A 57671-nucleotide genomic window follows, 5' to 3' on the forward strand; every position below is an offset into this window, starting at 1 on the left:
GGGCGCTGGCCGAACTCGCCGGCGACGGCGCCATGACCTCCGTCTCGCTGCCCGAGGACCGGACGCGGGAACTGATCGCCGACTGGCCGGGGCGCGTGAGTGTCGCCGCGGTCAACTCCCCGGCGTCGGTGGTGGTGGCCGGTGACCCCGAAGCGCTGACCGCGTTCGAGGAGCGCTGTGCCGCCGACGGCATCCGGGCCCGGCGCATCCACGTCGACTACGCCTCGCACTCGCCCCACATGGAGCGGGTCCGCGCGCGCGTCCTCACCGACCTGGCGGGCGTGACCCCGCAGCCGTCCGGGACGCCGCTCTACTCCACGCTGCGCGGCGAACGCTGCGACACCGGCGTCATGGACGCCGCGTACTGGTACGACAACCTGCGCTCCCAGGTCCGCTTCGCCGAGGCGATCGGCGCCGCCCTCGCGGACGGCTACGACACCTTCGTCGAGGTGAGCCCGCACCCCGTGCTCACGACCGGCGTCCAGGAAACCGCCGAGCGGTCCGGGAGCGAGGTGCTGGTCCTGGGCAGCCTGCACCGGGACGAGGGCGAGAGGCACTTCGTCCGCGAACTCGCCCGCGCCCACGCGGGCGGCGTACCCGTCGACTGGCGGGCCGTCTTCCCGGACAGCCCGCCCGCGCACCTGCCCAACTACCCCTTCGAGCACCAGCGGTACTGGCTGGCGCCCGAGGTCCCCGACCGGGTGGCCGACTGGCGCCACCGCATCGAGTGGCGGCCCCTCTCCCCGGCCGCGGGCCCGCTCACCGGCAGGTACCTGGTGGCCGGCTGCGGCACCGGCCCGCAGGAGGACGCCCTGGTCCGTGCCGTCGAGGAGGCCGGCGGCACGGTGCTGCGGCTCACGACCGACGCCGTGGCGGCCGGACGGGACGGGCTCGCCAAGGAGCTGCGGGAGTCGGCCCCGGACGTCACCGCGGTGATCTCCCTCCTGGCCCTGGAGACGGAAGCGGACGGTCCGGGTGACGACCTCAGGGCCGTCACCGCCAACCTCGCCCTCCACCAGGCGCTCGGCGACGCGGGCGTCGACGCGCCCCTGTGGCTGGTGACGTGCGAGGCCGTGGCGGTGGGACAGGACGACACGGCCGACCCGGCGCAGGCCATGGTCTGGGGCATCGGACGGGTGATGGGCCTGGAGGCCCCCGAGCGCTGGGGCGGCCTGCTCGACCTGCCCCGGCAGCTCACCGAGCCCGTACTGCACCGCTTCACCGCCTGCCTCGCCGACGCGGGGGACGAGGACCAGCTCGCGCTGCGCGAGACCGGCTGCCACGTCCGTCGGCTCGTCAGGGCTCCGCTCGAGCCCGCCGCAACCCCGTGGCAGCCCGCCGGCACGGCCCTGATCACGGGCGGCACCGGCGCCCTCGGCGGCCACGTCGCCCGCCACCTCGCCCGCACCGGCGCGGACCATCTCGTGCTGGTCGGCCGGTCGGGCGGACAGACGCCGCGGGACGCGGAGCTGGCGGAGGAACTGACCGCCCTGGGCGCCCGGGTGACGTTCGCGGCCTGCGACGTCACCGACCGCGGCCGGCTGGCGGACCTGGTCGACGGACTGCGGCGGCAGGGGGAGCGGATCCGTACGGTGATGCACCTGGCCGGCGTCCCCGACGGACGGGCCGTGGCCGACCTCGACCCGGACGACCTGGCGCGCGTGACCCGGGTGAAGACCCTCGGCGCCCGGCTGCTGGACGAACTCTGCCCCGACGCCGAGACGTTCGTGCTCTTCTCCTCCAACGCGGGGGTCTGGGGCAGCGGCCTGCTCGGCGCCTACGCCGCGGGCAACGCCTACCTCGACGCACTGGCGCACCGGCGCCGGGCGCAGGGCAAGGCCGCGACCAGCGTCGCCTGGGGTGCCTGGGCCGACGGCGGCATGGCCGACGCCGACCTGCCCGGCCTGATCCGGCGGGGGCTGCGCCCGATGGCTCCCGACAAGGCGGTGCGGGCCCTCCAGCAGGCCCTGGACCAGCAGGACGTCTGCGTCTCGATCGCCGACGTCGACTGGAACCGGTTCGCCGTCGGCTTCACCGCCGCCCGGCCGCGCCCGCTCATCGAGGACCTGCCCGACGCCGTACGGCAGGCGCCCGCCGCGGCCGCCCAGGACGGGCCCGGACACGGCCCCACCTGGCGTCAGCGGCTGTCCGGCCTGCCCGAGGACGAGGCCGAGGCAACGCTCGCCGACTGGGTCCGCGCGCAGGTGGCGGCCGTGCTCGGGCACCCCGACCCGGACGCGGTGGGACTGCACCAGCCCTTCACCGAGCTGGGTTTCGACTCCCTGACGGCGGTGGGGCTGCGCAACCGGCTGCAGGACGCCACCGGTCTGTCCCTGCCCACCACCCTGGTGTTCGACCACCCCTCGGTCACCGGCGTCGCGGCTCACCTGCGGCCCCAGCTCACCGCCGGGACACCGCACGCCCCGGCCGCCGGCGACGGCGGCATGCTGCGCACCCTGTACGAGGCGTCCGTACGGCAGGGACGCTTCGACTCCTACCTGGAGCTGCTCGGGGAACTGTCCGGCCACCGGGACCACTTCGAGGGCTCCGAGGACCTGGCCACGCCGGTCGACCTCGTGGAACTGGCCGCCGGACCGGGCGAGGTCCGCCTGATCTGCTGTGCCGGTACGGCGCCGGTGGCGGGGCCGCACGAATTCCTCCGGCTGGCCGGCGCCCTCAAGGACCGGCTGCCGGTGTCCGCGCTGCCGCAGCCGGGCTACGAGCCGGGCGAGCAGCTGCCCGCGTCGCTGGCGGCGGTCCTCGGCGTCCAGGCGGACGCCGTCCTCAAGTCCGCGGACGGGCCGTACGTGCTCGTCGGCCACTCCGCGGGCGCCATGATGGCGCACGCCCTGGGGGCCGAACTCGCCGACCGCGGCCGCCCGCCGCTCGGCATCGTCCTGATCGACGTCTATCCGCCCGGACAGCAGCAGGCGGTGCACGACTGGCTCGCGGAGCTGACCGACACGATGTTCGGCCGCGAGGGGGTGCGGGTGGACGACACCCGGCTCACCGCCCTGGGCGCGTACCACCGGTTCACCCGCGCATGGCGGCCGCAGGACCTCGCCGTCCCGACCCTGCTGGTCCGGGCCTCCGAGCCGCTGGGGCAGTGGCCGGACGGCGCGTCCTGGCAGTCCACGTGGCCGTTCCCGCACGAGTGCGTGGACGTGCCGGGCAACCACTTCTCGATGGTGCACGAGCACGCCGAAGCCGTCGCCGACCACATCCGCACATGGACAGGGAACCTGGCATGAAAACCACAGACCGAAGCCGGCTCGGCAGCCGGCTCCAGATGGCCCGCGGCTGGTACTGGGCCTTCGGCGTGAACGGCGACCCGTATGCGATGCTCCTGTGCGGGCAGGACGACGAACCGGGCCGCTGGTACGAGCAGATCCGCTCGGCTGATCCCGGGCTCTTCCACAGCCGCTCCGGCGCCCGGGTCGTGACCCGGTACGCCGCCGCCGCCGAGGTCCTGGACGGCCCGGGGTTCACCCGGACCGCGCAGGAGGCGGACGCGGACTGGGCCCAGCCGTTCCTGGACGTGCGCGCGGCCGTCGGACCGCAGCTGCCCGCCGTGGACGAACTGGCCGGGGAGTACCGGGCGTTGCTGCCGCGGACGGGGACGCGCTTCGACCTGATGCGGGACCTCGCGCGCGAGGTCCCGGTCCGCGGCGTGATCGCGCGGTACGGGCTCACCGGCGAGGACGCGCGACGCCTCACCGCCCTGCTGCGCTCCAGCGCCACGGCCCTGGACGCCCGGCTGACCCCGCAGCTGCTGGCCGTGACCGAACAGACCGTGGCCGCGCTGGCGGGCCTGCGCGAACTGGCGGGCGCCGACGGCGTTCTGGCGGGCGCCGGTTGCGAGACGGCGGCCAACACGGTGTGCAACGCCGTACTGGCCACCCTCCGCACTCCGGGGCTGGCCGGCCGGCTGGCCGACGACCCGGACCTGGCCGACCGCATCGTGGCGGAGACCCTGCGTACCGCGCCCCCGGTCCATCTCGAAAGCCGCCGTGCCCTCGCCGCACAGACGGTCCACGGCACCCGGGTCGCGGAGGGCGAGGAGGTGGTGGTGGCCGTCGCGGCGGCCAACCGCGACCCCGAGGTGTTCGCCGCGCCCGACCGGTTCGACGTGGACCGCGCCGGCACACCACAGGCTCTGACGTCGGGCCTCGGCCACCGGGACGGACTGGACGAGTTCGCCGCCCGGCACGCCGTCGCGGCACTGCGCGCCCTCGCCGATGTGCTGCCCGGCACGACACTGGCGGGCCCCGTGGTCCACCGCCGCCGTTCGCCCGTACTGCGGGGCATCAGCCGGTGCCCGGTCGAGATCTGAGGACTTCTGATGCGCATCGTCTTCTCCGCCATGACGAGCAAGACCCACTTCTACCCGCTCGTCCCGCTCGCCTGGGCCTGTCGTGCCGCCGGGCACGAGGTCCGGGTCGTCGGGTCGCCGGGGCTGACCGAGATCACCACCGCCGCCGGTCTGACGGCGGTGCCCGTGGGCGAGGACGTCGACCTCGTCGGGCACATGAGCGCGGTCGGCGAGGACATGATCAAGTACGTGCGGTCGCTGGACTTCGGCGACGCCGCCCTGAAGACCGCGACCTGGGACCACCTGCTGGGCATGCAGACCGCCCTCACGCCCAACCTCTACGGGCTGATGACCCCGGACTCCCTGGTCGACGGGATGGTCGAGTTCTGCCGCTCATGGCAGCCGGACCTGCTGATCTGGGAACCGCTGACCTTCGCCGCCCCGATCGCGGCCAAGGTGACCGGAGCGGCCCACGCCCGGCTGCTGTGGGGCCCGGACATCGTCACGAAGGCCCGCCGCGCCTTCCTGGACCTGCGTGACCGGCAGGAGCCGGAGCACCGGGAGGACCCCTTCGCGGAGTGGATCGAATGGAGCCTGAGCCGGCACGGGGTGGCGCCGGCGCCGGAGTTCGACGAGGAGATGGCCGTCGGCCAGTGGAGCATCGACCCCGTACCGGCCAGTATGCGCCTGGACCTGGGGCTGCCGACCGTGGGGATGCGCTACGTCGACTACAACGGGCCCTCCGTCGTGCCGGACTGGCTGCGCGAGCCGCCCACCAGGCGCCGGGTGTGCCTCACGATGGGTGTCTCGGGACGCGACAGCGGGGTGGAGGTGGTCACCACCGGCGAGCTCCTGGAAGCCGTCGCCGACATCGATGCCGAGTTCGTCGCCACGCTCGACGCCCAGCAGCTGGAATCGGTCCCCCACGTTCCCGACAACGTCCGCACGGTCGACTTCGTCCCGATGCACGCCCTGCTGCCCACCTGTGACCTGGTCGCCCACCACGGCGGGCCGGGCACCTGGCACACCGCGGCGATCCACGGCGTGCCGCAGATCCTGCTGCCCGTCGGCTGGGACACCGACGAGCGGGCCCGGGGGACGGTGGAGAGCGGTATGGGGCTGTCGGTGCCGCTTCCGGAACTGACGGCGGATCGATTCCGGGAAAGTGTCCTCCGCGTCCTCGGGGACCCGGCATTTCGCGAGGGTGCGGCGAGAGTACGGGACGAGATCCTGTCCGAGCCGGCGCCGACGGAAGTCGTCGGTGTGCTGGAGAAGATGACCGCCGCGCACCGGAAATGACAGAGAGAAGCCGCGGGAATACAGTGCAGCTTCGCCGGTTCACGCAGGCCTTGTAACTCCCTAGTGGGGAGGTCGAGTTCGGGTCGAGGCGCCTTGTGGGCCGTCTGACGATCTTGCTAGGGTCGCTGCCGATATTGAGATCGCGCCGCTTCGGAAAGCACAGTCGTATTAAGGCGTCTTTGCGCCGGAATTCTTGGCTACGGAGACACCACATGCCGGGAAGAGGGAAATGAAACGACGAATATGGGTGCCCTCCGTATTTTTGACGGTTCTGGCGCTGCTGAACCTGGGCGCCGCCCCCGGATCTCCCGGTCGTGAGGAAAGCCGCGCCGACCGTCTCGTCGCGCAGATGACGCTGGACGAGAAGCTCTCGTTCGTGCACTGGGGTTATGACACGACGGACCCGACGGCCATGGTCTATCTGCCGGGCGTACCCCGCCTCGGCATTCCGAAGCTGCGCGCCACCGACGGGCCCGCGGGCGTGACGATCCACCGCCCGTCGCTGGCGATGCCCGCCCCCGTCAGCCTCGCCTCGTCCTTCGACGACGGCCTCGCCGAGAAGTACGGACAGGTGCTGGGCCGGGAGGGCCGCGCGTTCAACATGGACGTGCTCTTCGCCCCGATGGTGAACAGCATCCGGGTGCCGCAGGCCGGGCGGAACTTCGAGACGTTCAGCGAGGACCCGCTCCTCACCGGGCGCACGGCGGCCGCCGAGATCAAGGGCATCCAGAGCCAGGGCCTGATGGCGACGGTCAAGCACTATGCCGCCAACACCCAGGAGAACAACCGCATGGGTGTCGACGTCAAGGTGGACGACCGCACCCTCCACGAGATGGAGCTTCCCGGCTTCGAGGCCGCCGCCGAGGCAGGGACCGCCTCGGTGATGTGCGCCTACCCCAAGGTCAACGGCGAACCCGCCTGCGGCAACGGCCAGTTGCTGAACGGCATCCTCCGGGAGCAGCTGAAGTTCCAGGGCTTCGTGACCTCCGACTGGCTGGCCACGCACAGCACGGACGCCATCACCAAGGGACTCGACCAGGAACTGGGCATCGACACGACCGAGGCCATTCCGCCCGGCGGCGAGGTCCCCGGCGGCAAGTACTTCGGTGACACGCTCAAGAAGGCCGTCACGGACGGCACCATCCCCCTGTCCGTCCTCGACCGGTCCGTGAACCGGATCGTCGGACAGATGGACCGCTTCGGCCTGCTGGACAAGAACCCGCCGCCGCGGCCCCAGCGCGATCTCCCGGGCGGCACCCGGGTGGCCCAGAAGGTGGCCGAGTCCGGTGCGGTGCTGCTGCGCAACCAGGACCGGATGCTGCCGCTCGACGCGGCCGCCACGGACAACCTCGCGGTGATCGGCCCGACGGCCAAGACCCCCAAGGTGACCGGCCTCGGCAGCTCCTACATCGTCCCCGACGTGGCCACCGCCCCGCTGGACACCATTACGAAGAAGCTGGGCGCCGGCGCGCACGTCTCCTACGCCGAGGGCGAGAACATCGAGGGCGAGCCGATCCCGGCGTCCGCCCTCCAGCCGGCCTTCGCCGGCGGCACGGTCCTGCAGCCCGCCAAGAGCGGTGTCATCTACGACGGCAAGCTGACCGTGGACAAGGCCGGCCTCTACCGCATCGCGGCCCGCGTCACCGGCGGCAACGGCGCCATCCAGATCGACAACGGCGACTTCATCAGCATCGGTGAGGTGTTCGGCAAGCTCACCAGTGTTCCGCTGAAGCTGACCGCCGGCACACACACCGTCAAGATCAGCGGCGGGGCGGTCGTCGGCAAGCCGATGACGCTGGACCTGAGCTGGGTGACCCCGGCCAAGGCCCAGGAGGCGATCGACCAGGCCGTCGCCACCGCACGCAAGGCCACGACCGCGGTGGTCTTCGCCTATGACGACGGCGCCGAGGGCAGCGACCGGACCTCCCTGTCCCTGCCCGGCCACCAGGACGAGCTGATCAAGGCCGTCACGGCCGCCAACCCCCGTACGGTCGTCGTCCTGAACACCGGCTCGTCCGTCACGATGCCCTGGCTCGACAAGACCCGTGCGGTCCTCGACATGTGGTACCCCGGGCAGGCCGGGGCGGAGGCCACCGCCGACCTGCTGTTCGGCGACGCCGAGCCGGGCGGCCGGCTCAGCCAGACCTTCCCCGCCTCCGAGCAGGCCACCCCGGTCGCCGGCGATCCCGGGCGCTACCCCGGCGTGGACGGCGTCGTGCGGTACTCCGAAGGCATCTACAGCGGATACCGGTGGTACGACCACCAGGGCGTCAAGCCGCTCTTCCCGTTCGGCTTCGGCCTGTCCTACACGTCCTTCGCCTACGAGGACCAGGCCGTCAAGCGCACGGCGGACGGTTTCGACGTCGACGTGACGGTGCGCAACACCGGCAACCGGCCGGGCAGCGAGGTCGTCCAGGTCTACCTCGGCCCCAGCGGGCAGCTCACGCTCGACCAGGCGGACAAGGCCCTGGCCGGCTACCAGAAGGTGGAGCTGAAGGCCGGGGAGTCCCGGCGCGTGCACCTCCACGTCGCCGAACGCGCCCTTCAGTACTGGGACACCTCGGCCGGTGCCTGGAAGCTCGGCGGCGGCGAGCGCCGTGTCCTCATCGGCTCCTCGTCGGACCAGATCCGGCTCACCGCGACCGTCCGGGCCGACCGGCCCGGCCAGTAGGAGTGACCGTGTCCGCACACCAGGCCCGACAGGAAGAACCAGCCGTGACCGACCCCGAGGCCCCGGATCCGTACGTGCGGCTCGGACGCCTGGCCACCCGGGTGAGCCGGCTGTGGCTCGGCACCGTCAACTTCAGCGGCCGGGTCGAGGACGACGACGCCCTGACCCTGATGGACGAGGCCCTCGACCGCGGGATCAACTGCGTGGACACCGCCGACATCTACGGCTGGCGGGTGCACAAGGGACACACCGAGGAACTGGTCGGCCGCTGGCTCGCCCAGGGCGGCGGCCGCAGGGACAAGGTCGTACTCGCGACCAAGGTCGGCGGCGAGATGAGCGAACAGGCCAACGACGGCGGCCTGTCCGCCCGTCACATCGTCGCCGCCTGCGAACAGTCCCTGCGCCGCCTCGGCGTGGAGTGCATCGACCTCTACCAGATGCATCACATCGACCGCGCCGCGCCGTGGGACGAGGTGTGGCAGGCCATGGACCGCCTGGTGGCGAGCGGGAAGATCCTGTACGTCGGCTCCTCCAACTTCGCCGGCTGGCACATCTGCGAGGCGCAGGCGAGCGCCGCCCGCCGCAACGCGCTCGGCCTGGCCTCCGAGCAGTGCCTGTACAACCTGGCGGTCCGCCACGCCGAACTGGAGGTCCTGCCGGCCGCCCGGCACCACGGCCTGGCGACCCTCGCCTGGTCACCGCTGCACGGCGGCCTCCTCAGCGGTGTACTGGACAAGCTGCGCTCCGGCACCGCCGTCAAGTCCGCCCAGGGGCGCGCCCAGACACTCCTGCCTTCGCTGCGCCCCGCCATCGAGGAGTACGAGGCGTTCTGCGGCCGTATCGGCCGGCACCCCGCGGAGGTCGGCCTGGCCTGGGTGCTGTCCCGGCCGGGCATCACCGGCGCCGTCATCGGGCCGCGCACCGTCGAGCAGCTGGACTCGGCGCTGCGCGCCACCCGCCTTCGCCTCGCAGACGAGGAACTCGCCGAACTCGACCGGATCTTCCCGCCGGTCGGCCGGGGCGGCCCGGCACCCGAGGCCTGGGCCCAGTGACGGCCCACCGCCCGGTTTTCCAGCACCGCGACCAAGAAACGAAAGGGACGGATCGAATGACTTCCGGAGCACAGGCCAACGAGGACCGGGTCGAGGACAAGGTTGTCGACTTCTACGACAACTTCACCGAGGTGTTCAGGGACCTGTGGGGCGACAACCTGCACGTCGGCTACTGGCACGACGCCTCCGACGACGCCCCCATCGGAAAGGCCACCGACCAGCTGACCGACCAGCTGATCGCGCGGCTGGCCCCGCAGCCGGGCCGGCGCATCCTGGACGTCGGGTGCGGCGTCGGCGAGCCGGCCTTCCGGCTCGCCCGGACGGCCGACGTCGAGGTCGTCGGCGTCTCCATCAGCACGTACCAGGTCGGTCGCGCAGGCGAGCGCTCGCGCGAGCAGGGCCTGGCCGACCGCGTGAGCTTCCAGCACGCCGACGCAGCCGAACTCCCCTTCCCGGACGCGTCGTTCGACGGCGCCTGGGCCTTCGAGTCGCTGATCCACATGCCGGACAAGGAGAAGGTCCTGCGCGAGATCAAGCGCGTGCTGCGCCCCGGCTCGACCCTCGTCCTCGCCGACATGTTCAGCCAGCCCGACACCGAGCTGACCTTCCAGGACATCATCACCACCCCCGAGATGTCCGAGTACCGGGCCGTCATCGAACGGGCCGGACTCGTCGTCCGGGAGTTCACCGACATCACGGCCAACACCCTTGCCCCCCAGGAGGTGCGGGAGAGCATCGCCGCCGATCTGCTGGCGCGCAAGGACGACGTCATCAAGATGACCGGCCCCGAGGAGTTCGAGCGGATGGTGGACGGGGTGCGGGTCCCCCGCGCCTACGGCTACCTCCTCGCCACGGTCACCACCGACTGAGGAACGGCAGAAGATGATCATCACTCAGTGCCGCGTCTGCGGCAACAAAGAACTGCTTCCGGTCCTCGACCTGGGCGAGCAGGCTCTGACCTGCGTCTTCCCCAAGAGCGTCGACGAGGAGGTGCCCGCGGTCCCGCTGGAGCTGGTCAAGTGCTCGCCCGCCGGCTGCGGCCTCCTCCAGCTGCTGCACACCCCGGATCTCGACCTGATGTACGGCGACGGCTACGGATACCGGCCGGGCATCCGGCCGTTCATGGTCAACCACCTGAGGGGCAAGGCCGTCGCGGCCGCCGAACTGACCGGCCTCAAGCCGGGAGACGTCGTCGTCGACATCGGCAGCAACGACGGCACGCTGCTGCACCAGTACCCGGTCGAGGGACTGCGCCTGGTCGGCATCGACCCCTCGGGCGAGAAGTTCCGCGAGCACTACCCGCCCGCCGAACTGATCGCCGAGTTCTTCACCGCCGAGGCCTTCACGGCGCGGTACGGCAAGCAGCGCGCCAAGGTCGTCACGACGACCGGTATGTTCTACGACATCCCGGACCCGCTGCAGTTCATGCAGGACATCCACGCGATCCTCGACGAGGACGGCATCTGGATGACCGAGCAGAGCTACATGCCGTCCATGCTCGAGGCCAACGCGTACGACGTGGTGTGCCACGAGCACCTGGAGTACTACGGCTTCCAGCAGATCGAGTGGATGGCCGAGAAGGTGGGCTTCACCGTCCTGCGGGCCGAGGTCACCGACGTCTACGGCGGCAGTCTCTACGTGACCCTCGCCAAGAACCCGGGCCGCCATCCGGTGGACGAGGGCTCCCTGGTCGCGCTGCGCGAGCGGGAGGCCGCCGCGCGCCTGGACACCATGGCCCCCTACGAGGCGTTCGCCCGCAGGGTGCACCAGCAGCGCGACGACCTGCGCGGATTCCTCGCCGACTCCCGCGCGGCCGGCCTGCTCACCTTCGGGTACGGCGCGTCGACCAAGGGCAATGTGACCCTGCAGTACTGCGGCATCGGCCCCGAGGACCTGCCCTGCATCGGCGAGGTCAGCGAGGAGAAGGCCGGCCGCTTCACCCCCGGCAGCAGGATTCCGATCGTGTCCGAGGAGGAGGCCAAGTCCCGCCGCCCCGACCAGTTGCTCGTCCTGCCCTGGATCCACCGCGACGGCTTCGTCGAGCGCGAGCAGGCGTACCTGAAGAGCGGCGGCAAGCTCGTCTTCCCGATGCCGACGCTCACCACGGTGACCGCCTGACCGTGCACATCCCCGAACGAAAGGGAGACCGCAGTGACGACTGACGCGCAGACCGCAGTCCCCAGCCTGGAGAGCGACCTCTTCCACATCGACCAGTACGAGGCCTACGCCGCGCTCCGCGAGCAGGGGCCGGTGAGCAAGGTCAGCTTCATCGGCCGCGAAGCCTACTTGATCACCCGTCATGCCGAGGCCAAGGCCGCCCTCAGCGACCTGCGGCTCAGCAACGACTTCAAGAAGCAGCCCCCCGAGGTGGAACTGCCGACCTTCCACGGCATCCCCGAGGACGTCCGGCCCTACTTCGCCAACAACATGGGCAGCAACGACCCGCCGGCCCACACCCGGCTGCGCGGGCTCGTCTCGCGGGAGTTCACCGCGCGCCGGGTGGAGTCCATGCGCGCCCGGATCGAGGAGCTCGCCGAGAAGCTGCTCGACTCCCTCACCGGCCAGGCCGAGACCGACCTGGTCGAGTCCTACGCCTACCCGCTGCCGATCACGGTGATCAGTGAGCTGCTCGGCGTAGAGGAGCGCTACCAGGGCGACTTCGGCCGCTGGAGCAACGAGTTCCTGGTGATCGAGGCCGACCGGGTGGAACAGCGCGAGCAGGCCGCCCGCGCCCTGGTCGGCTTCATCCTCGACCTGATCGACCGCCGGCGCGCCGACCCCGGTTCCGACCTGCTCTCGGCGCTGATCCACGTCCACGAGCAGGACGAGGACCGGCTCAGCAACGACGAACTCGCCTCCGTGGTGCTGATCCTGCTCATCGCGGGCTTCGAGACCTCGGTGAGCCTCATCTCCATGGCCACCTACCTGCTCCTCACCCACCCCGAGGAACTGGCCAAGGTGCGCCGGGACGCGTCGGTCATGCCGAACGCCGTGGAGGAGGTCCTGCGCTTCCTCGGCCCCGCCGAGATCACCACGCGCGGATCGCTCGCACCCGTCGAGATCGGCGGCGTCCACATCCCCGCGCACAGCACCGTGCTCATCGCGGGCGCCGCGGCCAACCGCGACCCCCGCCGCTTCCCCGACCCCGAGCGGTTCGACGTGACGCGCGACGCGAGCGGGCACCTCTCCTTCGGCCACGGAATCCACTTCTGTGTGGGCGGCCCGCTGGCCCGCCTGGAGGGCGAGATCGCGCTGCGCGCCCTGCTGCGGCGCTTCCCCGACCTCGACCTGGCGATCCCGCCGGAGCAGGTGCGCTGGCGCCGGTCCTTCCTGCGCGGCATCGAGAGCCTGCCCGTCAGGCTCGCCCGATGACCGTGTCCGCATCGCCGTCCCAGACCTGGCTGCGGCGGTTCGGCCCACCGGCGGAGGGGGTGATGCGGCTCGTCTGCTTCCCGCACGCCGGGGGCGGCGCGAGCAGCTTCCACTCCCTCGCCCGCGCCCTGGGCCCCGGTGTGGAGGTCCTGGCGGTGCAGTACCCCGGACGGCAGGACCGGCGGCACGAGCCGCCGCTGTCGCGGCTGAGCGAGCTGGCCGACCGGGCCGCCGAGGCGCTGGACACGCTCGACGAGACTCCGTACGCCGTGTTCGGCCACAGCCTGGGGGCGCTCGTCGCCTATGAGACGGCCCGGCGCCTCGACCGCCGCGGCAACACCCCGCACCGGCTGTTCGTGTCCGCGCGCTGCGCGCCCACGGCCGGGCCGGGGCCGACCGACGGCCTGAAGGACGATGCCGCGCTGCTGGCCGAGGTCCGCCGGCTCGGTGGCGGCGACGCGCTCGACGATCCCGGGATACAGGCCATGGCGCTGCCCGCGCTGCGCGCCGACTACCAGGCCCTGAGGTCCTACACCTGGCAGGACGGGCCCGGCCTGCGCTGCCCGGTCACGGCGATGGCCGGCACCCATGACCCCCTGTGCGCGCCCGAACAGGCGATCGGCTGGCTGCGGCTGGCGGTCGTCCCCGGGCGCTCGCGGGTCTTCACGGGCGGCCACTTCTATCTGCAGGACCGCGTCACCGAGGTGGCCGGGGCCGTCCTGGCGGACCTCGGACTGCGTACGCCGGAAACCGCTCTGGCACGTGCCGACACTTGAGAAAGGGAAGTCCCCGTGCGTTTGCTCGTCACCGGCGCCGCCGGATTCATCGGGTCGACCTATGTGCGCAATGTGCTCGCCGGAGCGTACGGCGATGCCGGCGACGTGCGGATCACGGTCCTGGACAAGCTCACCTACGCGGGTAACACCGCCAACCTCGCCGACGTCCAGGACCACCCGGGCCCGACCTTCGTCCAGGGCGACATCTGCGACACCGCGCTGCTCGCCGACCTCGTCCCGGGACACGACGCGGTGGTCAACTTCGCCGCGGAGAGCCATGTGGACCGGTCGATCGCCGGCGCGGACGACTTCGTACGCACCAACGTCCTGGGCACCCAGGCCCTGCTGGAGGCGGCGCGGGCGGCGCGGGTGCCCCGGTTCGTGCACATCTCCACCGACGAGGTGTACGGATCGATCGAGACGGGCTCCTGGACCGAGGACTGCGCCCTGCTGGCGAACTCGCCCTATGCCGCGTCGAAGGCCGGGGCCGACATCCTGGCCCGCGCCTACGCCCGCACCTACGGGATGGACGTGAGCGTGACCCGCTGCAGCAACAACTACGGCCCCTACCAGTACCCCGAAAAGCTCATCCCCCTCTTCGTGACCAACCTGCTGGAGGGCGGGCAGCTGCCGTTGTACGGAGACGGTCTGTGCGTGCGCGACTGGCTGCACGTGGACGACCACTGCCGGGGCGTACAGCTGGTGCTGGAGAAGGGCAGGCCCGGCGAGGCCTACAACATCGGCGGCGGCGAGGAACTCACCAACGTCGAACTCACCCACCTGCTCCTGGAGGCGTGCGGGGCCGGGCCGGAGCGGATCACCTACGTACCCGACCGGCCCGGCCACGACCGCCGTTACTCCGTCGACGACAGCAAGCTCCGGGAGCTCGGGTACGCCCCGCGCGTCTCCTTCCCGGACGGCCTGGCCCGGACGGTCGACTGGTACCGGGACAACCCGCAGTGGTGGAAGCCGCTGCGCCGCGCGCTGTCGGCAGCGGCCTGAGGCCGCACAAGGACGTGAAACGGCCCGGGCAGTTCCTGCCCGGGCCGTTTCGCATGCCATGGACGGCGGCGTGTCAGCGGCCGTCGAGGGTGAAGCGGTAGAGCTTGTTGTTGTGGCCGCTCAGGCCCTCGCCCACATTGGAGATGTAGTAGCCGGAGCCCCAGTACACGCTGCCGTCGACCACGGCCGCCCCGCCCCAGACGGAGCCGCCGCTGGCGAAGTCCCACAGGATCTTGCCGGTCTCGCCGTCCAGCGCGTACATGTTGTTGCCGCTCGGCGCCGACGAGCCCGCGTACATCACGCCGTTGGCGTGGGTGATGAAGGAGTCGTCCAGCCACTGGCCGTCCTTGCCCTGCGGGTCGGCGGTCTGCCACTCGATCTCGCCGGTGGCGGCGTTGACCGCCGCGAAGAAGCCGCTGCTGACCGTGGACTTGGTGCCGTCGGCGGCCTTGATGGTCCAGGGCAGGTGAGCACCGTTGCCGATGCCGACGTAGATGCGCTTCCCGTCGGTGGCGGAGCCCCACTGGATGCCGCCCAGCGGACCGCCGGGGCCGACCTGCGTCTGCCACACGGTCTTGCCGGTGGCCGGTTCGAGGGCGTAGTAGACGCCGCTCTTCTGACCTATGCCGAGCAGGTCCTTCGGCTTGCCGTCGATCTCGGTGGTGTAGAGGTTCGCGGCGGAGCCGAAGTCGAAGTCCGGGGCCTGGTTCTGCTCGTACATCGTCCAGGTGTCGGCGGTCAGGGTGTGGCGGGCCCACCTGAGCTTGCCGGTCTTCAGGTCCAGGGCGAGCACGCTGTCGAAGTGGTCGTCATCGGCCGGCGGGGTGCAGTCGGTCTGCTTCGGGTTGAGGCAGACACCGGGCGGCGAGGTGTAGTTGTTGCCCGTGCCCACGAACACCAGGCCGGTCTTGTGGTCGACCACGGGCTGGCTGCCCCACACGGAGGCGCCGGTGTAGCCCTTCGGGATGGTGTAGGTCTTCCACAGGATCTTGCCGGTGCGGGCGTCGATCGCCAGGACCGCTCCGCGGAAGTTCGGCTTGTCGTGCAGGATCGACGCCTTGGAGGACGTCCCCACGTAGATGATCCCGTTGTCCACGGTGGGGGAGGAGGTGATCACCGTCGTCGGGTCGTCGTCGACCTTGGTCAGCCACTGCTTCTGGCCGGTCTTGGCGTCGACGGAGATGACGTACGCGCTCTTCAGCGCGGTCGTCGTCAGCGTGCCGGTGCCGATGTAGAGGTTGCCCTTCCAGTACGCGGGGCTGGTCCGGGACATGTGCCCGTCGACACCGTCGTAGCTGGAGACGGCGTTCGACCAGATCTCCTTGCCGCTGTCGGCGTCGATGGCCCACAGCTTGCCGCCCCAGTCGGGCACGTACACGGTGCCGTTCACGACGGTGGGGGTGGCGGAGACGTCGCCGGCGGTGGTGAAGGTCCACTTCGGCGCCAGCTTGCCCACGTTCTGCGGGCCGATGGTGCGCTCGGTGGCGGCATGGCGGGTGTTGTGGTTGTTCTGTCCCGCACTGGCCCACTGGGGCTGCACGGGGACGCTGTGGGCCCTGGCGGACTCGGTGCCGCTCGCGGTGGGGGCGCCGGTCGCGGCGGGCGCGACGGTGGCCAGCAGGAGGGCGGCGCAGCCGGCCGCGGCGACGGACAGCCGTCGCCACAGCTTCGGGCTCAGTGCGGCCCGTCGTCTCGTACTGGTGGTCATGGAGTGATTCCTTCGTTCCTTGTGGAGGGGGCGGCCGGCCGGATCGCCGGCCACGTGTGGTGTGGTCTGCGCGGGACGCGCGGCTACGGCGCGGCCGCCACGGGTGCGTCGATCCAGTCGGCGACCCGCACCTCGACGGTGCCGGGGGCGTCCTCGGCGCCGACGGCGCTGCCGGAGAGCTGCTGGAGGAACTGACGCGCGGGCGCGTTGCGCCGGGTGGGCCGGTAGGCGAGCCGCAGGGTGCGGCAGCCGGCCGCATGGGCCTTCTCGCTGAGCATCCGCAGCATCCGCGTCTCCACCCGACGGTTGAGGACCCGGCAGCTGAGCAGGAAGACCGGAACGTCCAGCACGTCGGCGTCGGCCCGTGCCAGCACGAGCCCGACGGTGCCGTAGTCGCCGAAGACGTCGCGGACCCGCACCGTCCAGCCCCGGCCGCCGCCGTCGAGCAGCCGGCGCAGCTCCGGCACCGTGAAGGCGGTGCCCGCCAGGGTGAACTGCGTGGTACGGGAGGTCAGTTGGGCCGCGCGGTCCAGCGCGGAGTCCGTCAGCTCCTCCATCGTGACGTCGATGGCGCAGCGGGCCAGGAACTCCTCGTAGTCCGCGACGGACTGTTCCAGGGCCCGGCGCTCCGGCTCGGCCCCGTACCAGTCGGCCCGCAGCCGGTCCTCGTCGGTCACCGTGAGCTGGTCGAAGGCCGTCTCCCGGGCCAGCTGCCGCGGTGCCGCGTCCGCGCCGTCGGTGTCCCGGGAAAGCTCCACCACGGCGACCTCGGGCAGTTGCGCGCGCACCGACGCGCATTCCACGGCGTCGTCGTCCACGAAGACGAACGAGTTCAGCGCGAGCCCCAGCTGCTGGGAGAGTTCGGCCAGGTACTGGGCCTTGGGCTGCCAGCCGATCCGGTGGGCGGTGATGTCCGCCATCGTGAGGACCATGCCGGGGTTCTCGGCGAACACGGCCTGGACGTCCGCCTCTTCGTTGCGGCTGCACAGGCACAGCAGCCTGCCCCGCGCGCGCTGGTCCAGCATGAACTCCTGGACCTTGCGGCGCCCGGGGCCGATCTCCACTCCGAGCGGGCCGTCCTCGCCGCACACCCCGGCCCACAGGGTGTTGTCGCAGTCGAGCACCACGACCTTGCGGGGCCTGTTCCACGTCGTGGCGGCCAGCCGCACCAGCCAGTCGGCCAGTGCGTCGAAGTACCCGTCGGTGTAGGGGAGATGAGCGATGCGGTCGGCGTACTCGTCGTGCGTCTCGGGCACGTCGTAGCGGTCGGTGAGGTCGTCGAGCGACACGAGGTGCATGCCGGGCAGCGGCTCGACGGTCTCGGCGATCCGCTGCGTCGCTGCCTCGATCCACCGCGCCGCGACGGGGTCGGCGAGGGCGCCCGGCGACGGCGGGGTCAGGGCCACCAGCCAGGTGGCCGCGCTGCGGGTGGGTGCGGCGGACAGCACGGGGAGCAGCTCGTCCAGGAGCCGGTCACCGGCCGAGGGGGCCGAGGCGCCCCGGTACAGGTCCTCGGCCCGCACCAGCAGGACGTTCACCCCGGCGTGGGTCAGCAGCACGCTGCCCGGGTCCAGCATCGGCTCCACCAGCTGGCCGTACGGTGCCGCCTGGATCTCGCGTCCGGTCTCTTGCAGCCGCCGGGCCATGGCGTCTTTGAGCCCGTCCGTGGTGAAGGTCGCGGCGAGGGCGATGCCCGGATTCCTCGCGTCGCTCATGCGGCCCGGCCGTCCAGGTGGGCGCGGACGACCGCGGCGAGTTCGGCGGCGGTCGTGTCGTTGCCGAGCGCGTGCACGGGCAGTTCGACGCCCAGTTCACGCCACAGCCGCGACAGCACCCGCACGGCGCGCATCGAGTCCCCGCCCAGCGCGGCGAAGGGGACGTCGGGGGCGACCACGTCCTGGCCCAGTACCCCGCCCAACGCCTCCAGCACCGTGCTTTCCACGGACTTCAGTTCGTTCGCTTCCATCTCGAGAACACCCTCGTTTCGGCCGTTACCGGCCAACGCATATGGCGGAAAAGGTGAAACAGGCCCGACGGCCGAAACCTGGTGGCCGGATAGAGGCCCAAGGGGTCGCTCTTGGGCGCCGCACGATGGATTCCGGATCGTACCTGTTCAGGTTCTTAGGTGCAGCGTGCACCATGTCGGTCGAGTTCGGTCAAGCGCAGGAGCTAGAGGGAGACTTGAGCCCGCCGCCGGCAGCGCAATCCGCCGATGCCCGGCGAATCCCGGTGCGTTACGATGCCGCCCGCGGTCGTTGCCCCACACATCGATCTGCCAGGTCCTGGCGATCCACTGGCACCGCCCGAGCCGAACACAAGGAGAAACAGCCATGCGCAAAAACGGGTTGGCCAGTCTCATCCCTCTTTACTTCATCATCCTGATCGACAACTTGAGTGTCAGTCTCATCATTCCGGTGCTGATTCCCATCTCTTATGACGCCGATATCGGCATCATGAGCAGCGGCGGAACCAGTACGCGTGACCTGTTCTACGGAGTCGCCATCGGCAGCTATTCGCTGGCGATGTTCTTCGGCGCCCCGCTGCTCGGCTCGCTGTCCGACCACTTCCGCCGCAAGAAGACACTGGTGCTGTGTCTGCTGGGGCTGGCCCTGGGCTACGCGCTGACCATCACGGCGTTGCTGCGCCGGGACGTCGTCCTGTTCGTCGCCGGGCGGGTGATCGGCGGCCTGTTCTCCGGCAGCCTGCCGGTCGCCCAGGCGGCGATCCTGGATGTCACGCCGAAGGAACGCCGCGTCAACTCCATCGGACTGATCATGTTCTGCGTCTCGTCCGGTTACGTGGTGGGCCCGCTCATCGGCGGTTACCTCAGCGACTCCACGCTGGTCTCCTGGTTCGACCTCAAGACCCCGTTCGTCTTCGTGGCCGGGATCACGCTGCTGAACCTGCTGGTCCTGCTCGTCTCCTACCGCGAGGAGCCGGCTCCCGGGCCGACGGGGCGCATGGCCTTCCCGAACCCGGTCAAGCACCTGATGGAGTCCTTCGCCTTCCCCGGGGTCAGGGTGCTCTCCGCCGCCCTGCTCCTGATGTCCCTGGGCTGGACGGCCTTCTTCCAGTTCATCGGCCTGTACCTGACGGCGAACGAAGGCTTCGACCAGCGCTCGGTCACCAACCTCATCTCGGTGGTCGGCGTAGGCCTCGCGGCGTCCTTCCTCTCCCTGGTGCCGCTCTCGATGAAGTACCTCAAGCCGCAGGTCGCGGCGGCCGGAGCGCTGGCCGTGATGACCGTGTGCATCGCCGGCACCGCACTGACCGGCTCGAAGGCCGTGCTCTACGCCCTGTGCCTGGTGGGCGCGGCCGCCTACGGCATCTGCTACAGCGGTCTGGTGGGCATGATGTCGGCCGCCGTGGACGACAGCCACCAGGGCTCCGTCATGGGCACGGCCGGTGCCATCGCGGCCATCTCCGCGGGGCTGTCCGGTGTCGTCTTCGGTGTCATCGACGGCTCCAGCTCGCTGCCCATCTTCTCCGCTGCGGTCTTCGTCCTCCTCGCGTTCCTGCTGTTCGCCGTGCAGAGGACGGGCGGCAGCACCGGCTCCAACGGGGAGTCGCGGCAGAACGCGGACACCACCCCCGCCCTCTGACAGCCGCTCCCGGCGAAGCCGTCCGGCCGGGAGCAGCGCCCGGGCCCGGTGCCCCTCCTCGGGCACCGGGCCCTTGTCACACCCGGCCTGCCGGGACCGGGCCGGCGGCTTCCTCGCCGATCAGGTGGGGGACTCCGCCGGCGGCCGCGGGCTCAAGCAGGCGGCGCACCAGCTGCGCCGCGACCGGCTCCACCGGCCCGGCCGTCTCCCGGGCGCTGGGCGAGTTGGTCTGCTCGGTCCACAGCATCCCCGGCCGCGCGAGGTGGAACGCCACGCCGGGATGGTGCCGGGCGGCCCAGTGGACCAGGCCCTCGACGGCGGACTTGGCCGCGACGTAGTGCGGCCAGTCGCGCGGCGGTTCGCGCAGGGCGGCCGAGGAGATCACCAGGCAGGTGCCCCGCCCCGGTTCCAGGAGCGGGAGCAGCCCTGCCATCGGCGCGCTGACCAGCCGCAGCGAACCGGTCAGGAACGCGTCCATCCGCTCCAGGTCGCCGGCGGCCAGGCCCAGCGTGCGCAGGGGCGGGGCCGCGCTGCACACCAGGAAGTCGAGCCGGCCGTGCTCCTGCTCGACGCGGGAGCGGAGTTCGCCGCTCCAGCGCGGGTCCGCAGCATCGCCGGGCACGGAGTGCAGCCGCCCCGGCAGCCGGTCGCCGTCGTCCAGCAGGCTCTGCGGCAGCGTGCCCCGGTGCCCGACGAAGACCTCGCACCCCTGCGACGCCAGGGCCAGGGACAGGGCCGCGCCGAGTCCGCGGCTGCCACCGACGACGACGGCCGAGGTGCCCCGCAGCCGGGTGGACGGGCTCAGGTGCGCGCCCAGCGTGGCCGAAGTCGCCAGCGGAGCGGGCGTGCGGACCATCGCCTCGATCTCGGCCTCGGCGACGACCACACCGTCCGCCGTGATCTCCCCGACGATCGACACCAGTCCGAAGCGGGGGTCGGTGTGGACCACGCGGGCGGTGTACGACAGTCGCGCCCGGCCGCTCGCGGCGACCGGGAGGAATCGCAGCGCCACCCGGCCGAGCAGGCAGTTTTCTCCCGGCAGGCACATCCCGGCCAGATAGCTCGACCACAACAGACAGGCCAGCGGCGTCCGCCCGAGCAGCCGGGAGGCGACCGGGAACCGGTCGCGCAGCGCGTCGATCCCGTCCGGGCCGTACGCGCCGGACACCGCGGTGCCCGGCGGCAGGTCCGCGATCGTGTGCCGGGGCGCCGACCGGGCCGGCGGCACGGGCAGCGGGTCCAGGTCCGGCGGGGTGCCGGGGCGCACCCGTACGGTCAGACAGGCGCGGTCCCCGTCGAGCAGCCGGTGGCCGGAGCCGGGCCGGGCCCCGTCCAGCGCCTCGGAGCGGTAGCGCACGCCGGGGAAGACGGGGTTGCCGAAGTCGACCTCGACGGCCGTGGCGCCCGCCCCGTCCGGCGCCTGTTCCTCCAGCGTCGCCAGGGCCGCGAGGACGCCGTGGGCGACGGTCCGGCCGAAGGGTGTGCGGCGGGCGTGGGCGGGCGAGCAGTGCAGCGCGTTCCGGTCGCCGCTGACCCGCGCGAACAGCGCCACGTCGTCTTCCGAGAGCAGCACGTGTGTACCTCCAAAAGCACTCGGGTGGAATTTCCGCAAGGCCGGACGCTTGAGTATCGCTAAAGCCGCGGTGTCCAATTGCGGCCCGGAAGCAGTTGGACACCCGACAGTGCAACGGGCCCCGTTCCTGCCGGTGACACATGATCCCCGCACGGCATTATGGGCGTGGTGGGGCGCTGCTCCACAAGGTCGACCGGGATTCAAGTGCAGGTATACCGAAGCGGCGTAAGAATTATTCGGTGGCCTGGGCGGATGAAAGGTCTGTGTGTGCATGACGGAGCGACAGGCGAGCGCCTACGAGCGCTTTCAGTGGTATCGGTACCAGCAGAATCCCGATGACCCGGGACTCACCGTCAGTTATGTGTACGCGCTGACCGGAGACGTCGACACCGACCGTCTCGACGACGCACTGCGGGAAGTGGTTTCCACCGCGTTCCCGCGACTCCTCTGCTATTTCACCGAAGTCGGCGGAGAACTGGTGGCGAAGAGCCGTCCGGTGCCCCGGCGGGTGCTGCGGGGCTGCGAGCGGCAGGACAACCTCCTCGACCCCGGCGGCATCGACCCCACCGGCCAGGAGCTCTTCCGCTTCCGGTTCTGGCGGGAGTCCGGGGAAAAGCTGCTGCTCCGCCTGGACTTCAGTCATGTGGTGTTCGACGGCGGCTGCTACGCGCCCTTCCTCGCCGCCCTCAGCGCCTGCTGGCAGGGCGAAACCCCGGTCCTTGAACGGTCGTTCGGCACTGCGACTCGGTCCGACGCCGCAGCGAGCGCCTCCTACTGGCGGTCGATGCTGGCGGGCCGCCGGCTGCACCAGCCGCTGCCCTTCTCCAGCCCGGTGCCTCACCAGGACGGCCGCCGTATCTCGGTCAAGGAGACGATCACCGGCGAACAGGCCGAGGACATCCACCGGTTCCTGCGCCACCACGAGCTGAGCCTGCTCCAGTTCGTGGTGGGCGTCACCGGTGCCCTCGTGCACGCCTACGGCGACGACGACCGATCCGTCGTGGTCGCGCACACCGTGGACACACGGGCGTACGGAGCCTCCTACGGCTGTCACACCAATCTGCTGCCGCTGTGGCTGGACGTCTCGGCGGAGCGGGCGGGGCCGTCCGGGCTGGCGCTGCTCGAGCAGGTGCGCGCGCAGCGCGAGGAGCTGAGGGACCACCAGGGCTTCCCGACGTTCGACCTGCTCGCCCTGGCCGCGACCGAGCACGGCCGCACGGTGGACCAGGGCGGCAGCGCCCTCAATCTCGTCGTGAACTCCTCCTCGGCGATGCTGCCGACCGCGGTGCCGGAGCTGAGCGGGGTGGACGTCTCCTGGGTCCGCAAGCCCGACACCGGCAGTTCCAGCGAACTGAGCGTCAACTTCAGCTCCGACGAGCAGGGCATCCACCTCTCCTTCGACTCCGCCACGCGCGTGCTGTCGCCTTCGGCCCTGTCGGCGCTGGCGACCAACTTCCTGCGCATGGCCCGGTTCGTGATCGCCGAGCCGCACCGGCCGCCGTCGCAGTGCGACCTGTCGCGCCCGCTGGAACCGGTGGCCGAGGGGGCCGTCCGGCCCACCCCGGCCCACCAGGGCCTGGGCGCGGCCCTGATCGAGACCGCAGCACAGGACCCGGACCGGGTGGCCGTCGTGGACGACCACCTCTCGCTCACCTACGGTCAACTGCTCGGCGCTGCACACCGACTGGGCCGCGCCCTGGCCCCCGACGGTGCCCCGGCCCTCGACGGCGCGCGGGCGCAGCAGCGGCCGGTCGGCATCTTTCTGGAGCGTTCGGCCGCGATCCCCGTCGCCTACCTGACCGCGCTGGCGCTCGGGCGCACGTTCGTACCGCTGGACCCCCGGCTGCCGGACAGCCGGCTCGCGTACATGGCCGAGACCGCGGATCTGGGCGCCGTCCTGGTGGACGCGGCGACCCGGGACCGGGCGGCACGGCTGTTGCCCCGCCTCCCCGCGCGGGAGGTGGACGGCGCGCTGCTGACCGCGTCCGCCGGGGCCCCCGGGCCGCGCGACGCCTGGCCGGTGACTGCGGCCGACGCCGACCGCACCGCCTACGTGATGTTCACCTCGGGATCGACCGGCAACCCCAAGGGCGTGGCGGTGAGCGAGGGCAACCTCGTCAACTTCCTGCACTCCGTGCGCCAGGACCCCGGTATGGGCCCGGACGACCGCATCGTGGCCCTGACCCCGATCGGCTTCGACATCTCGCTCCTGGAGATTCTGCTGCCGCTGCTGTGCGGCGCGAGCGTCCAGGTGCTCTCCGACGAGGCCAGGACCAGCGCTGCCTTGCTGGCCGAGCGCATCGACAGGGGCGGGGCCACCGTCGTCCAGGCCACGCCGTCCACCTGGCGCATCCTGAAGACCGTCGGCTGGCGGGCCGGGCGGCCCATGACGCTGCTGTGCGGCGGGGAGGCCCTGGACCGCGATCTCGCGGAGTACCTGCTCAGCCAGAGCGCGGCCGTCTACAACATGTACGGCCCGACCGAGGCGACCATCTGGGCGAGCTGGCAGCGCGTGACCGACGCCGGGCGCATCCACCTGGGAGAGCCCGCACTGGGCACCCGTTACTACGTGGTGGACGCCGACGGGCGCTCCGTCGCCCCGGGCATGCGGGGCGAGCTGATGATCGCCGGCGACTGTGTGGCCCAGGGCTATCTGAACGCCCCGGCGACGGCCTTCGCCGCGCTGCCCGACGGCACGCCCTCCTACCGGACCGGTGACCTGGTCCGGTACGAAGGCCCGGCGCACCTCACCTACGTCTCCCGCAAGGACGGCCAGCGCAAGGTCAACGGCCACCGGATCGAACTCGACGAGGTGGCCGCCGCGGTGGCGGCCCAGGCGCCGTCCGCGACCGTCGTCGCCGTCGTGCGGCCGGAGCCCGAGCCGCACCTGCGCTGCTTCGTGTGGCTGCCCGCCACCGAGAACTTCGACGCCGCGGCGGTACGGGAGCGGTGCCGGGAGACCCTGCCGTACTACATGGTGCCGCAGGCCGTGCACCGGCTGACCCGGATCCCGCTGACGGCCAACGGCAAGACCGACGTCAAGAAGCTGAGCGAGGCCCCCCTGCCCTCGCTGGACCTGTACCCGCCAGACGAGACGCCCGCACCGGCAGCCGACGAGAAGCGGGCCGGAGCGGACACCGGCGAGGCGGGCGGGCAGGACCTCCTCGCCGAGCTGCGCCGGCTCGTCGCCGGTGAACTGGGCCTCCCGGAACCGGACGCCGACCGGCCGCTCGGCTATCAGGGCGTCAACTCGGTCGGCTACAACATCCTCGCCGCACGGATCCGCGAACGGTACGGCGTCGTCGTCCACGCGCACGACTTCTACCGCATGAACACCTTGCGCAACGTCGCCGAGACCGTCGCGCGGCTGTCCGAGGGCCGGCCCGAGGGGCGGCGGGACGCCCGGACGACGGCCGCGCCGCGACCGGCACCGGCACCGGACCGGCCCGGCACCGACGGCCGCCTGGCCATCGTCGGCCTCTCGGCGGTCCTGCCCGGCGGACCGGACCCCGACGCGTTCTGGCAGACCCTGCTCGACGGAAGGGACTGCATCGGGCCCGCCCCTGCCGAGCGCCGACTGCCCGGTGAGATGGCCGGTTTCCTCCCCGGCATCAAGGGGTTCGACGCCAGGTTCTTCTCCATCTCGCCACGCGAGGCGAGCTGGATGGACCCGCGCCAGCGGCTGCTGCTGCAGTCCGTCTGGCACACGCTCGAAGACGCCGGGTACGCCCCCTCCCAGCTGAGCGGCTCGCGCACCGGCTGCTACATGGCGGCCACCGGGAACGACTACGCGCTGCTCCAGGCCAGGGCGGGCGCGCGGCAGATACCGTACTCGCTGGTGGGGCACTCCATGAGCCTCATCGCGGGGCGCATCTCCTCCTGGTTCGACTGGCACGGCCCCTCCACGGTCCTCGACACCGCCTGCTCCGGTTCCCTGGTGGCGCTGGTCAAGGCGTGCCGTGACCTGCGCGCCGGGGTCTGCGACGCGGCTGTGGTCGGCGGCGCGAACCTCATCCTCGACTCCCAGATCAACGAGGGTCTCCAGTCCGCGCGGTTCCTCTCCCCCGACCACCGGTGTGCGGCCTTCGACGCCTCGGCCAACGGCTACGTCCGCGGCGAGGGCTACGGAAGCTTTCTGGTCAAGCGACTTGAGGACGCCCTCGCCGACGGCGACCACATCCGTGCGGTGGTCGAGAGCGTGGCGGAGAACCACGGAGGCCGCGCCAACTCGCTCACCGCCCCGAACCCCAACGCCCAGTACAGCCTGCTCCTGGACGCCTACACGCCCGAACTCGCCGCCCGCACCGGTTACATCGAGACCCACGGAACGGGAACGGTGCTGGGCGACGCGATCGAGATCGACGCGCTGAAGCGGGCCTGGGAGCAGCTGGTGCCGCGGCCCGCCGAGCGCCCCGTCTGGCTCGGCGCGGTCAAGTCCCACATCGGGCACCTGGAGCCCGCCGCGGGAGTCGCCTCCGTGACCAAGGTCGTCAAGGCCTTCGAGCACCGGATCCTGCCGGCCAATCTGCACTTCCAGGAGCTCAATCCCGGCATCAGCCTGGAGGACCAGCCCTTCGAGGTGCTGCAGAAGAACGTTCCGTGGGAGGACGACGGCGCCCCACGCGTGGCCGGCATCAGCTCCTTCGGCTTCGGCGGCACCAACGCCCACGTCGTGCTCTCCGCGCCGCCGAGCTCTCCCGCCCGGCGCGGCACCCCCGCACAGACCCGGCTGGTCCCGCTGTCGGCGCGCACCCCGCAGGCGCTGCGCAGGCTGACGGCCAGGCTGCTCGACCACATCGAGCGGACCGGGCCGCTGTCGGACCAGGACCTGCTCGACCTCTCGTACACCCTGTGCCGGCGCGAGCACCTGGCGTACCGCCTGGCCTGGTGCCCGTCCTCCGCCGGCGATCTGGTGCACGCACTGCGCACGGCGGGCGAACCGGTCCACGCGCCGCCGGCGGAGCGGGAACACGACGCGCCCGAGCCGACTGCCGAGTCGGCCCGCGAGCGGTACCTGGCCGGTCAACCGGTCGACTGGCGGGCGCTGTTCGCGGGGGCCGCGCCGCGCAGGCTGCGGCTGCCCGCCTATCCGTTCGAAGAGACGGATCTCTGGTTCACGGATGAGGGACGAACGCCATGACGACCGAAGTCGACGAGGCGACCGCCCGCGGCGCACGCGGTGCCGCGGTGGAGCCGGTACAGCTGCTCCCGGCCGGCGAGCCGGGCACCTTCCGGGCGCGGATCGACCCCGAGCACACCTACCTGAGGGAGCACCTGGTGCGCGGCCGGCGCGTGCTGCCCGGTGTCGCATGCCTGGAGATGGCGGTGCGCGGCGCTGCCCAACTCAGCCCGGACACACGGACGTTCGCCATCCGGGACGCCGCCTGGCTGCGGCCGGTCTCCGGTGACGAGCCGTTGGACGAGCTCTTCGTGGCCTTCAGGTCCGCGCCCGGCGCGACGACGGTGGACTACACGGTCACCAACCGCGGCGCGCTGTGCGGCATGGGCACGCTCCTGCTGGAGAGGCAGGACCGCGCTGCCGCGGTGGGCCTGGACGTGCGGGACGAGATCTGCGCGAACACACGGTCCCACCTCACCCGACGGGACATCTACGAAGAGTTCTCGAACATGGGCATCGACTACGGCCCGTACTTCCGCCGCAATACCTATGTGCAGCGGTACGGACAGCGGTCGTTGGCCTGGCTGTCGCACAACGACGGAACGCCGATGGGGCTGGTGAACCTCCTCGACTGTTCCTTCCAATCAGGCATGGCAATTTCCATCGGAGAACACCGTGACAGCTTGATGCCTTTCTCCATGGGGCATATGATCTTTCACGCTCCGGTGCGATTTCCGGCCGACTCCGCTTTCGTCCTGACGGAAAAGCTTTCTCCTTTCAGGACCAACTTCACGGTATACGACGAGGATTACGAACCGCTTCTCTCGGTTTTCGACCTCGGCGTGAAGCCCGCTCTTTGAACCCGGCGTCCTAGGCATAGGGGATTTTGTTGAGTCGCAACGAATGGCGAAGCGGAAATGCCGCGTCCGGTACAGCGCGCCCCGATGTCTCGCTGGTTCGTCGTGCCGCCGTGGACTCGATGGTGTTCGCCCCGCAGTGGACGCACGGCCGACTGGGCCCGCCGCAGGCCGGCTCGGACGGACCGCGCACCTTCCTGGTGCCGCCCGGACAGCACCGGCTGCACCAGGAACTGACGGAGCGGTTCCCGCACAGCAGGGTCGTGCTGCTCCACGACGCGGCGATAGCCGAACTCGCCGCCGCACCGGCCGCAGGCGAACACCTGGTGTTCGTCAGCCGCACCCCATGGGCCGACGGGATCCGCGACGCGGACCTCACGGCCTTCCTCGAACTCGTCCACGCCCTCGACCGATGGCCGAGCGTCCGCCTCGACGTGTTCACCGACAAGGCGGTGCACAGCCCGCTGTTCACCGCCGCCACGCATCCCGTGGACGGCGTGTACGTCGGCCTGGCACAGGCCCTCGGCAAGGAGCGGCCCGACTGGTCGGTGCGCGTCTTCTGCCTCGCCGACCTCACCGCGTCGTCGCTGTCCGCGGCCCTGGACCGGCCTCTTCCGACCGAGTCGGACAAGCCCGTCTGCGTCCGCGGTGACGAGTACGCCGTCGCATCGATGGAACCGGCGTCGCTGGCTGCCTGGCCGGCCCGCTCGGCGTTCCGGACCGGAGGTACCTACGTCATCCTGGGCGGCACCGGCGGACTCGGAGGTCTGCTCGCCGAGCACCTGGCCGCCGTCTACCGGGCCGAGGTGGTCGTCATCGGCCGCCGCCCGGCCGAGGACTTCGCCCGGAGCGCACAGCAGCTGCGGGAGTCGGGCGCCCGCGCAGTCCACTACCACCAGGTGGACCTGGCCGACGGCCCGGCGCTCAAGAGCGCGCTCGACGCCCACGAGGTCATCCACGGCGTCGTGCACTCCGCGCTCGTGCTCCAGGACTCCACCCTCGCCACCATGAGCGAGCAGGTGCTGAGCGACGTACTGCGCCCGAAGCTGCACGGCACCCGCCACCTGGTGGACGCGCTGCGCGGCAGGGACATCGACTTCTGCCTCTTCTTCTCCTCCGTCCAGGCCTACATCGCCAGTGCGGGACAGGGCAATTACGCCGCCGCGTGCGTGGCCAAGGACGCCTACGCGGACCTCCTCCACCAGGCCCTGCTGATCGACGCCAAGGTCGTCAACTGGGGCTACTGGGGCGAGATCGGGGTCGTCGCGAAGCCGGAGTACCGGGAGCGGATGGAAGGGCTGGGGATCGGCTCGATCGAGCCGGCCGAGGGGCTGGCGGTCATCGAGCGGTTCCTCGCGACCGATCACCGACGGATCACGTGTGTGAAAGGAACGGAAGAGGCGTTGGAGCGCATGGGAATCACGCCGCACAAGCCCGTCGCCGCGGCATCGCCCGCCGGCTCCACGGCAGTTCTCGAGGACGTGGTGCCGGCCTTCAGGGGCGACGACACCGATGTCGCCCGCAACCGGGACCTCTCCGAGCGTCTGGAGGCCTACACCCGGTGGCGGCTTCGGCAGGTGCCGCAGCCGGCGACGACGATCGCCAAGTACGCGAAGCTGCGGGAGGCCATCGGCGCGATGCCCTCGGCGCAGTCCCTGCCGCGGGCCGAACTCCTGCGTGAGTACCCGGAGCTGGAAGGGCACATCGAGCTGCTCGACCGGTGCCTCGACCATCTGCCCGACGTGCTGAGCGGTGCCACCGACGCGGTGGAGGTGCTCTTCCCCGACGGCTCCTTCGACCTCGTCGCGCCCGTCTACCAGAGCAACCCCATCGCCGACTACTTCAACCGGATCTGCGCGCTGGTGGTGGCCAACTACCAGCGGCGCTCGGCCGGGCGCCCGCTGCGCATCCTGGAGATCGGCGCCGGGACCGGCAGCACCACCAAGTTCGTGCTGCCGAAGCTGGACCCGCGCGAGGTGAGCTACCACTTCACCGACCTGTCGTACGCGTTCCTGCACAAGGCGCGCGACGCCTTCGGCGGCGACTACCCGTTCCTCTCCTACGAGATCTGCAACATCGAGAACCCGCCCGAGGAGTACACCGGGTCCTTCGACATCGTCGTGGCCACCAACGTCCTGCACGCGACCTCGAACGTCCCCGGCACGCTCCGCAACGTGCGCACGGTGCTGCGGGAGGGCGGAATCCTCGTCCTCAACGAGATCACGACCCGCCAGGACTACGCCACGCTGACCTTCGGTCTCACCGACGGCTGGTGGCTCAGCAACGACCCGTACCGCATCGAGCACAGCCCCCTGCTCAGCAGTGACCAGTGGCGCTCGCTCATGCACGAGGCAGGCTTCGGCGCCGTACGGCCCCACGGCGGCGACGGACAGCAGGTCCTGGTCGCGCTGGCCGGCGCGGCGGACGAGCCGCCGGCCGAGGCCACCGCCGCCACCCCGGCCGCCGAGGCTGTCGAGGCCGTCGAGGTCGTTGATGTGCGGGAGCGGGTGGAGCGGTTCGTCCGTGAGGTGATCGCGGAGACGATGCGGTTCGACGTGGCGGAGGTCGAGTGTGACCGTCCGTTCCGGGACATGGGGATCGATTCGCTGATCTCGATGGAGTTGCTGAAGCCGTTGCGTGAGCGGGTGGGGTATGTGCCCGCGACGGTGTGGTTCGAGTACCCGACGGTGGCGCGGCTCGTGGACTATCTCGTCACCGAGTACGCCGACGCGGTGGCGCAGGCCTTCGGCGAACAGCCGGCCCCGGCCGCCGCTGCCGGGAACACAGCGCGGCAGGAGCAGACCGAGCAGGCCGAGCCGACCGAGCAGGCTGGGCAGAGCGCCCCGCACACCGGCGACTTCGTGCCGCGCCCCGGAGACATCGCCGTCGTCGGCATCGCCGCACGGCTGCCCGAGGCGGCGAACGCCAAGGAGTTCTGGGACAACCTCTTCGAGGGCCTGGACTGCACCTCCACCGTGCCCGCGGAGCGCTTCGGCGCACGTCTGACGGACGGCCCCGAGCCCGTCTCGTACACCGAACGCGGCGCCTTCATCGACGACATCGACGCCTTCGACCACACGTTCTTCAGCATCACCCCCCGCGACGCGGCGCGCATGGACCCCCAGGAACGCCTCGTCCTGGAGCAGACCTACCTGGCGATCCTGGACGCCGGATACAGCCGCGCCCGGCTCGCCGGCAGCGACACGGGAGTGTTCGTCGGCGTCATGAACGGCGGATACGCGTGGCACACGGCCACCGAACCCGGTGCGCAGCCGCCCACCTCGACGTTCTGGTCGATGGCCAACCGCGCCTCGTACCAGTTCGACTGGCACGGGCCCAGCATGGCCGTCGACACCGCCTGCTCGGCGTCCCTGACCGCGCTGCACCTCGCCTGCCAGGCCCTGCGCGCGCAGGAGTGCGACCGCGCCGTCGTCAGCGGCGTCAACCTCATCACGCACCCCCGCCAGTACCAGCTGCTGTGCGGCCTGGAGATGCTGTCGCGCACCGGGGAGTGCCGGCCGTTCGGCGCCGGGGCCGACGGCTTCGTGGACGGCGAGGGCGTCATCAGCCTGGTGCTCAGGCCCGCCGAGGACGCCCTCCGCGACGGGGACCGCGTCTACGCCGTCATCAGCGGCTCCGCGGTCAACGCCGGTGGCCGGGCGAACGGTTACACCGCGCCCAACCCCGAGGCCCAGTACGCGGTCGTCACCAAGGCCCTCGCGGCGGCCCGCACCTCCCCCGAGGAGGTGGGCTACGTCGAGGCCCACGGCACCGGCACCGCGCTGGGCGACCCCATCGAACTGCGGGCCCTCACCAAGGCGTACGCCGCGGCCGGCACCCAGCGGATCCGGCTGGGCTCGGTGAAGTCCAACATCGGTCACCTGGAGTCGGCGGCCGGCCTGAGCGGAGTGCTCAAGGCGGTGCTCCAGATGCGCCACGGCTCCCTGGTGCCCTCGCTGCACGCGGAACGCACCAACCCGCACCTGGACTTCGCGGCCACCCCGTTCAAGCTCAGCACGCAGCGCGAGCGGTGGCCCGCCGACCTGCCCCTGGTGTCCGCCGTGAGCTCGTTCGGCGCGGGCGGCGCCAACGCCCACGTGATACTGCGCGGGGTGCCCGAGAACACCGCAACCGTGACGAGCGCCACCGGTTCGCGGCGGGACTGCTACGTCATCCCGCTCTCCCACCACAGCAGCGCCGGGCTCCAGCTGGCCATGGACGAGCTGCGGCAGTGGCTGAGCGGGCGCCGGGTGGACATGGACGCCCTGGCCTACACGCTCGCGTGCTGCCGCGACAGCTTCGCGCACCGCGTGGCGATCGTCTGCCGTGACCAGGACGAACTCGTCCGCGGTCTCAAGCAGGACCTGCGCAGCCGTCCCAGGTCCCAGGACCGGGCGGCCCGGGCGGTGGGGGAGCTGTCCGCCCGCACGGCCCGCGACATCGCGGACCTGTACGAGTCGGGCGGCTCCCCGGACTGGGAGAGCTACTACCCGAAGACCACCCCCGTCGAGCTGCCCGCGTACCCGTTCCTGCGCCACCGCCACTGGGTCGACTCCGTGGAGTCCGGCTTCGACTCCCTCACCTCGCTGGTGTCCGCCCACCGGATCGACGGCGTGACCCTGGCCCCTGCGGCCTGGACGCTCTCGCTCCTCGCCGAACGGGCCGAGGGCCGCTCGCTGAAGAACGTGCTGTGGCAGAAGCGGATCACCGACCCCGAAGCCGTCGAGGTCCGCGAGCGCGGCGGCGAGCTGTCGCTCGTCGACCGCGCCACCGGCGACGTGCACTGCACGGCCGAGGTGGGGGCGCAGGCCGCGGTCGGCAGCCCGCCCGGCCTGCCCGCCGCCGCGCGCAGGCAGCACCGGCGGGAGATCTACGACGCCTTCCGGCGGCTCGGCTACGACTACGGCGAACCGCTGCGCGGCGTGCGCTGGGCCGAGGTCGGACCGGATGCGGTGCGGGCCTTCATCCACGTGGACCGCGACTGGGGATACGGCCTGTCGCCCGCGCTGCTGGACTGCGGCATGCAGCTGTCCATCCTGCTCTCGGCCGAACAGACGCCGGGCGGGCCCGTGTTCGTCCCCTACCACCTGGGACGGCTGACCGTCGTCCGGGCCCCGCGGGACGAGGCGGTGTTCTGCCACTGCGTGGCCCGGCCGGGCGGGTCCCAGCGGACCCGCACGTACGACTTCTTCTTCACCGACGAGCACGGCGACGTCCTCGTGGCCCTGGAGGAAGTCGTGTCCGTGGCGGTCGACGGCAACGCTCCGGCGGTGCAGCCGGCCCCGGCCCCCAGGTCCGACGCGGCGCCGTTCACCGTCTTCGAGCTGAACTGACGGGGGCGGCGATGGCCAGCGATGTCGTGATGTTCCCCGGGCAGGGCTCGCAGCGCCTGGGCATGGGCGAGGAGGTGTTCGACGCCTATCCCCGACTGTGCGACAGGGCCGACGAGATCGTCGGCTACTCCCTGCGCGAGCTGTGCCTCAAGGACCCGCACGGGCTCCTCAACGAGACCTCCTACACACAGCAGGCGATCTACTTCGTCAGCTGCCTGATGTACCTGGCGTACGCCGAGGAGTACGGGGACGAGCCGGTGCGGTGCGTGACGGGCCACAGCCTGGGGCTGTACCCGGCGCTCTTCGCGGCCGGCGTCTTCGACCTCTTCGAGGGGCTCGAGATCGTCTCCAAGCGCGGCGCCCTCATGCAGGAGGCGCGGGACGGGGCGATGGTGGCGGTCCTCGGACCGCAGGCGAACGACATCGACGAACACCTCGTCCAACTGGAGTTCTTCGACGTGGACGTGGCCAACTACAACCGCTGGGACCAGGTCGTCCTCAGCGCGGCGAAGCCGCGCCTGGACGAGCTGGTGCCGCGGCTGGAGGAGATCGGCCACCGCTGTGTGTGGCTGCCGGTCAGCGGGGCCTTCCACTCCCGCCACATGGAGCCGGCCCGGCGCGAGTTCGCACGGTTCCTGCGGGAGCGGGAGTTCGCGCCGCCCACCAAGACCGTGGTCTCCACGACGAGCGGCCGGACGCTGGGCGCCCAGCACCTGCTGGAGGAGATGGTCTTCCAGCTCGTGAAGCCGGTGCGGTGGTGGCAGACCGTGACGTATCTAGCCCGTACGGGACACAAGACCTTCGAAGAGATCGGTCCCGGCCGGGTGCTGACCAAATTGAGCGCAGAGATCCTCGGCGACGAATCCTCGCCGCAGGCCGAGCCCAGGAAGTGATGACCGTGGAAACAACAAACAGCAGGATCGCCGTGATCGGTGGCGGCGGCTCCGGCTCCGTCGCGGCCTGGCTGCTGGCCCGAAAGCACGACGTCACCCTCTTCGAGGCGGGCGAGTACCTGGGCGGGCACGCCTACAGCCACCCGGTCGAGACGGACCAGGGCACCCTCCACGTGGACATGGGCGTGGAGCACTTCAACGAGAAGCTCTCGCCCAACCTGTTCCGGCTGCTGAGCGACTTCGGCATCGGCACCTACGTCGCCCCGTCCTCCGTGCACGTGGACTTCCCCGGCGAGCAGCAGTCGTGGAACAACCTCAACTTCCTCGGCGAGCTGCGTGAGGAGCTGCACGAGGAGTTCGACCGGTTCCACCAGGAGATGAACCAGCTGCCCACCTCGGGCGACGACTCGTACAAGAACATGAGCATCGGCGAGTACCTGGACAAGAACGGGTACTCCAAGAGCTTCAAGTACAAGGCGATGAACCCGATCCTGAGCATCTACTCGGGCTGCCACGCGCCGTCCCTCGACTACAACCTCATGTACGTCGCGCTGTCGTTCAGCATGAACCTGCTTTCCTTCTTCTCCGCCGGGTACTGGCGCAAGGCCGAGGGCGGCATCCACGGCTACCTGGCCAGGATCGAGAGCGAGCTGGGCGACCGCATCCGGCTGAACACGCCCGTCGAAGCCGTCATCCCGACGGACTCCGGGGCGACGGTGGTGGCCGGCGGGCAGGAGCACCAGTTCGACCAGGTCGTGTTCGCCACGCACGCGGACGTGACGCTGCGGCTGCTGCGCACCTCCGAACCGCAGTACCGGGAACTGCTCGGGGACTTCGCGTACGTGCCGGTCGAGAGCGTGCTGCACCAGGACGAGAGCTGGCTCAGCCCGGTGGGCGGCGAGGCCTACTGCCAGTTCCGGATGCCGGAGGGCTTCGAACTCGCCCGCGCCGAGGAGCAGATGGGCAGCCTCACCCGCAACTGCAACGTGCTGTACCCCTACCGGAACGTCGACTCGCCCATCCTGATCACCTTCGACCCGCAGGAGGAGGTCGACGCCGAGCGCGTCATCGTCCGCCGCAAGTGGAAGCTTCCCCAGCTCCGTCCGGCCGACGTGCGCCGCAAGAAGCGGCTCAGCGAGATCCAGGGCCGGAACAACCTCTGGTTCTGCGGCACCGACACCAGCGTCACCGGGCACGAGGGCGCGATCGTCTCCGGCATGGTGATCGCGGACCGGCTGGGCGTTTCGCACCCCTTCGCGGACGACGCCCCCGCCGCCGGGCAGTTCCGCGGCATCAAGGAATTCATGGGTGTATGAGCGAACACCTCCGGCCTGCCGTCACTTTCTCAAACGGGGATGACCCATGGAATCGCTAGCACCTCGGTACCAGGACTTCGCTGCCCTCGCCGCCTCGGACGTGCCCGCTGGGCAGGCCGGCACCACGGTCGTGGTCACCGACCGGGCGGACATCGCGTCGGCGGCCCGCTCCATCGGCGCCGAGTGCTGGTACGCCGACCCCGCCACGGAGAACGAGGACCGGTTCGGGCAGGAACTGCGACGGCGCGTCGCCCTCCCCCAAGCTCTCGGCTCCGCTCGAGCAGGGGGGACCCCCAGCACCACCCTGGTGGTGGCCTGGGGCGACGGGCCGTCCGGCGGCACGCCGGAGTACGGCGCGGCGGTGAGGTTCGCCCGCGCCGCCCTGGCCCTGCTCCAGGCCGTGCGCGAGTCGGGGCGCCGCATCCACCTCGTCACGCTGTCCCGTGCGGCCGACGTACTCCCCTCGCTGCTCGACGGCATGGCCCGGACGGCCGCGCTGGAATGCCCGCTCGTCCACACGGCGGTCGAGTGCGGTGACCGCGTCACCGACGAGCGGCTGCGCGCGTGGATCGCGGCCGGTGCCGGCCACCCGGGGGCTGTGCTGCGAGCCGAGGGCGACCGGATCGCGCGCCTCGACCACGCGCCGCAGCCGCTGGACGGCGTGCGGCCGCGCGAGGTGTTCGGCGACGGCGACCCCGTCGTGGTCATCGGCGGCACCGGGGGCATCGGACGTCAGCTGTGCCGGTACCTGAGCCGGCACTGCGGCGCCCAGGTGTTCGTCCTCGGACGCGGCACGCCCGGCCCCGAGGCGCAGGCGGCGCTGAAGGAAGCGGGCGTGCGCAGCTACCTCGGCGCCCCGGCCCACGAGTTCGAGGCGCTCGACGGCGCGCTGCGCTACATCCACGACCGGTTCGGGCCGGTCAAGGCCGTGTTCAACCTGGCCGGAGTGCTGGACGACTGCCTGCTGTACAACCTGACCCCCGACCGCCTGGAGAACGTCCTGCGGCCGAAGGTGGCCACCGCCCTCAACCTGGCGGCCCTGACCGGCCCGCACCGGCCCGGCACGGTGGTGCACTTCAGCTCGCTGACGAGCGTCACGGGAAACGTCGGCCAGGCGGCCTACGGAGCGGCCAACGCGTTCCTCGACCGGCTGTCCGCGCACCGGCCCGACTGGTACAGCATCAACTGGGGCCTGTGGGACACCGACGGCATGCAGATGCCGGACGACGGCTCCGGGCTGCGGGCGATGCCCGCCGAGCAGGCCTGCGACGCGCTGATGTCGGCCCTCGCCACCGGGACGCGTCACCTGGTCGTCTACGACGGGCAGCTGCGCCTCGCCACCGACGCCGAACCGCCGGCCGCGTCACCGGGCGTCGCCGCGGGCGTACCCGCCGGGGCCGGTTCCCCCGCGGACCTGCTCGCCGGTACGACCCAGTGGCTGCGCGAACTCATCGTCCGCCACAGCGGCCTGCGGCAGCTGCGCGACGACGACAACCTGCTGGACGCGGGGCTCGACAGCGTGGGCAGCATCCGCGTCAGCAGGGACATCGAGACCCGCCTGGACATCACCGGGTCGTCCCGGCTGAGCCGCGCGGTCCTCTTCGAGTACCCGACGGTCGCGGCGCTCGGCGCGCACCTGGTCGAGAACTTCGCCGCCGAGCTGGACACCTTCCTCGCCCGTGAGCAGCCGCAGGCACCGGAGCCCGCCGCGGCCCCCGCGCCCGTGGCAGCCCCGGCGCCTTTCGCGGCCACGACCCCGACCCGACCCTCCACGGAGCGAGGGGAGTCCGGGTCCCCGGCGGACGTGCCCGAGGACGCCCCCGCGGCCGATGCCTACCGCCCCGACGACATCGCCATCATCGGCATGGCCGGGGAGTTCCCCGGCGGCGCCGACACCGAGGCGTTCTGGCAGGCGCTGCTGAGGGGCGACGACGCGGTACAGGTGATACCCGGCGAGCGCTGGGACTGGCGCGAGAACCACTCCTTCTCGCCGGACGAGCCGGGCACCTCCTACGGCCGCCACGGCGGATTCCTCGACCACGCCCTGGACTTCGACCCCGTCTTCTTCAACATCGCGCCCCTGGAGGCGCGGTTCATGGACCCGCAGGAGCGTCGCTTCCTGCAGTCCGTCTACCACGCCCTGGAGGACGCCGGGCACTTCGCCCGGCCGACCGACGACGTGGGCGTCTTCGTGGCCGCCATGTTCGGCCACTACCAGGACCTCACCGCTCCCGAGCGGGTGATCGGCAGTTCGTTCGCCGCCATCGCCAACCGGGTCTCCTACGCCTTCGACCTGCACGGCCCCAGCGTCGCCCTGGACACCATGTGCTCCGGCGGGCTCACCGCCCTGCACCTCGCCGTCCGCAGCATCCGCTCCGGGGACTGCGCGCTGGCCGTGGCCGGCGGCGTCAACCTCATGACCCACCCGGGGAAGTACCGCCTGCTGTCCGAGGGCAAGTTCCTCAGCCCCACCGGCCACTGCCAGGCCTTCGGAGTGGAGGCCGACGGCTACGTCCCCGGTGAGGGAACCGCCGCCGTGGTCCTCAAGCCGCTGTCCGAGGCGCTGCGGGACGGGGACCGGGTGCACGCCGTCATCCGGGCGACGGCGGTGAACTCCGGCGGCAGGACGGCCGGCTTCACCGTGCCGTCCGAACGCGCCCAGCGCCGCGTGATCACCTCGGCCCTGGCCGAAGCGGAGATCGAACCGGCCGCGGTGACCTACGTCGAGGCACACGGCACGGGCACCCGGCTCGGCGACCCGATCGAGGCGCGCGCGCTGCGCCAGGCCTACGGCGGGCCCGAACAGGGCCGCGCCTACCTGGGCTCGGTGAAGAGCAACATCGGCCACCTGGAGTCCGCCGCGGCGATGGCCGGACTCGTCAAGGTCGTCAAGCAGCTCGCCCACCGGACCCTGGCGCCCACCCTGCACTGCGCACTCGAAAACCCCGACCTGCACCTCGAGGACTCGCGTTTCGCCCTGGTCAAGGAGACCCTGCCCTGGCCCAAGGGCAGCGGTCCCGTGCGCTTCGCCGGACTGAGCTCGTTCGGCGCCGGCGGCGCCAACGGGCACGCGATCATCCAGGAGTTCGTGGCACCCCGCCCGGCCGGCCCCGTCCCCGAGTTCCCGCGCTACTTCATCCCGCTCTCCGGGCGGGACGAGGCCGCCGTGCGACGGCGCGCCGAGGACCTGCTCGCCGCGCTGCGCGACGCGCCCGACACGGCCTCGTACCTGTACGGGCTGAGCTACACCCTGTGCTGCGCCAGGCAGCACTTCCGGGTCCGGCGCGGCTACTGGGCCACGAGCGTGCAGCAGCTGGCCGGCCTGCTCCGCAGCGCCGACGGGACCTCCCCGGCCGCCCCACCGGCCGGCGACCCCTGGGCCAGGGCGGCGTCGGCGTACCAGGGCGGCGAGAACCCCGACTTCACGGAGCTGTTCCCGGTCCGCATGCTGGTGGACGCCCCGCTCTACCCCTTCGCCGCCGAGCGCTACGTGGCCGACACGCTCGACCACGCGAACCGGCCGCCCGCCCGCGCGGCCGTTGCCGCGCCGGCCCTGCGCGGCACGGCCGGCGACGCCGCCGAACTGCTGCTCACTCCGGTGTGGCGGCCGAGCCCGGCGAACGCCCCGGCCGACACCCCGGTGCCGTACGTCCTCGTCCTCACCGACCGCGGCCGAGAACACCGGCTTCCCGACCCGCCCGAGGGGACCCGGCTGATCCGGGTGACCCCCGGTGACGCGCCGGTCATCGAGCCGGACCGGATCGAGCTGCCCGACGGCGACGAGGCCGCCGCCCGGCGCGCCCTGGAACACCTCACCGGCGAACTGGGCCTGGAACACCTGTACTGGGTGGATCTCAGGCGCGAGGGGACGGTGGCCTCGCAGCTGTCCTTCGCCAAGGCCCTGCAGGGCTGCCGCACCCCGTCCACGGTCCTCGGCGTGACCCACGAGACCGACACGGCCGACGTGCGTACCTGGGCCGGATTCCTGCACGGACTGGCGGAGGAGAACCCGCATGTCCGCACCGTCCAGGCCCGCCGCACCGGTACCGGTGACGCGCTCGCCGACGGCTGGGAGCCCCTGCTGGACGAACTGCGTGCCGCCCGCCGTCCGCTCACCGAGGTCAGGTGGGCAGGCGGAACCCGCCAGACGCGCGAGCTGACGGAACTCGGCCTTGCCGACGGCGTCCGGCTGCGCACCGGGGGGACCTACCTCCTCACGGGCGGCCTGGGCAAGGTCGGCCGGGCCATCGCCGAACTCCTGACCGAGCGGTACCGGGCCACGGTCATCGCCGTCGGCCGCTCCGCGCCGGACGCCGGGCAGCGGCAGTGGATCGCCGCGTCGCCGGGGCTGCACTACGAGCAGGCGGACATCGTCTCCGCGGCCCGGACCCGGGAACTGATCGAGAAGATCCGCGAACGCTTCGGCGGCCTCGACGGAGTCATCCACTCGGCCGGCGTCATCAGGGACGCCCTGGTGCAGAACAAGACGGCCGAGGACGCGGAGGCGGTGCTCGCCCCGAAGGTGCAGGGCACGCTGAACCTGGACCGGTACACCGCCGAGCTGCGCCTGGACTTCTTCTGCGTCTTCTCCTCCATCTCCAGCGTCATGGGCAACACCGGGCAGAGCGACTACATCGCCGCCAACCGCTTCCTCGACGAGTTCGCGGCCGAACGCGCCCGGCGCGTGGCGGACGGCGAGCGCAGCGGCCTGAGCCTGTCGGTCAACTGGCCGCTGTGGCTGGACGCCGAGGACGAACGGCGCGAGCAGTACGAGGCGCTCGCCGGATTCCTGCGCGGCCAGTTCGGGATGGAGCCGCTCTCCTCACGGCGCGGCGCGGAGCTGTTCCTCGACCTGCTGGACGGCCTGCCCGAGGCATGCCACCAGGTCATTCCCTGTGTCGGCGACGTGCAGCGGATGCGGCAGCGGCTGCTGCCCGGCGCCGCCCCGGCCGTCCGGAGCCAGGCCCCCCGCCCCGGCGCGACGCTGGAGGACATCGGGGAACGGCTCGTGGAACTGGTGCGCGCCCGCACCGGCCTGCGACCGGAGGACATCCCCTACGACCGCACCTGGGGCGATCTCGGCTACGACTCGGTCATGCTCCAGCAGCTGGCCCGGGAACTGGGCCCGCAGTTCGGCGTGGAGACCCCGCCCAACGCCCTCTTCAAATACAGCAGCATCGCCTCGCTGAGCGCCTATCTGAGGGACCAGGGCGCAGCGGGCGTACCGGACGAGGGCCAGGCGGACAGCGCGCCGCAGCCGTCCCCGGCCGCCGCCGGCGAGCAGGACACCGGACGCGGCCGGTACGCCGTGATCGGGATGAGCGGCATCATGCCCGGAGGCGCGGACCTGGCGGACTTCTGGCAGCTGCTCGTCGAGAACGGCAGCGCCATCCGCGCGGTCGACCGCTGGAAGGACCGCGAAAAGCAGTACTTCGCGGGCACCATCGACGGGTTCGACGCGTTCGACCACTCCTTCTTCGGGCTCTCCGCCCGGGAAGCGATGCTCATGGACCCGCAGCACCGGCTCTTCCTGCAGAGCGCCTACAACGCCCTGCTCGACGCCGGCTACGCGCCCGGAGCGCTGCGGGAGGTGGGCGTCTTCGCCGGCGTGCAGTTCAGCGAGTACCAGACGGCGTTGCAGCACAGCGAGGACTGGGCCCACCCGTACACCGTCACGGGCAACGCGCACGCCATGCTCGCCAACCGCGTGTCCCACCTGCTCGACTTCACCGGCCCGAGCCAGACGGTCGACACCGCCTGCTCCAGCGGCCTGGTGGCGCTGAACCGGGGCGTGCTCTCGCTCGCGGCGGGGGAGTGCGACGTGGCTCTCGTGGGCGCCGTCAGCGTGCTCGTCGACCCGGCCGCCACCGATGCGGCGAGCAAACTGGGGGTGCTCTCGCCCGACTTCCGCTGCGCCACCTTCGACAAGGACGCCAACGGCTATGTGCGGGCGGAGGGCGTGGGCTGTGTCGTGGTCAAGCGGCTCGCCGACGCCGTGCGGGACGGCGACGCCGTGCTCGCGGTGATCGAGGGGGTGGCCGAGAACCACGACGGCCGCTCCAACTCGCTGACCGCTCCCAACCCCGAGGCGCAGGTCGCCCTGCTGAACAAGGTCTACACACCGGAGCTGGCCGCCCGGGTCTCGCACATCGAGGCGCACGGCACCGGCACGAACCTGGGCGACCCCATCGAGGTCAGCGCGCTGCGCACCGCGTTCGGTGCGCTGGCCCCGCACCGTGAGCCGGGCAGCATCACGCTGGGCGCGGTGAAGACCAACGTGGGCCACCTGGAGCCGGCCGCCGGGATGGCCGGGCTGCTGAAGCTGCTGCTGTGCCTGCGCCATCACCGCCTGCCGGCGAACATCAACTTCAAGGAGCCCAACCCGCTCGTCGAGCTGGACGGTTCGCCGTTCCGGCTGCTGCTGGAGAACGAGCGGTGGCAGCAGAGCGCACCGCTGGTGGCCGGCGTCAGCTCCTTCGGGTTCGGCGGGTCCAACGCGCACGTGGTCCTCTCCGAGGCGCCCGTCCCGCCACCGGCCCGCAAGGCGTCGCGGCCGCACTGGCTCATCACGCTCAGCGCCCGCTCCGCCGCCTCGCTCACCCGGATGCGGGACAGCCTGCTGGAGTGGCTGCGCGGCCCCGAGGCGGAGCGCGCGGACCTCGCGGACGTCGCCCACACCCTGGCGGCCGGCCGCGACCACTTCGAGTACCGCACGGCCTGGATCGTCTCCAGCATCCCGGAGCTGCGTCGGCGGCTCGAGGAGGCCCGGCCCGAGGAGGTGGCCAAGTGCCGGCCGCAGCGGCTGACCACGCACCCGGTGACGCTGCCGGACGCGGCGGATCCCGGCCACCGCGAGGCCCTGGAGGCCCTACGGGCCCGATACGTGGAGGGGGAGGAGTTCGCATGGGAAACGATGTTCGACGACGGGCAGTTCAGCCGGCTGCATCTGCCGGGCTACGCGTTCGAACAGAACCGGTTCTGGTTCGAGTGACCGGTACCGGCAAGGCAACGGCGCGCCAGGAAATCGAGAGTGGGCATGGACGAGCTGCTTGAGGACGACACCCCGGTCGTGGTCGGCATGGCCTGCCGGTTCGCCGGCAGCGACGGCCTGGAGGAGTACTGGGAACGCCTGCGGCTCGGCCGCAGCGCCCTGGGCACCACCGGGCGCTGGGCAGGGGAGGAGGATGCCGCCTCCTTCGTCGGCGGCTTCCTGGACGGACACCAGGACTTCGACGCGCGGTTCTTCCGCGTCTCACCGAACGAGGCGCAGTGCATGGACCCGCAGCAGCGGATCCTGCTGCAGACGGTGCAGCACGCCGTCGACGACAGCTATCTGACCGCCGCGGACCTGCGCGACCTGGACTGCGGGGTGTTCGTCGCCGGGCTGCCCGGCGACTACCGCTCCCTGGTGGCGCAGCGCAGCGACATCGTCTACGGCACCCACAGCTTCCTGGGCAACGCGCCCTCGACGCTGTCGGGCCGCATCTCCTACTTCTACGACATCAACGGCCCGTCGATCACGCTGGACAGCGCCTGCTCCTCGTCGCTGGCGGCGCTGCACGAGGCGGTGCTCAACGTCCGGGCCGGACAGTGCCGCGCCGCGGTCGTCGGCGCCGTGTCGGTCTTCAGCACCCCGGAGGTGCTGCGCTTCGCACAGCGTTCCCGGATGAGCTCCCCCGAGGGCGCGTCGCTGCCCTTCACCGACGCCGCCGACGGATTCGTACCGGCCGAGGGCGCCGCATCGCTCGTCGTCATGCGCCACGACGAGGCCCGGGCCCGGGGACTGCGGATCTACGGAGCAATCCAGGCGACCGGCACCAACCACAACGGCACCACCAACGGCCTGATGGCGCCGAGTTCCCGCGCGCAGTCCCGGCTGATCGCCGAGCTCTACGAGCGCGAGAAGATCGACGCCTCGCAGATCGCCTACCTGGAGACGCACGGCACCGGGACGCCGCTGGGCGACCCCATCGAGCTGGAGGGCCTCAGGTCCGCCTTCCGCCGGGCCGGCAGCGACGGCTGCCACCTCGGCGCCGTGAAACCGCTCATCGGGCACACCCTGGTGGCCTCGGGGCTGGCGAGCGTCATCAAGGCGCTGCTCGCCTTCCACCACGAGACGATCCCGCCGGTGTCCGCCACCGACGACGCGGTCTCCTACCTCGACGTCGAGCCGTTCCGGGTCAACCGGGAACCGCTGCCGTGGCCGCAGGACAAGCCGCTGTGCGCCATCAGCGCCTTCGGCTTCACCGGCTCCAACGGGCACGTGGTCCTGCGCAAGCTGCCGGACACCCCGGCGGGCGAGGACGCGGTGGACCGCCGCCCGGGGCGGGCGCTGCCCTTCTGCCTGTCGGCCGAGTCACCGGGCAGCCTCGCGGCGCTGGCCCAGCGCTGCCGGGTGCTGGTCGCCGAGCTGCCCCAGGACCTGCTCTGGGACCTCTCCCAGCTGCTGCTGCGACGCCCGCGCCACACCCACGAGCAGGTGGTCGTGGCCCGTACCCGGGACGAACTCCTCACCGGCCTCGACACGTTGACGCGAAGCGACGAGGACGGCCCGGCACCCCGGACCGCGGACACCAACCGGCTCGACGACCACCTGCGCGACCTGGTCACCCACTGGCGGGCGCAGGACACCCCCGCCCTGCAGCGGCGGCTCGACGCACCGGCCGGCCTGGCCCGGATCGCGCTGCCCGCCTACCCCTTCGAGAAACGGCGGCACTGGGTGATCGAAGAGCCCCCCGCCCGGACACCCGACACCCCGCAAGCGGAGGAGGTCCCGGAACCCGTGGCCGACGGTCTCGTGAAACAACTGTGTGCTCAACTGTCGGCTCTGCTGGGCTACGACGAAGAGACGGACCAGGTCGTACCCGGCACCAAGATCGCCTCGCTCGGCCTGGACTCGCTCTCGGCCGTTCAGCTGCTGAGCCCCTACCAGAAGGCCGGAAGCGCCATCAAGGCGCACGACCTCTTCCGCCACGAGACGGTGGCCGACCTCGCCGCCGCCATCGGCGGCCGGCCCCTCGCATCACCGCAGGAGACACCGCAGGAGCCACCGGCCCGGAACGACCGCGGCGGCCCGGCGGCGGACACGGCCCGCCGGGCGAGCCACCGGCCGCCGCTGACCCGGTGGTCCGAGTACGGCGACTCGGGGCGGCCCACCCTGCTGCTCCCGCCGCTCAACTGCGACCGGCGGGCATGGACCCAGCAGATCCCGGCCCTGCTGCGGGAGGGACGCAAGATCTACGTCCCGGAGTACCCGGGGCACCAGGACGCCCCCTTCGACGAGGAGCGCTTCTCCTTCGAGGCGCTCGCGGACGAGGTGGCCGACTTCCTGCGGGACACCGCCGACGGCCCGGCCGACCTGGTCGGCTGGTCCCTGGGCGGCTGCATCTCGACCCTGACCGCCCTGCGGCACCCGGAGCGCGTCGCCTCGCTGACACTCATCAGCTGCGCGCCCCGCTACGGCGAGGACGCCTTCGAGCGCACCCTCGACCTGCGCGAGGAGCTGCGCCTGCACGGGGGCCTGCTGGAAGCGGTGTTCGGCGAGGGCGGCAACCTGGCCGAGAAGTTCAGCGGGAACGCCTCCATGGACATCCTGCGCTGCTACTACACGGCCCTGACGGGCTTCGACATCGTCGACCGGCTCCCGGACATCACCGCGGACTGCCTGGTGGTCCGCGGACTCGGCGACTGCGTCCTCGACACGGACACGGTCGCCCAGTACGCGCAGATCCCCGGGGTGCAGGTGCGCGAGTTCGAAGACCACGGGCACTACGTGCCGCTCACCGCGGCACGGTCCTTCAACAAGACGCTGACGGCGTTCTGGGCCGGGCGAGGCTGACCCGGAACGCCGGGTGACATCGCGATACTCAACTCCTCATGGAAACGGATTGGTTGCCGGACATGCTGGTACGCAAGGACAAGGCGGCGGTCGTCCTCTTCGACATGCAGCTGGAACTCATCCCGCTGCTGCTGGAGGGCACCCAGCTGCTGCACAACACCTGCTGGGTGGCCGAGGTGGCGCGGGAGTTCGACGTTCCGCTGCTGCTGACCGAGCACAAGAAGCTGGGCGGACCCTCCCTGTCGCTCGACGAGGCGGCCAAGGGCGCGCCCCGGCTGGAGAAGGAGCACTTCGACTTCCTGCGCGAAGAGTCCATCGCGCAGCATGTGGCGGCAACCGACCGGGACCAGTACGTGCTGGCCGGTGCGGAGACCCACGTGGTCATCCTCCAGTCGGCGCTGAGCCTGCTGGAGCAGGGCAAGACGGTGTTCGTGCTGGCCGACACCGTCTCCGCCCGGAACCAGGCGGACCACGAGCTGGGGCTGGCCCGCCTGCGGCAGCTCGGGGTGCACCTGATCACGCGGGAGATGCTCTTCTTCGAGCTGATCCGCAATTCCGAGGACTCCCGCTACCTGGAACTGGCCAGGAAGTACCTGGACGGGCGGTACATCCGCTAGCCCCTGCCCGGCGGATCGGGCCGCATCCACCTCCGTGGCCCGATCCGCCGGACAGGCCCTAAGCGCGCGGCGCGGGCCCTGCCGGACCGAGCAGCCGCCCGTCGGACAGCTCCAGGAGCCGGTCGCGGTGGCGCTCGCGCAGGGCGCGGTCGTGGGTGACCATCACGACGGGGCCCGTGAAGCGTTCCACCGCCTCCAGCAGCTGCTCGACCAGCACCAGGCTGAGGTGGTTGGTGGGCTCGTCCAGCAGCAGCAGATGCGGCCGCCGGGCGAAGAGCAGCGCGAGTTCCAGGCGCCGCCACTGGCCCACGGACAGCCGGTTCGCCGGGGTGCCGAAGTCCTCGGGGCCGAACAGGCCGAACCTGGTCAACTCGGCCGCGGCGTCCTCGACATGGGCCGCGCGGCGCGCGGCAAAAGCCTCCAGCAGCCCACGCCGCTCCGCGCCGAAGTCGCTGTCCTGCGGCAGATATCCGATGCGCAGCCCCGGCGCGCACTCCACCACCCCGGCGTCCGGGGCCCGCTCACCCGCAAGCACCGACAGCAGCGTCGACTTGCCCGCGCCGTTCGGTGCGCTGATCACGTGACGGCTGCCCGCCGCCAGCGCCAGGTCCGCTCCCCGCAGCACCTCCCCGACCTTCAGGCCGGTGGCCCGCAACAGCACACCGTCGGTCGGCTCCTGGACCTCGTCGGCGGGGTCCGTGGCCTGCGGGGAAGCGAAGTCGAGGGGCTCCGGAGGAGGCGGCACCGCCTCCTGGAGCAGCTCTCGCAGATGCTGCTGGGCGGCGCGGGTCCTGCGGGCGACAGCCGCCTCGGCGGCGCTCCCCATGGCGTTGTAGGACAGTTTGTCGTTGTCGCCCCTGCCCGCGAAGACGCGGCTGCCCGCACGGGCCCTGTGCAGCCGTCGGCGGGCCTCGGCCAGGTCCCGGCTCCATTCGCGGTACCGCTGCCACCAGCGCTCGCGCGCCGCGGCGCGTTCGTCCAGGTAGTCGCGGTAGCCGCCGCCGTAGCGCACCGTGGAGCCTTTCGGGCCGTCCAGGTCGACGATGGCGGTGACGGCCGTGTCGAGCAGCGCCCGGTCGTGCGAGGCGATCAGACAAGGGCCCTGGTACGAGGCGAGCCACTGGACGAGCCAGTCCACCGCCCGGTCGTCCAGGTGGTTGGTGGGCTCGTCCAGCAGCAGCCCGGCCGGTTCGGTGAGGACCAGCGAAGCCAGTGCCAGCCGGGTCCGCTCGCCCCCCGAGAGGGTCCGGATGCGGCGGGCCCGGTCCAGCCCGGCCAGGCCGAAGACGTCCAGCACCTCACCGATGCGGGCGCCCAGCTCCCAGCCGCCGCGGCGGGCGAACTCCTCCTGGAGACGGCCGTACTCCTCAAGAACCGCATCGAGATCGCCCTCGTCGCACGACATCCGCTCCTCCGCGGCGCGCATCCGTGCGGACAGTTCCCCGATCTCGGCGGTCGCCTGCGCGAGCACGTCCTCGATGGTGGAGTCGGCCGGAAACTCCGGCTGTTGGGGCAGGAACCCGACCTGGCCCGTCACCGCGCGCACCACCTGGCCGCGCTGCGGCGTCAGCGCGCCGGCGAGGGCGCGCAGCAGGGTGGACTTTCCCCGGCCGTTCTCACCGATCAGCCCCACCCGCTCGCCCCGGGAGACCGTGAGCGACACATCGCGCAGCACCTCGCGGTCCCCGAGCACACAGTGCAGGTTCTCGGCGAGCAGGTGCGCCGAGCGGTGGTCGGCGGACAGGATGTCCTGCCCGCCGCTCGGTGGCGAGGACGCGTCACTCATCGCCGGGCGCCCCCGTCTCGTGCAGGCGGCCGTCGGCCATCCGCAGCCAGCGGTTCACCCCGATCTCCTTGACGAACCGTTCGTCGTGGCTGACCACGACGAACGCACCCTCGTACGAGTTGAGGGCCCCCTCCAACTGCTCGACGCTGTCGAGGTCGAGATTGTTGGTCGGCTCGTCGAGCAGCAACAGCTGCGGCGCCGGCTCGGCACCCAGGACACAGGCCAGGGTGGCGCGCAGCCTCTCGCCTCCCGACAGCGCCCCGACCGGGAGGTGCGCCGCGGGCCCGCGGAAGAGGAAGCGGGCCAGCAGGTTCATCCGCTCCGCCTCGGGCTTGAGCGGCGCGTAGTCGGCCAGGCACTGCGCGACGGTGCGGTCCAGCGGCAGCGTGTCCAGCCGCTGGGAGAGATAGGCGATGCGGCCCTCCGCCCGCTTGAACTCCCCGCGCTCCGCCACGAGTTCCCCGCTGATCACGCGCAGCAGGGTGGACTTTCCGACGCCGTTGGCGCCGGTCAGCGCGATCCGCTCCGGCCCGCGGATGGTGAGACTGACCCCCTCGCCGGCGAAGAGCTCCCGCTCGCCGTACCGGACGTTGATCCCCTCGCCGAGGAAGACGTTGCGTCCCGCCGGAACATTGGTGTCGGGCAGCTCGAGCGAGATCCTGCGGTCGTCCCGCAGTGCCCGGCTCGCCTCGTCCAGCCGTGCCTTGGCGTCGGCGAGGCGCTGGCCGTGCATGTCGTTCGACTTGCCCGCCGACTCCTGGGCGCGCCGCTTGAGCGTGCCCGCGGCCATCTTGGACATGCTGCCCTTGCGGTACGCCCTGGCGCCGATGCCGGCCCGGCGCACGGCCCGCTCCCGGGCCTGCTGCATCTCCCGCTTCTCCCGCTTGACCTGCTGCTCGGCGCTGCGGATGTTCTTCTCGGCGGTCTCCTGCTCGGCGCGCACGGCCTCTTCGTAGTCGGTGTAGTTGCCGCCGTACAGCTGCATGTCACCCGATTCGAGTTCGGCGATGCCGTCCATCAGGTCGAGCAGCGCCCGGTCGTGGCTGACCACCAGCAGGCAGCCGCTGTAGCTCTCCAGCACCTGGTAGAGCCTGCGGCGGGCGTCCAGGTCGAGGTTGTTGGTCGGTTCGTCCAGAAGCAGTACGTCGGGCTGCCTGATCAGCTGGGTCGCGAGGCCGAGGGAGACGACCTGGCCGCCGCTGAGGGCGTGCAGCCGCTGGGTCAGCGGGATGTCGCCGAGGGCCAGGCGGTCGAGATGGACACGGCTGCGTTCCTCGATGTCCCAGTCGTCGCCGACCGTGGCGAAGTGCTCCTCGCTCACGTCCCCGGACGCGATGGCGTCCAGCGCCTCGATGACCGGGGCGATGCCGAGCACCTCGGCCACGGTCAGGTCGCCGGTCAGGGGCAGGCTCTGGGGGAGGTAGCCGAGCAGGCCCTGGACGGTCACGGACCCGCGGTTCGGGCTCAGTTCGCCCACGATCAGCTTGAGCAGGGTGGACTTGCCCGCACCGTTCGGCGCGACCAGACCGGTGCGGCCGTCCCCGACGGACCAGGACAGGTCCTGGAACACGGCAGTGCCGTCGGGCCAGGAGAAGGAAAGATTCGAGCAGACGATGCTGGCGTCGGACATACGCAGGCCTCGCAGATGATGCGGGCGCACCAAGGCGCCCAAGGGATGGAGTGGTCAGAGCACGTGGGGGCACGGCCACGGCGCCGCGCACGCTTCGTGCACAGCGGTGGCAGTCGACATCCGGGGATCACCCGGAGATGTCGTCGTCACCCGCTACCAGCACGGCTACCTCTCCCTCGTGTACACCATCGCACTTCACCGTACCAGAAAGGGCCGTTGACAACAGGCACGCACCGGCCACGGACGAACTGGCCCCGGGGTCTTACCCGGCGGCCCGCGTAAAGAGTTGCTCTGCGCGCGGTTTTGCCGAAAACGTCCACTGCCGGGTCCTCTCCGTCAGAATTCTAGTGAGATTCAAGTGCGTCCGGTGCCGAACACCAGGGCCAAGCATTGCAGTTGCTCAAGGGGCATCATTACTCTCTCCCTCACCCACTCGGAAAAAACCGTTCTACGCAAAGGAGCAGTGGTATGCGAACCTCCGACAAGGAACTTGGCGCCAAGAAGGCCTGGCACCGTCCCGATTTCGTCTCCTTCGACACCGGCATGGAAGTCACTGCCTACTTCAGCCGCGACTGACACACCGCTGCAGGAAAGGACGCAGGCATATATCGATGTCCGTGACGCTTGAGGCCGACGCCCCGTTGAGCGAGGCCGATTTCAGGCAGGCGCTCTACGCGCTGGAGTCGTCGTACTGGGACCGGCACCCGTTTCACCAGCGGATGCACGAGGGGCTGCTGGACGAGGGTGAGCTGCGGCTGTGGGTGGCCAACCGCTGGTACTACCAGCGATGCCTGCCGCAGAAGGACGCGGCGATCGTGGCCAACTGCCCCCTGCCCGACGTGCGGCGGCAGTGGCTGTCCAGGATCGTCTACCACGACGGGACGGACGCCTCCTCGGGCGGTGCGGAGAAATGGCTGCGTCTGGCCGAAGCGGTCGGGCTGCGGAAGGACGAGGTGCTCGACGAGCGGCTCGTCCTTCCGGGCACGCGCTTCGCCGTGGACGCCTACGTGGACTTCGCCCGGCGCCGCCCCTGGCTGGAGGCGGCCGCGTCAGGGCTGACCGAGCTCTTCTCCCCGGGCCTGCTCGCCCACCGACTGGGCCGGCTCAGGGAGCACTACCCGTGGATAGCGGAGGAGGGCTTTGAATACTTCACCGCGCGCATCGAGGTGGTGGGCCCCGAGGGCCGTTCACTGCTCGACCTGGTGGCACGGCACGCCGTCACCCGCGAACAGCAGGAGGCCTGCGTCAAGGCGCTGGCGTTCAAGTGCGACGTGCTGAACACCGTCCTGAACTCGCTCGACTACCACACGGGAAACGGAGCCGCGCGGTCATGACCAGCCTGCCCGAGCCCACCGTGCCGCGCCTGCGGCCCGGCGTCCGGCTGACCAGCGATCCGGCACGCGGCGAACTGGCCCTGCTGCCCGAACGCGTCGTGGTCCTCAACGACACCGCCGCGGCGGTGCTCACCCACTGCGACGGCACCGCCACCCTCGGCCGCATCGTCGAACGCCTCGCCGAGGAGTACGAGGGCGTCAGCACGCAGGACGTCTCCGAGCTGCTCCAGCGGCTGGCGGAGCGCCGGGTGGTGGACCTGGATGGCTGACCCGACCGTCCGTGCCCCGCTGGGCATGCTCATCGAGCTGACTCACCGCTGCCCGCTGCACTGCCCCTACTGCTCCAACCCCCTCGAACTCGTCCGCCGCTCCGAGGAACTGACCCGCGAGCAGTGGTCGGACATCCTCACCCAGGCCCGGGAGCTCGGCGTCGTGCAGATGCACTTCTCCGGCGGCGAGCCGCTGGCCCGCCCGGACCTGCCGGACCTGGTCGGCCACGCCCGGCAGCTCGGCGCCTACGTCAACCTGGTCACCAGCGGCGTCGGCCTGACCGCCGACCGCGCACGGGACCTGGCCGAGCGCGGCGTCGACCACGTCCAGCTCTCCCTCCAGGACGCCGACCCGGCCCTCGGCGACGAGATCGCCGGCGCCCGGGTGCACGCCGCCAAACTCAAGGCCGCCGACGCGGTCACCGCCGCCGGGCTCCCGCTCACCGTCAACGTCGTCCTGCACCGCAGGAACATCGACCGGGTCGAACGGATCGTGGACCTCGCCGTCGGCCTGGGCGCCGACCGGATCGAGCTGGCCAACACCCAGTACTACGGCTGGGGGCTGCGCAACCGCGCCGCGCTGATGCCCACCCGGGACCAGCTCGCCGCCGCGCACCAGGCCGTACGGCGTGCCCGCGCCAAGCACGAGGGCGGCCCCGAACTGGTCTACGTGGCGGCCGACTACTACGACGACCGGCCCAAACCGTGCATGGACGGCTGGGGCAACACCCAGCTGACCGTCACCCCCACCGGCGACGTGCTGCCGTGCCCCGCCGCCTCCGCCATCACCACCCTCCCGGTGGAGAACGTGCTGCGCCGCCCGCTGTCGGAGATCTGGTACGACTCGAAGGCGTTCAACGCCTACCGCGGCACCGGCTGGATGCGCGACCCGTGCCGGACCTGCCCGGAACGCAACACCGACCACGGCGGCTGCCGCTGCCAGGCGTTCCAGCTCACCGGCGACGCCGCGGCCACGGACCCGGCCTGCGGCCTCTCCCCGCACCGGTCGCTGGTCGACGCGGCACTGGCGGAGGTCACCGACGGCCCGGCACCGGCGTTCGTCCTGCGGGGCCCGGTGGCGCCATGAAGGTGATTCTGCTCGGCACCGCCGCCGGCGGCGGCTTCCCGCAGTGGAACTGCGCCTGCGCGCTGTGCGCCCGCTGCCACCGCGGCGAACTGCCCGCACGGTCCCAGGAGTGCGTTGCCGTCAGCGGCAACGGACGCGACTGGTGGCTGCTCAACGCCTCCCCGGACATCCGCACCCAACTCCTCGCCGCACCCGCCCTGGCACCCGGCCCCGGCCTGCGCGAGACCCCCGTGCGCGGCGTGTTGCTCACCGACGCCGAGGTGGACCACACCCTGGGGCTGACCATCATGCGCGGCGGCACGGGCCTGACCGTGCACGCCGCACCCCCGGTACGCGCCGCGCTCACCGCCGACCTGCCCCTGCGCGGCCTGCTGGACCGGTACGCGCCGTGGGACTGGCAGGACAGCACCGCCCCCGGCGGCTTCGAACTGGCCGGCGGGCTCACCGTCACCGCGCACACCGTCAGCGCCAAGGCCCCCAAATACGTCGGCGGTCCGGACCCGGACGCCCCCTGGGTGAGCGCCTACCGCATCGAAGACGCGGCGACCGGCGGAGCACTGGTCTACGCCCCCTGCCTGGCCACCTGGCCGGACGGGTTCGACGACCTGCTGGCCTCGGCATCCTGCGCTCTGCTGGACGGAACCTTCTTCAGCGCCGACGAACTGGGGACGGCCGTGCGTTCCCCGGACGCCGGGCAGCCCCTGATGGGCCATCTGCCCGTGGCCGGCCCCGGCGGCAGCCTCGCCGCCCTCGCCCGCCATCCGGGCCTGCGCCGGATCTACACCCACCTCAACAACACCAACCCCCTCCTCGACCCCTCCTCTTCCGCTTGCGCTGCGGCGCGACAGGCCGGCGTGGAGGTTTTGCCGGACGGCAGCGAAATCATTCTGTAAGCGCGAGTCGTCCTCAAGCGAGGCTCTAGCCGTTCTGGCTCCCAGCTCCATGCGATCCGTCACCGGTGAAGTCCGGAGCTGTGTATCGTGCAGAAGCCGGACAAGAGACCCCGTGGACGAACGGATGTAATTGCGCGGTGCGTCAGGAAGCTGCAATTCGGGGGGAGCTGAGTCCATCAACATGCCCAATTCCCATGCACTTCGTCTCGAGTCAGCGAGAGAGGATTCCGACGCCCCGACCATGACGGCGGCTTTGGCAGGAACCCTCGACCAGGACATCGAATCCGTACCGATCTCGTCGCTCGTGCCCGGATACTCTCCCCGCCTGCGAGGGGAAGACGCCGCGCACGTCGCCCGGCTGGCAGAGCTCGACGATGCGCTTCCGCCGATCCTCGTGGAGCGGTCCACGATGCGGGTGATCGACGGCATGCACCGCATCATGGCCGCCTGCGCGAAGGGCCACCGGACCATCGAGGTGCGATTCTTCGACGGCGCGACCGAGGAGGCGTTCCTTCTCGCAGTCCGGTCCAACATGGCGCACGGCCTTCCCCTCTCCCGGGAAGACCGCCTGGCCGCGGCAGAACGCATCCTCGCCCAATGGCCTCACCTGTCGGACCGGGCAGTGGCACGCACCGCGGGAATCGGCGCCAAGGCCGTGGCGGCACTGCGGTCCGCCTCGACCGGCGCGACGCCGTACCCGAAAGCCCGCAGGGGCAGGGACGGCAAGGTCCGGCCGCTGGACGGCGCGGAGGGCCGTTGGAAGGCCGCCGAACTGCTGACGGAGCGCCCCGATGCCTCACTGCGCGAGGTGGCCCGGCACGCCGGCATCTCCCCGGCGACGGTCAGCGACGTCCGCAAACGACTCGCCTCCGGCCGATCCCCCGTAGCGGAACGGAACGTGCCGGAGAAACGGCCGGCCGCCGACACCGAGCGCTGTGCAAAGACGCGGGACAGCGCGGTCGAGGAAACCGTGAGCGTCCTCCGCCCGATCCGCTCGACCGAAGACTCGCCGATGGACAAGCTCCTGCGCGACCCGTCGTTGCGGCACAAGGAGAGCGGCCGCCAGTTGCTCCGCCTGCTGCAACGCAGCGCCGTAGAGCCACGGGAACTGCTGATGATGGCCGAGGCGGTGCCCTCGCACTGCACGGACCTGGTGGCCGACCTGGCGAGGAAGTACGCGGACCTGTGGGCGGAGTTCGCGCGAGAGATCGCGGCATCCGACTCCTGAGTCGAACCGGACTCGGCCAGGCAGCTGTTCAACTGCCACGGCTGAACAGTTGAACCCCTACCCATGAAAGGCACGAACCCTCATGCGCAGACGCCTCCGCGCGCTGCTGAGCCTGCCCCTCACGGCTCTCGTCTCCGCTCTCGCTCCGGCGCCCGCCGCACACGGCGCGACAGACACGTTCATCGGCACCTGGGCAGCCCCGCCCACCGCCGTACCCGCCACCGACTCCACGGTGTACGAGGACCAGACGCTGCGGCAGAAGGTGCACACGTCCGTCGCCGGGGGCAGCCTGCGCGTGCGGTTCACGAACGAATTCGGCACGTCGCCGCTGGTGATCGGCGAGGTGCATGCCGCACGCCCGGCGACAGCCGGCCCCGCGACGGCCATCGATCCCGGCACCGACCGGGTACTGCGCTTCGACGGCAGCTCATCGACGACACTCCAGCCGGGCACGCAGCGCTGGAGCGACCCGATCAAGCTGCCCACGACCGCGGGCGGCGACCTCGTCATCAGCCTGTACCTGCCGCAGCGCACCCCCGCCGACACCGTGCATTCGTCGGCGTACCAGCGCAACTTCGTGGCGAACGGCGATGTCACGGGCAAGCCCGACCTCACACCGGCCTCGACCACCACGTCCTGGCACTTCCTGTCGGGCGTGGCCGTCAACAGCAGCAGCGGTACGGCGGATTCGGCGCTGGTGACGCTCGGCGACTCCATCACCGACGGCGAACACACCCAGGCCGACACCAATCACCGCTGGCCCGACCTGCTCGCCGAACGGCTGCGCCGGGACAGGCAACTGGCCGGCACAGGCGTCGTGAACGCCGGCATCGGCGGCAACCGCCTGCTGCGGGACCCGAACCCGGCCCCGGGTTCGCCCGCCGAGTCCTTCGCCGCGTACTTCGGCGAGAGCGGTCTGAAGAGGTTCGACCGGGACGTGCTGGGTCAGCCCGGGGCACGTGCGGTCACCGTACTCCTGGGCGTCAACGACCTGGGCCAGCCGGGCCTCGTCGCGCCCGCCTCCGAGGAAGTCACGGCACCCGAACTCATCAAGGGCTACCAGCAGTTGATCCAGCGCGCCCACCAGCACGGCCTGAAGATCTTCGGCGCGACGATCACGCCCTTCGAAGGCGACACCCTCGGCTACTACACCCCGCAGCGGGGCGCGACCCGGCAGGCCGTCAACGACTGGATCCGCACGAGCGGCGCATTCGACGGAGTCATGGACTTCGACGCCGCGGTCCGTGACCCCGACCGGCCCGGCCGTCTGCTCCCCGCGTACAACAGCGGAGACGGCCTGCACCCCAACGACGCGGGCATGACCGCGATGGCCCAGGCGTTCCCGCTGCAACTCCTGCGCTGAGCGCTGAGCAGAGCACACAGGACGCGAGTACCCCTCCAACGGCCGTCACCGGCTGAGGTGCCCCCTGCCCCTTTGCGATCTTCGGGCCCTCAGCCGGCGCACGCTGGACGATGCGCGAAAGACATGCGCTTCACCGACCGCGCCGTCTCCCGCCGCGTGGCCGCCCCCCAGACCGCTCCGCCACCGCATCTGCGGCCACTTGCCGCAGCCGTACTCGCCCTCGGCCTGCTCCCGGCCTTCGGCGCCGCCGACGCCACCGGCGATCTGCTCGAACTCCCGGAACACGCGCTGACACATCACATCGGCCCAACGCCTCTTCAGCGATCCCGGCCGACTTCGAGGTCGTGCGTCAGCTGAAGCCGAGCCAGGAGAAGGCGAGCGAGGCCAGTGCGCCGGGGGCGCCCGCGCCGAAGGCGAGCACCATGGCCTGCCCGATCGCCACGTCGGTGGGGTCGAGGCCGTGGGACCAGGTCAGCCTCGCGTCGATGCCGGGAATGTCGCGGAGGGAGGCGTACGAGCGCAGGGTGCCATGCGCTTCGGCGATGGGCGTGCCGTTGCGCAGGAGCCGGGCCTGGCGCAGGCTGGTGGGCCGCAGCTCGTAGGTGCGCTCGCGCACCACGGCCGTGCGGGTGCGTGATCTCCTGCGCAGGGCCCAGCGGTTGCCGTTCCCCCGGCGCATGGGGATCACCTGCCCGTCGACCTTGATCTGGCCGTGGTCGCGGCCGGGCACGACCGTGACGGGCGGCATGCCGGGCCCCTGGACGAGCGCGATGACGGCCGGTCCGGGGTTGTAGCTGATCCGTACCGGCCCGAACGGGCTGTCGGCCGTACGGTGCTGGGAGAGCCTGACGGTACGGCGCCTGCTGAGGAAGGACATGGTCGGATCGGCTCCCGTGGCGGGGAGTCGGGGAGGGGACGGGCACGCGCGGCGACGCCGATCGTCGTCAGCTGCGGGGTGGCCCCGGATGCCAGGACTGGTACGGCGCGGCTCCTGGCGCGGACTGCTGATGCGGCATCGCCGTGGGGACCGGGCGGTGGGTGCGCAGCAGTGCCTCGAACGCGTCGCGCAGTTCCCGGGACTTGTCGGGCCGGGCGGTGTAGGCGACGACGGATCCGTCGACGAGCTGCAGCGTCACCACGGCGCCGGTGTTCGGATCCTCCTGGCCCAGCCACACTCCGCCGAGGGCAGTGGCAGGCACCCACCCCGGCTCGGACTCCGGGCCGCCACCGCGCCACGGGCGCAGCACCTTCCGCCGATAACCCGGGATCAGCAGACCCGGGAGCGTCACGACGACCAGGAGGAAGGACACGATGCCCATCACCACCCCGGCCGCCCACCGCAGCAGTGCGAGGAGAGTCGCGTAGCAGGCCGCGACGATGAACACCCAGAGGCAAGCCACGGCGACGACGTGCGGCGCACCAACCTTGTTCAGCAGGCTGTAGAGGCCCACTGAAGCGAGCAGGACCAAGACCGTGACGCATCCGGCCGTGTCACCGAGGAACGCTTCAGCGACACGGCCGGCGAGCCGGTCGCGTCTGACGACGAAACCGTGATCATGGAATTGGACACGTACACGTCCCCCGGGCGTGGCTCTGACGCCTGCTATCTCACGCATGCCGCTCACCCTAGACGGACGTCTGCCGCCCAGATGTCCCGTCTACCTGCTGGTACAGCCACAGTGGTGCCGGCCGGCGGATGCCAAGGACATCTCGGTGAGGTGCTGGGGCACGGCCGCCCGCACCGCACACAGCAAGTCGGCGTGGCACCGTTATCTCAACGGGAAGCGGCGGTGTCCGGCCTCGACGCCTTCTCCGGCGCCCTTGTGCCGTAGAGCGAAAAAGAGATCGGCCACCGCCGGCCCTGTGCTGTGAGGCACTCGGGTCGGCGGTGGCCGTGGGGCCGGGCCGGACGGGGGGTTCGCGGCCCGGGGTCAGGGGGTGACTGTCAGCCGGCGTAGTGGGGCTCGTGTTCCCGGCGGGAGCCGGGGATCGGAGCGGTGGCCGGGAGGCGGTTGAGCTTCTCGCCCTCGACGTCCATGTTCGGCAGCAGCCGGTCCAGCCAGTTCGGCAGCCACCAGGCGGACTTGCCGAGCAGGGCGAACAGGGCCGGGACCAGGGCCATGCGGACCACGAAGGCGTCGAAGAGGACGGCGGCGGCGAGGCCGAAGCCGATCATCTTCACGAAGTCGTTCGTCTCCAGGATGAAGCTGGAGAAGACGCTGGTCATGATGATCGCGGCGGCGGTGACGACCCGGCCGCCGTAGCGGAAGCCGGTGACCACGGCGTCGGAGGGGCTCGCCCCGTGGACGTACGCCTCCCGCATCCGGGCGACGAGGAAGACCTCGTAGTCCATCGCGAGACCGAAGACCACACCGATCATGAAGATCGGCAGCGTGCTCATGACCTGGCCCTGCTGGGCGATGCCCAGGCCCTTGGCGAGCCAGCCCCACTGGAAGACCGCGACGACCGCGCCGAACGCCGCGCTGACCGAGAGCAGGAAGCCCAGGGCCGCCTTGAGCGGGACGAGGACCGAGCGGAAGACCAGCATCAGCAGGAGGAAGGCGAGGCCGACGACCAGACCCAGGTAGGGCAGGAGCGCGTCGTCGAGGGTCTTGGAGAAGTCGATGTAGAGGGCGGTCTGGCCGGTGACCAGGACCGTGGCGTCGGCGGAGGACCGGAAGTCGTCCTTCATGCCGCGGATCGCCTTGACCAGTTCCTCGGTGGCGTGGTCCTGCGGGCCG

Annotated in this window: 35 protein-coding genes (1 of these 35 only partly in view); 26 read left to right on the forward strand and 9 right to left on the reverse strand. The window is 71.4% G+C overall.

Annotation, left to right across the window (positions count from 1 at the left end; genetic code table 11):
- The 10 genes from AQI88_RS25960 to rfbB form a co-directional block, all read left to right on the forward strand.
- Positions 1-3251: type I polyketide synthase (locus tag AQI88_RS25960; protein WP_159050395.1), on the forward strand; the 3251-nt coding region annotated here is incomplete at its 5' end.
- The gene (locus tag AQI88_RS25965) at positions 3248-4333 is read left to right on the forward strand and encodes a cytochrome P450 family protein (RefSeq protein ID WP_067003664.1); all 1086 of its coding nucleotides are present in this window, start codon (positions 3248-3250) and stop codon (positions 4331-4333) included. The genes AQI88_RS25960 and AQI88_RS25965, both read left to right, overlap by 4 nt.
- Positions 4334-4342: 9 nt before the next feature.
- Positions 4343-5611 carry an activator-dependent family glycosyltransferase gene (locus AQI88_RS25970; RefSeq protein WP_067003666.1) on the forward strand — a complete coding sequence of 423 codons (1269 nt, stop codon included), beginning with the start codon at positions 4343-4345 and terminating at the stop codon, positions 5609-5611.
- A 229-nt stretch (positions 5612-5840) separates the two neighbouring features.
- Positions 5841-8282, forward strand: a complete 2442-nt coding sequence (locus tag AQI88_RS25975) for a beta-glucosidase family protein (RefSeq protein ID WP_067003668.1) — start codon at positions 5841-5843, stop codon at positions 8280-8282.
- Positions 8283-8326: 44 nt separating this feature from the next.
- Positions 8327-9334, forward strand: a complete 1008-nt coding sequence (locus tag AQI88_RS25980) for an aldo/keto reductase (protein ID WP_067003670.1) — start codon at positions 8327-8329, stop codon at positions 9332-9334.
- A 56-nt stretch (positions 9335-9390) separates the two neighbouring features.
- Positions 9391-10203: a methyltransferase domain-containing protein gene (locus tag AQI88_RS25985; protein ID WP_067003672.1), complete on the forward strand. Its 813-nt coding sequence runs from the start codon at positions 9391-9393 to the stop codon at positions 10201-10203.
- Positions 10204-10216: 13 nt separating this feature from the next.
- On the forward strand, positions 10217-11452 hold the full coding sequence (locus AQI88_RS25990) for a class I SAM-dependent methyltransferase (RefSeq protein ID WP_067003673.1): 1236 nt from the start codon (positions 10217-10219) through the stop codon (positions 11450-11452).
- 33 nt (positions 11453-11485) lie between these two features.
- Positions 11486-12706, forward strand: coding sequence for a cytochrome P450 family protein (locus AQI88_RS25995; RefSeq protein WP_067003675.1), 1221 nt, complete (start codon positions 11486-11488; stop codon positions 12704-12706).
- Positions 12703-13482 carry a thioesterase II family protein gene (locus AQI88_RS26000; protein WP_067003677.1) on the forward strand — a complete coding sequence of 260 codons (780 nt, stop codon included), beginning with the start codon at positions 12703-12705 and terminating at the stop codon, positions 13480-13482. The genes AQI88_RS25995 and AQI88_RS26000 overlap by 4 nt, the downstream gene beginning before the upstream one ends.
- 15 nt (positions 13483-13497) lie before the next feature.
- Entirely contained in the window at positions 13498-14484 is a 987-nt protein-coding gene (gene rfbB / locus AQI88_RS26005; RefSeq protein ID WP_067003679.1) for a dTDP-glucose 4,6-dehydratase, read from the forward strand.
- Between the two features lie 73 nt (positions 14485-14557).
- Here the strand turns inward: rfbB and AQI88_RS26010 are convergent, their stop codons facing one another.
- The 3 genes from AQI88_RS26010 to AQI88_RS26020 form a co-directional block, all read right to left on the reverse strand.
- Positions 14558-16192 (reverse strand): outer membrane protein assembly factor BamB family protein, encoded by a 1635-nt coding sequence (locus tag AQI88_RS26010; protein ID WP_079057801.1) that lies wholly within the window; start codon positions 16190-16192, stop codon positions 14558-14560.
- 83 nt (positions 16193-16275) lie between these two features.
- Positions 16276-17907 (reverse strand): HAD-IIIC family phosphatase, encoded by a 1632-nt coding sequence (locus AQI88_RS26015; RefSeq protein WP_067003680.1) that lies wholly within the window; start codon positions 17905-17907, stop codon positions 16276-16278.
- A complete protein-coding gene (locus tag AQI88_RS26020) occupies positions 17904-18158 on the reverse strand; it encodes an acyl carrier protein (RefSeq protein ID WP_067003682.1) in 255 nt (84 codons plus the stop codon). Before AQI88_RS26020 ends, AQI88_RS26015 begins: the two co-directional genes overlap by 4 nt.
- Before the next feature lie 364 nt (positions 18159-18522).
- Between AQI88_RS26020 and AQI88_RS26025 the strand changes: the two genes are divergently transcribed.
- Positions 18523-19794: an MFS transporter gene (locus AQI88_RS26025; RefSeq protein WP_067003685.1), complete on the forward strand. Its 1272-nt coding sequence runs from the start codon at positions 18523-18525 to the stop codon at positions 19792-19794.
- A gap of 76 nt (positions 19795-19870) precedes the next feature.
- Here the strand turns inward: AQI88_RS26025 and AQI88_RS26030 are convergent, their stop codons facing one another.
- A complete protein-coding gene (locus tag AQI88_RS26030) occupies positions 19871-21367 on the reverse strand; it encodes an SDR family NAD(P)-dependent oxidoreductase (RefSeq protein ID WP_067003687.1) in 1497 nt (498 codons plus the stop codon).
- A 271-nt stretch (positions 21368-21638) separates the two neighbouring features.
- On the opposite strand from AQI88_RS26030, the gene AQI88_RS26035 reads away from it, so the two are divergent.
- The 8 genes from AQI88_RS26035 (at position 21639) to AQI88_RS26070 (ending at position 45340) form a co-directional block, all read left to right on the forward strand.
- Positions 21639-26507, forward strand: coding sequence for a beta-ketoacyl synthase N-terminal-like domain-containing protein (locus tag AQI88_RS26035; RefSeq protein ID WP_067003688.1), 4869 nt, complete (start codon positions 21639-21641; stop codon positions 26505-26507).
- Positions 26504-27346: a polyketide synthase dehydratase domain-containing protein gene (locus AQI88_RS26040; protein ID WP_067003690.1), complete on the forward strand. Its 843-nt coding sequence runs from the start codon at positions 26504-26506 to the stop codon at positions 27344-27346. The genes AQI88_RS26035 and AQI88_RS26040 overlap by 4 nt, the downstream gene beginning before the upstream one ends.
- Positions 27347-27465: 119 nt before the next feature.
- Positions 27466-32676: a beta-ketoacyl synthase N-terminal-like domain-containing protein gene (locus tag AQI88_RS26045; RefSeq protein ID WP_244184327.1), complete on the forward strand. Its 5211-nt coding sequence runs from the start codon at positions 27466-27468 to the stop codon at positions 32674-32676.
- Between the two features lie 11 nt (positions 32677-32687).
- Positions 32688-33569, forward strand: coding sequence for an ACP S-malonyltransferase (locus AQI88_RS26050; RefSeq protein WP_067003694.1), 882 nt, complete (start codon positions 32688-32690; stop codon positions 33567-33569).
- Between the two features lie 5 nt (positions 33570-33574).
- Complete coding sequence (locus tag AQI88_RS26055; protein ID WP_208615903.1) at positions 33575-34885, forward strand: FAD-dependent oxidoreductase; 1311 nt, start codon at positions 33575-33577, stop codon at positions 34883-34885.
- Positions 34886-34931: 46 nt separating this feature from the next.
- The gene (locus AQI88_RS26060; RefSeq protein WP_067003698.1) at positions 34932-41876 is read left to right on the forward strand and encodes an SDR family NAD(P)-dependent oxidoreductase; all 6945 of its coding nucleotides are present in this window, start codon (positions 34932-34934) and stop codon (positions 41874-41876) included.
- Between the two features lie 45 nt (positions 41877-41921).
- Positions 41922-44723 (forward strand): alpha/beta fold hydrolase, encoded by a 2802-nt coding sequence (locus AQI88_RS26065; protein WP_067003700.1) that lies wholly within the window; start codon positions 41922-41924, stop codon positions 44721-44723.
- Between the two features lie 38 nt (positions 44724-44761).
- Positions 44762-45340 (forward strand): hydrolase, encoded by a 579-nt coding sequence (locus AQI88_RS26070; RefSeq protein ID WP_208615904.1) that lies wholly within the window; start codon positions 44762-44764, stop codon positions 45338-45340.
- Positions 45341-45398: 58 nt separating this feature from the next.
- On the opposite strand, the gene AQI88_RS26075 is transcribed toward AQI88_RS26070, so the two are convergent.
- Complete coding sequence (locus AQI88_RS26075) at positions 45399-47126, reverse strand: ABC-F family ATP-binding cassette domain-containing protein (protein ID WP_067003704.1); 1728 nt, start codon at positions 47124-47126, stop codon at positions 45399-45401.
- A complete protein-coding gene (locus tag AQI88_RS26080; RefSeq protein ID WP_067003706.1) occupies positions 47119-48756 on the reverse strand; it encodes an ABC-F family ATP-binding cassette domain-containing protein in 1638 nt (545 codons plus the stop codon). The genes AQI88_RS26075 and AQI88_RS26080 overlap by 8 nt, the downstream gene beginning before the upstream one ends.
- A gap of 468 nt (positions 48757-49224) precedes the next feature.
- Between AQI88_RS26080 and pqqA the strand changes: the two genes are divergently transcribed.
- From pqqA to AQI88_RS26115, 7 genes are all read left to right on the forward strand, one after another.
- Entirely contained in the window at positions 49225-49332 is a 108-nt protein-coding gene (gene pqqA / locus AQI88_RS26085; RefSeq protein WP_067003708.1) for a pyrroloquinoline quinone precursor peptide PqqA, read from the forward strand.
- A 35-nt stretch (positions 49333-49367) separates the two neighbouring features.
- Positions 49368-50090, forward strand: a complete 723-nt coding sequence (gene pqqC, locus AQI88_RS26090) for a pyrroloquinoline-quinone synthase PqqC (protein ID WP_067003710.1) — start codon at positions 49368-49370, stop codon at positions 50088-50090.
- Positions 50087-50359 (forward strand): pyrroloquinoline quinone biosynthesis peptide chaperone PqqD, encoded by a 273-nt coding sequence (gene pqqD / locus AQI88_RS26095; RefSeq protein ID WP_067003712.1) that lies wholly within the window; start codon positions 50087-50089, stop codon positions 50357-50359. Before pqqC ends, pqqD begins: the two co-directional genes overlap by 4 nt.
- Positions 50352-51446, forward strand: a complete 1095-nt coding sequence (gene pqqE, locus AQI88_RS26100; protein ID WP_067003714.1) for a pyrroloquinoline quinone biosynthesis protein PqqE — start codon at positions 50352-50354, stop codon at positions 51444-51446. Before pqqD ends, pqqE begins: the two co-directional genes overlap by 8 nt.
- Positions 51443-52339, forward strand: a complete 897-nt coding sequence (gene pqqB / locus AQI88_RS26105; protein WP_067003716.1) for a pyrroloquinoline quinone biosynthesis protein PqqB — start codon at positions 51443-51445, stop codon at positions 52337-52339. The genes pqqE and pqqB overlap by 4 nt, the downstream gene beginning before the upstream one ends.
- A 241-nt stretch (positions 52340-52580) precedes the next feature.
- Complete coding sequence (locus tag AQI88_RS26110) at positions 52581-53567, forward strand: ParB/RepB/Spo0J family partition protein (RefSeq protein ID WP_107118661.1); 987 nt, start codon at positions 52581-52583, stop codon at positions 53565-53567.
- A gap of 82 nt (positions 53568-53649) precedes the next feature.
- Positions 53650-54930, forward strand: a complete 1281-nt coding sequence (locus tag AQI88_RS26115) for an SGNH/GDSL hydrolase family protein (protein WP_067003720.1) — start codon at positions 53650-53652, stop codon at positions 54928-54930.
- A gap of 349 nt (positions 54931-55279) precedes the next feature.
- On the opposite strand, the gene AQI88_RS26125 is transcribed toward AQI88_RS26115, so the two are convergent.
- The 3 genes from AQI88_RS26125 to AQI88_RS26135 all read right to left on the reverse strand — a co-directional run.
- On the reverse strand, positions 55280-55807 hold the full coding sequence (locus tag AQI88_RS26125) for a hypothetical protein (RefSeq protein WP_067003723.1): 528 nt from the start codon (positions 55805-55807) through the stop codon (positions 55280-55282).
- Positions 55808-55874: 67 nt separating this feature from the next.
- Positions 55875-56381, reverse strand: a complete 507-nt coding sequence (locus AQI88_RS26130) for a hypothetical protein (RefSeq protein ID WP_067003725.1) — start codon at positions 56379-56381, stop codon at positions 55875-55877.
- Positions 56382-56875: 494 nt separating this feature from the next.
- On the reverse strand, positions 56876-57671 hold the end of the coding sequence (locus AQI88_RS26135; protein ID WP_067003727.1) for an MMPL family transporter. It continues 1451 nt past the right edge of the window; 796 of the gene's 2247 nt are visible here — the last part of the coding sequence; the start codon falls outside the window, past its right edge; its stop codon occupies positions 56876-56878.

This window comes from Streptomyces cellostaticus (assembly GCF_001513965.1).
Taxonomy (GTDB): domain Bacteria; phylum Actinomycetota; class Actinomycetes; order Streptomycetales; family Streptomycetaceae; genus Streptomyces; species Streptomyces cellostaticus.

Excerpts from the sequence above, each read along its gene's own strand:
- AQI88_RS25965 (WP_067003664.1), top strand. The coding sequence starts at position 3,248 with ATGAAAACCACAGACCGAAGCCGGCTCGGCAGCCGGCTCCAGATGGCC.
- AQI88_RS25970 (WP_067003666.1), top strand. The coding sequence starts at position 4,343 with ATGCGCATCGTCTTCTCCGCCATGACGAGCAAGACCCACTTCTACCCG.
- AQI88_RS25975 (WP_067003668.1), top strand. The coding sequence starts at position 5,841 with ATGAAACGACGAATATGGGTGCCCTCCGTATTTTTGACGGTTCTGGCG.
- AQI88_RS25985 (WP_067003672.1), top strand. The coding sequence starts at position 9,391 with ATGACTTCCGGAGCACAGGCCAACGAGGACCGGGTCGAGGACAAGGTT.
- AQI88_RS25990 (WP_067003673.1), top strand. The coding sequence starts at position 10,217 with ATGATCATCACTCAGTGCCGCGTCTGCGGCAACAAAGAACTGCTTCCG.
- AQI88_RS26000 (WP_067003677.1), top strand. The coding sequence starts at position 12,703 with ATGACCGTGTCCGCATCGCCGTCCCAGACCTGGCTGCGGCGGTTCGGC.
- AQI88_RS26010 (WP_079057801.1), bottom strand. The coding sequence starts at position 16,192 with ATGACCACCAGTACGAGACGACGGGCCGCACTGAGCCCGAAGCTGTGG.
- AQI88_RS26015 (WP_067003680.1), bottom strand. The coding sequence starts at position 17,907 with ATGAGCGACGCGAGGAATCCGGGCATCGCCCTCGCCGCGACCTTCACC.
- AQI88_RS26020 (WP_067003682.1), bottom strand. The coding sequence starts at position 18,158 with ATGGAAGCGAACGAACTGAAGTCCGTGGAAAGCACGGTGCTGGAGGCG.
- AQI88_RS26025 (WP_067003685.1), top strand. The coding sequence starts at position 18,523 with ATGCGCAAAAACGGGTTGGCCAGTCTCATCCCTCTTTACTTCATCATC.
- AQI88_RS26035 (WP_067003688.1), top strand. The coding sequence starts at position 21,639 with ATGACGGAGCGACAGGCGAGCGCCTACGAGCGCTTTCAGTGGTATCGG.
- AQI88_RS26040 (WP_067003690.1), top strand. The coding sequence starts at position 26,504 with ATGACGACCGAAGTCGACGAGGCGACCGCCCGCGGCGCACGCGGTGCC.
- AQI88_RS26045 (WP_244184327.1), top strand. The coding sequence starts at position 27,466 with ATGGTGTTCGCCCCGCAGTGGACGCACGGCCGACTGGGCCCGCCGCAG.
- AQI88_RS26050 (WP_067003694.1), top strand. The coding sequence starts at position 32,688 with ATGGCCAGCGATGTCGTGATGTTCCCCGGGCAGGGCTCGCAGCGCCTG.
- AQI88_RS26060 (WP_067003698.1), top strand. The coding sequence starts at position 34,932 with ATGGAATCGCTAGCACCTCGGTACCAGGACTTCGCTGCCCTCGCCGCC.
- AQI88_RS26065 (WP_067003700.1), top strand. The coding sequence starts at position 41,922 with ATGGACGAGCTGCTTGAGGACGACACCCCGGTCGTGGTCGGCATGGCC.
- AQI88_RS26070 (WP_208615904.1), top strand. The coding sequence starts at position 44,762 with ATGGAAACGGATTGGTTGCCGGACATGCTGGTACGCAAGGACAAGGCG.
- AQI88_RS26075 (WP_067003704.1), bottom strand. The coding sequence starts at position 47,126 with ATGAGTGACGCGTCCTCGCCACCGAGCGGCGGGCAGGACATCCTGTCC.
- AQI88_RS26080 (WP_067003706.1), bottom strand. The coding sequence starts at position 48,756 with ATGTCCGACGCCAGCATCGTCTGCTCGAATCTTTCCTTCTCCTGGCCC.
- pqqA (WP_067003708.1), top strand. The coding sequence starts at position 49,225 with ATGCGAACCTCCGACAAGGAACTTGGCGCCAAGAAGGCCTGGCACCGT.
- pqqC (WP_067003710.1), top strand. The coding sequence starts at position 49,368 with ATGTCCGTGACGCTTGAGGCCGACGCCCCGTTGAGCGAGGCCGATTTC.
- pqqD (WP_067003712.1), top strand. The coding sequence starts at position 50,087 with ATGACCAGCCTGCCCGAGCCCACCGTGCCGCGCCTGCGGCCCGGCGTC.
- pqqE (WP_067003714.1), top strand. The coding sequence starts at position 50,352 with ATGGCTGACCCGACCGTCCGTGCCCCGCTGGGCATGCTCATCGAGCTG.
- pqqB (WP_067003716.1), top strand. The coding sequence starts at position 51,443 with ATGAAGGTGATTCTGCTCGGCACCGCCGCCGGCGGCGGCTTCCCGCAG.
- AQI88_RS26110 (WP_107118661.1), top strand. The coding sequence starts at position 52,581 with ATGACGGCGGCTTTGGCAGGAACCCTCGACCAGGACATCGAATCCGTA.
- AQI88_RS26115 (WP_067003720.1), top strand. The coding sequence starts at position 53,650 with ATGCGCAGACGCCTCCGCGCGCTGCTGAGCCTGCCCCTCACGGCTCTC.
- AQI88_RS26125 (WP_067003723.1), bottom strand. The coding sequence starts at position 55,807 with ATGTCCTTCCTCAGCAGGCGCCGTACCGTCAGGCTCTCCCAGCACCGT.